Source organism: Myxococcus sp. AB036A, assembly GCF_006547355.1.
GTDB lineage: Bacteria > Myxococcota > Myxococcia > Myxococcales > Myxococcaceae > Myxococcus > Myxococcus virescens.
In genome coordinates this window covers 57672-113016 of record NZ_VHLC01000005.1, presented here as the reverse complement: position 1 = coordinate 113016, position 55345 = coordinate 57672, and the positions used below count along the sequence as shown (strand labels likewise).

Sequence of the window (55345 nt, the reverse complement as noted above, 5' to 3'; positions counted from 1 at the left end):
GCAAAAGGCAGGTCATTTCCTTCGGCATACGAACGCATCTGCCAGCGGCAGGACGAGCCCCATAGCTGCCTGAGCATGCTGTCCGGTGGGTTTTCGCTGGGCCCCTCGGAGCGGCGGATGCTCGCGCTCTACTTCGCGCTCGACACGGTGTGGGAGGGCGTCGAGGACGCGATTCGCGACATGGTGAACCCTGCTGCTCTGCGGGCGATGGTGACGACGATGATTGGGACGGCGCTCGTGATGCTGGTCGCGCCCGAGCCCATTACGAAGGTCATCGCGATTGCCCTGACGGCCTCTCTCATCGCCTATCTCGGGACGGGGCCTGTGTGGAAGCTCGGGCAGGGGTTTCTGCGCTTGCTCGACGAATCCCGTGACGCAGCGGGCTTCGCGGACCTGGAGAGGGCCGGGCATCGCTTCGGGAAGGTGCTGGGGGACAACGGAGCCCGCGTTCTGGTGATCGTGGCGCTGTCGGCGCTGGGCGGGACGAGCGCGATGGCGGCACAGGGACCGAAGATGCCGGGCTTTGCTCAGGCTGCTTCCCGGGCGCAGCTTGAGGGGGGCTTCCAGCTATCGGGCGCGCTGGCGGGGGAGGTTCAGGCGATCTCGATTTCGTCGGCTGGGATGCTGAACGTGGCACTCGCACCGACGGCAGTTGCCTCAGTCGCGATGGGCGCAGGCGAGGGCACTGGGGCTGCGGTGGGCGCTGTCGGGGGAATCCGGGGCGACCCCGATGGCAATGTGCATCACATCTGCACGGATAAGAACACTGTTTCCGATGTGACCGGTGGCCCGTGGACGCCAGAGTTTGAGCGAATTTTTAGACGTGCGGGAATGAAGCTAGATGATCCCGAGAATCTTGTGCGAATCAGGGGGCATAAGGGGCCGCATCCGCGTGAGTATCACGAAGCCGTCTTCGAGCGCATTAATCAGGCGACAGGCCGATGCCGTGGAGTTGAGCGTTGCCATGCCTCGCTGGTGGAAGAGCTTGCCAAGATTGCTCGGGAACTCGTAATGGAGGGGTCGGAACTGCGCGTCCTCATCACGAAGGGGGCTCGGAATTAGGTCATGGAACGGCACTTCTATGGTTTGAAAATGGACGTGTATGTCAAGGGCGGGCGGTGGCGTCTCGATGATCCTGTCAACACGAGAGGAGAGCAAATCGAGGACCCTTGGCTATTCGTTCAAGGGAAGCCGGTCGAGCTACACGAGCGTTTGCGAATTCCGATCGAGCAACCTGGGGAACCACTCGATATCGGGTTTGCAGGAACTGGGCTAACGCCGGTTGTCAGTGAGCGAGTCGCGTCAGTGTTTCGCGAGATGGCCCCCGACGACGTGCAGCTTTTCCCGGTCGACGTGGACGGGCAGATAAGGCCGTTTTTTATTCTGAATATTGCACGAGAGCTTCGTTGCATTGACGAGGCTGCATGCAGGGAAGTGCAGAAGTTTTCTGCTGACGAAGAGCTTCACGCGGACCGGGCTGGCGAGTATCGCTCCGTCATTGGCTTGCGTATCGACAAGGCCAAGGTGACAGGGGCTCGCGTGTTTCGACTTTGGGGGTGGCCGCAGCCCATCATCCTTGACGAGGAGATCAAGGATGCCCTCGAGGCGAACGGCATCTTCGGTGGCAAGTTCGACGAGGTTTGAACCACCCCATCGCAGTCCATGGGCTCGCCCCGGCGCTGTATCCGTCCGGCCAACGACGCGCGGCGAGGGATTGCCGGGGGTGGCGGTAGCGGCGGGCGCCTTCGGGCATGTCGAAGCAGGTGGAGAAGCAGGAGTGGGGCCGCGTCGCGGAAGCGTTCGAGGCCAGTGGGCAGGCGCAGCGGGAGTTCGCGTCAGCGAGAGGCGTGCGACTGAGCACGTTACAGTCGTGGGTGTACCGTAGGCGACGGTCTGGGAAGACGCGAGCCGAGCCGGTGCGGCTGTTGCCGGTGCAGGTGCCGATGGCGCGCGCCGCGGCCGAGTCCTTGCTGGAGGTGGTGACGGCAAGCGGAGCGCGGGTGAGATTCGCCATGGGCACCGACGGTTACGGTTCACCGCTCCGGAGTCTCCACGCGGATGGCCAGCGCGCGACAGCCCGCACCGGCCTCCTGGTCATCGGGCGGAGCCCACGCTCCGATCGAGTGATAGAGCCGGCCCTCGCGTCTCTCCAGGTAGAGAATCATGTTGAGCGGCCAGCCGCTGCCCTGGAAGAGGTGTCGGTCCATGGGGGTGGGCTCCTGGCTGACGCGCAGGCCGCGCTCGTGGGGCGGGCCGATGCGGTGCCAGTCCGGGTGCAGGTGGATGGAGCCGAGCACTTCCAGTCCCTGGGCCTCAGCCTCGGTGGTGATTCGCAGCAACTCCTGCGGTTCGCACCAGAAGCCACGACGCCCATTGGCGTAGCAGGCACCAAAGCGGGGGATGATGGTGGTGTCGAACTCCTGGAGCACGCCCTCATCCGTCTCGCGGACGTTGGTTGCGAAGCGAACACGCTCCACGCGCATGGCGTCGCCGCCGACGCGGCCCAGCAGGACGGCCCAGCTCCGGGGCGGAACCTCCGGGGTGCACGTGGTGTACTCGCGGATGGCGTCCACCAGGAAGTCTGAGAGCACCGCCGAATCCAGCAGGACGGTCTCCGCCCTCATTCCGCCAGCTCCGCCGTGGGAGTGCGGAGGCGGCCCGCCGCCCGGTCCTCACGAAGCTGGGTGGCGAGGTGGCGGGCCATGCGCTCCTCGTAGGCGGCGGTGGACTCGGGCGTCCAGGTGTAGAAGCCCTGGCCCGTCTTCTGGCCCAGCTCGCCCCGCTCCACCTTCTGCGCGAGCACGGGCGGCACGGGGCGGCCGGTGCCGCGGAGGAGGGCCGTCATGAAGTCCAACCCCACCAGGTCCAGCCGGTCGAAGACACCCGAAGCGCCCAGGCGCCGTCCGACGCCCTGGGTGAGCACGCGGTCCACCATCTCCGGCGTGGCCACGCCCTCGTGCACCAGCCGGATGGCCTCGCCGATGAGGGCCTGCTGCAGGCGCGGACCCACCGAGCCCGGCACGTCCCTGGAGAACACCACCGGCGACTTGCCCAGCTCCTCAATGAACCGCCGCACCGTCTCCACTGCGTCGGGGGACGTCTTCTCGCCGGGGATGATGTCCACCAGCGGGATGAGGTGCGCGGGCAGGTAGTAGTGGGCAGAGAGGACGCGCTCGGGCCGCGTGCAGTCCTGGGCGATGGCCGTCACGCTCAGCGCGGTGGTGTTGGTGGCGAGCAGGGTGTCGGGGGCCGCGAGCTGGTCCAGCTCGCGGAAGAGCTGCCGCTTGAGGGCGAGGTCCTCGGGGATGGACTCGATGACCAGGTCCTGCTCCACGGCGGCCTCGGCGAGCACTGTGGTTCGGCGGATGCGTCCGAGCGCGGCGGGAGCCTGCTCCGGGGCGAGCAGGCCCGTCTCCACCATCAGCGATGCATCTCGCTCCAGCTTCGCGCGCGCCCGCTCGCTGCTGTCGGCGCGCGTGTTGTAGAGCACCACCTGCCTGCCGGCGATGGCGAGCTCGAGCGCGATACCGCACCCCATGGCGCCCCCGCCCACCATGCCAATCCTCTTCAGCCGCTTGTGTGTCATGGGGCACAGCCTTGCCAGCCCGCGCGGCAGAGACAACCTCTTGATGTGTTGCTGTAATTGTTCATGGCGCATGTGTGATTGATGCACCGAGCCATGCCGGGGGCGCTCGGGCGCGTCGACCTGGCCACCTGCTCCCAGCAGGGTCCTCCCCGTGGCGGCGGCACCCGTCATCTCAGCGTGCGCGTCCTTGATGCAGGGACGGGAGCGTTTCAGCACGAGTTCCCTCTCCCGTTCCCGGCCTTCTCCGTGGCCCGCGGAACGAGGCGCTCGTCATGCTTGCCAACGACATGCCCGCGCGCATCTTCGACCTGTCCACGGGCGCACTGCTCTCACAGGTGCAGGGGCGCGCGATGGAATGACGAGCGAGCCAAGGAACGCCTCATCAGGTTGCTCGTCCCATGAACATCGGAATCATCGGCGCAGGGAACCTTGGAGCGACCCTGGCGCGGCACCTCAAGGCTCTGGGGCATGACATTTCATTAGCGAACGCACGCGGCGTCGAGGGCGTCACTGCCATAAGCTCCCAAAGGCCCTGGCCGCTGCCGACGTGACGAAGGTCGCCGAGGTCCGTCAGCAGAACGACCTGCGCGTCAAGGCCATGTTCAGCCGCTGAGGCCTCCGCGTTCAACGCGACCCGTGGACGGGCGCGTAGGCCACGCGTCGCCCCTGGAAGTGAGGCGGCTCAGGCGCGCGTGGCTTCGGCGATACAGCGGGCGGCTTCGGCCGCGTTGCAGCCGTTGAGCCCAGCGCCCCACGCGGCGTTGGCTTCCAGGAGCGCCCAGCCCCGGCCCTCCACCCAGGCCGCGTCCAGCACGCACGTGCGAGGCAGCATGGGCGACCGCGCCACGGTGTCGAGGAACGCCCGTGCCTCCGTCAAGTCGCCGTCGCCCTCGTACAGCGCGCAGGTCACGCCGTGTCCGTTCAGCACCCACGCCCGGGCCTCCGCGCGCAACGTCACGACTTCCGAGGACAGCACGGGCGTCTCCGGTGCGAGGCCCCGGCACTCCGCGGTGAGCGGCTCCGGCCCGCTCCACACGGCCGCGCGGAAGACCTTGGGCACCCGCGGTTTGACGAAGCGTGGAAACGGCTCCGTGACGATGCGCTCCAGCGTGGAGCCATGCACCTCGCGCTTCAACCAGGCCGGGTCCACGTCCAGCAGCAGGTCATCTGGAGGCGACACGAGCGTGAGGCCCAGCTTCTGGGCCAGCACCAGGCAGAACGCGTCGTTGCCATAGAGGCGGGTCCTCGCCGGGGGGACGTCGGGCGGGCTCCAGAAGCGGTCCAGCCGCAGCACTGTGCCGCCCCCGAGTTCCCAGGCATGCGCGACGGCGTCCCGCTCCGGGTCCGCCTTCGCCGGAATGAGCAGGATGAGTCCATGGAACATCCCGGCATGCTACAGCGCGAGCGCGCTCATCGGGTGCACGGTTACACCATGACGAGCGCGATGACGCCGCCAACGTGCTCGCCCCGGACGATGAGTCAGCGGACCTACAACGCCTGACCCAGGGCGCGCGTCACGGCACGAGCTGTTCGACCGAAGGCGCGTGCGAAATGCGGATGGCTGGGATGTCCAAGACATCATCCTGCTTCACGCGGGTCCCCACGATGACCTGGTAGGGCGGTTCATCGAGCACGGGGGCACGCCCGTAGACGACGAAGTACTTGTCGTTGGCATAGGCCACGTTGCCGGACACGAGCTGGCGAGCCGCCGCGCCCCGGGAGATGGCGAAGCCGTGGCGGTCACGGACGTTCCCGTTCAGCTTCACCCGGGCGCCACGGACGCGGCCGGTGTCGGCCGTCAGCGCGCTCCAGGTGACGAGCACCTGGTGGCCCTCGGAGGCGACCTTGGGCGTGATGTCGCTCGTGCCCGAGGTGGCGATGGGGATGCCGCTGGGGTCCAGGACGTTCGCCGTCCCGTCCTTCACCCGGGCGCCGTAGATGTCGGGGGTGCCATTGCGTGCGTCGCTCCAGGCGACGAAGAAGCCCTGCTTCGTCGCCGTCACCGCCGAGAAGTTCTGATTGCCCGGTGCAGCGGAGATGACGAAGCCGTCCGGGTCGAGCACCGCGCCCGTGCGCCGGATTCTCGCGGCGAAGATGTCCTGGCCGCCGAAGCGAGAGTCCGTCCATGTCGCCAGATACCGGTCATGGGACCAGGCCACCGCGACGCCATAGGAGTTGATGGCAGACAACTGGTTGGAGATGAAGACCTCCTGGACGTCGAAGCCCGGCTTCGCCGTGTTCAGGGTGATGCCGCGGACCGCGCCAGTGGCGGTTCCGCCGAAGCCAATCCACGCCACCAGGCACTTGCGGTCGTGGCAGGCGATGCCCGGGGAGCCCGCGGGCTGGTGGTCGGTGGGGGTGAAGAGCGTGACCGGCGGGCCATCCAATGTCCCGTTCCGGTTGACACGCGTCAGGAAGATGGAGGTGTCTCCGGTCCAGACGACGAGGAACTGCCGGCCATCGAACGCGGTCGCATGGTAGTAGGCGTCGGGTCGAAAACCGGGGTTGAGGGGGATGGCATCCGGGTCCAGCAGCCGGCCATTCTTCGAGACGCGCGCGGCGTAGAAGCGGCCGGGGCGGCCGTCGGACCAGGCCACGAAGAACTGGTTTCCGTCCTCGGCCACCTGGGCATCCGTCGCGAAGGTCGGTGTCGTCCAGTTCGGGTAGGGCCCCTGGCTCCCCGGACCATGAAGCCCGGCCTCGGCGTCCTCTCTCGAAGGGGAGTTGCCTTCGAACAGCTCCGCTTCACCGCCACACGCCAGAGAGAGGAGCCCCCCGAGGAGCAACGCGCTCCAGCCACAAGCTTGCTTTGACAGTCCACGCATGATTCGCCCCCTTGCAACATCAGTCCGGCGGCAGGGTCCACGGCGGGGGCGGGTGGTCGCAACGCGGTATTCCTGCCGAAGCGGGCGAATGGACAGACGCCGGGCGCATCCATGCGTGCTTCGTCGCGCCTTGAACGAACGCCTGAAACCGTGGCCCCTGTCAGGGCGGCAGCTTGTCTCCCACGAGCCCGCGGATGCCCTGGAGCTTGTCGGGGTTGCGAGTGACGTAGATTGTGGCGATTCGGCCCTCTTCGATGCCCAGGGCCGTCGTCTGGAGCGTGCCGTCCTTCTCCAGGGTGACGAAGGCGGGCAGTCCGTCGATGAATCCCTCGTGCACCCGCTGCGAGGCGTTCACGCCCGTGATGCGCAGCAAGCCCTCGAAGAAGCGCAGCGTCTTCTCCTGACCGTAGATGGGGTTGAGGGCCGCCTTCACCTTGCCGCCACCGTCGGAGTACACGACGACGTCCTGGGCCAGGAGCGCCTGGAGCGCACCCATGTCCCCGCTCCGGGACGCGGCGTAGAAGGCCGAGGCCAGCTCACTGCCCTGTGCTTCCGACACGGGAAATCGCGGCCGAGCCTCGCGCACGTGGGCCCGTGCGCGGCTGGCGAGCTGGCGGCACGCGGCAGGGGCCCGGCCCATGGCCTTCGCCACCTCCTCGAAGTCCATGCCGAACACGTCGTGCAGGAGGAAGGCGGCTCGCTCCAGCGGGGACAGCCGCTCCAGGGCCATCATCAGGGGCAGCGTCAAGTCATCACCCTCCACCGCATCGACGATGGGCTCCGGAAGCCAGGTGCCCACGTACTCCTCGCGGCGTACGCGGGCGGACTTCAGGACGTCCAGACACAACCGCGTCACCGTGCGGACAAGCACGGCCTCGGCGTCGCGCACGGCGGCGCGGTCGGTCTGGTGCCAGCGCAAGTACGCCTCCTGCACCACGTCCTCTGCCTCCGCGACGATGCCCAGCATCCGGTAGGCGATGCGGAGCAAGCGGGGGCGCAGCGGGTCGAAGGCGTCAGCGGGATTCACGTCAGGCGGCCTCGGTGCGGGGAGTGGTGACGGGGTGAATGGAGCGGAACCCCACGGAGATGCGGTTCCAGGTGTTGATCATCCCGATGAGCAGGGTGAGATGCACGATTTCCTGCTCCGAGAAGTGCGGCGCGAGGGCAGCGTAGTCCTCATCGGACGCGTGCGTCTGGGAGACGTGCGTCAGGGCCTCCGTCCAGGCCAGGGCCGCCCGTTCGCGCTCGGTGTACAGGGGCGACTCGCGCCAACCGTCCAGCAGGTAGATGCGCTCCTCGGTCTCCCCATGTGCGCGGGCGTCCCGGGTGTGCATGTGGATGCAGAACGCGCAGCCGTTGAGCTGCGATGCGCGGATCTTCACCAGCTCCTGGAGGCTCTTCTCCAGGCCCAGCTCCAGCAGCTTCTGGCCGTAATCGAGCGTCAACTTCATCGCATCGGGGGCGACGGCGAACGCGTTCATCCGGGGCTTCATGGGCGGCTCCTGAGTGTCGTGCAGGGCGAAAGTGCCTGCGTTCAACGTCAGGACGACGCAGCCGGTGCCGCATGTGACATGGCCTTTTCCGGCCGATTTATTCGCCCCACCGTTCCCCGGGCGAGGAATCAGTCGAGCCCCGTCTTGCCGTCCGGGGCTCGCGAAGTCGCGTGAAGCCGTCCCCTCGGTGCGAAAGCTCACGCCGGCTGGAGGAAGCGTCCGTCCACCAGGTGGTCGATGACCTCTCGCGCGGAATGCGGGTCGAGCCGCGCCTTCGCGCCGAGCTTCGACACGGCGCTGGAGACCGTCGTGGGGTGCTCGAAGGCAGCCAGGGCGGCCAGGAGGATGGCGCCGTCCTCGCCCTGCGTGAGCGTGGGGTCGGAGAACCGTTTCGGGCTGACAGAAGGGGCGCAGCTCATCGTGATACCATCCACGGAGCGGAGGACCGTCACCGCCTCACCCGCGAGCTTCGCGGGGGCGCGGTGGCTGCCCAGCCACTCCCCCAGGGTGAAGCGCTGGGTCCAGGGAGCGGTGTTGCGCAGCCGCGTCCTGCCCTGGATGGCGACGCTCTTGCGCGTGTCGCGGTGCTTCCAGGCCAGCGCGTCCACCCGGTCGGAGGTGTGCTGGACCGCCGCCTCCAGGCCCGCGTCGCGGAAGCGAATCATCGGCACGGACACGTCACCGGGCTCGCGGCGCTCGAAGTAGTCGAGGAACTCCGCGAACGTCTTCGCCTCCGTCACCATGTCGAAGCGCGCGGGGTGCTGCGTCACCAGTGCCCCAGGCTGCGCCTCGAGCCGCTGGTAGCCCACCACGCAGTCCAGGCCGATGATGCGCTCCACGAGCCGCAATTCCTCCGCCAGGGTGGCCTTGCTCGCGAAGGGCAGGCCTCCGATGCCGGAGATTTCGATGTCCAGGTTGGGGTACTTGCGGCAGGCGTCGATGACCTCCAGCAACTCGCGGTCCTTCGCGCAGGGCTTGAGCAGCCCCCGGCCCATCTGCTCCAGCCGCTGCTGTTCGGAGAAGCACCCGATGTCGATGACCATGTAGACGCGCTGGAATGTCGCGGCCAGCGCCGCCACCAGCTCCACCCGGGGCACACCCCACAGGAAGTACGTGCAGCAGTGGCGGGAGAGGTCCACGCCCGCCCAGGTGCTGCTCAGGAAACCGGCGGTGCTGCCCGCGAAGTCGTAGCGCATCTGCCACGTCCGCCCGGCGATCTCCTGGTGGTCGCGGCGCACGTTCTCCTCGGCGCGCAGGAAGGGCTTCGCGCGCCCGAAGTCCGCCTTCTGATTGCCTCGCGCCCCGCCGCAATACAGGCAGTTCTCACCGCACCCCTTGCCGGGCGCGACCCAGCCGGAGAACGAGTGCTGGTCCATCTGGCTGAGGAAGATGTCGTTGAAGTGCGAGTAATAGATGTCGTCCGTGTTCGTGGCGCGCTGCACGTACTCCAGCGGCAGCCGGCGCGGACGGCCGTCCGGACTCCTCGTCACGACGTTGGGCGGCGCCTCCTCGCCATTGCACAGCGCCAGCAGTGGCACCTCGCCGTCGCCCAGCACGATGTGGTCGATGCTGTCGTAGCCGCTCAGCTCCTTCCACCAGTACGACGCGGAGTTGCCTCCCACGACGATGCGGATGGAGGGGTCGAGCCGCCGCACCGTCCTCGCGATGAGCAGCGCGCGGTCCACGTGGTGGAACCACTTGAGGCTGATGCCCACGAGCTTCGGGCGTACGCGGCGCAGGAGGCTCTCGAAGGTGCGTGTCACCTCGGCTTCGGTCTCATCCCCGTCGTACAGCCGCACGAAGGCCTCGATGCCGCCGCGCCGCAGGTAGCCCGCGAGGTACAGGATGCCGCACGTGGCCTCCCCCGTTCCCGCACCGACGAGGAGGACTGGAGAGAGCACACGACCACCCATGCGACGGACACCGGCCTTTCAGGAGACGGCGGGCAGCGTAGGCGAAACAGGTCAGGCTCGGGCGAAATGGTGTGGGCCCGTCCGCCTGGCCGCCCGTCCCCAGCCCGGTAAGGCGGAGCCCTCAGCGCCGAGTCATGGCGGCCTTCCGTTCGCCGTTCACTTCGGCGACGCACCGTTGCTCGCGCGAAGCCTCGCGAGGGTTCGTTCGAGGACCTTTCGCTGGAGATGGTCCTGCGGAATGCCTGGCGTCCGGTCCATTTCGCTCAATGCCTCGGTCAGCAGTCGCTCCGCGTGTGCCCGCTCGCCATGTGCCATGAGGATGCGCGCATGGCCCGCGAGCACAGTGCCTCGGGAGACGCCCTTGGCCAGGGCCAGGGCCCGCTTGCTCGCCGTCAGCGCCTCATCCTTCCTCCCGGCCATCAGGTACAGCGTCGCGAGCCGGGCTGGCGGGTTGTAGTCCCCGGGCAGCTCCCGCTCGCTGCGCTCCAAGAGGGGAATGGCGGCGTCCGGCTGGTCCAACAGCGCGGTGGCCATCACCCGATGCGAATCGAGCGCCGCGCGCTCCTCGGCCCCATTCGCGTGAGTGGCCTGGAGCTGGAGGAACGCCCACCAGGTCCGCGCCTGGTCGCGCAGCCCCGCTTCGTCCCCGGACGCCTCACGGGCCTCGCAAGCCAGCTCGTAGAGCGACGAGCGTTGAAGCGGCGTCAGCTCGGTCTCGGGAGCACCCAGGGCCCGGTTTGCTTCCTCGGCGAACTGGCCTCGCACCGCCCGCGCCTCATCGGTGTTCGTGTCCAGCGCGCAGCCCATGCCCACGTACAGCAGCCGCGTGCGATCGTCCGCGCGCGAGAGCTTCGGCAGCTCCCTCGCGGCCACGCGCATGCAGTCCGCGGAGGCGCCCGTGGCGGCCAGCGACTTGCTCCAGGACACGAGGGCGCCCGCGCGTCGCGCGTCCTCGGGGGCCAACTGCTCCAGGGCCCGCTGATAGGTCACCGCGGCTTCAACGTGCTGACCGGAGAGGGCGAGCGCATCCGCCCGGGCCAGCACCTCCGTGCCCAGGCGGCCTTGCTGGAAGGTCCGCTCGGATTGCTCGAGCAAGCCCAGGAACTGGGGGAGGGACACCGCACCCAACGAGCGCGCGAGGACGGCGCCCGTTTCTGGCTCCAGGACGAAGAAGGTGGGCCACGTGTCCACCGGGTATCGCTGGAGGAAGGCCATGCTGGTGTCCGCGTCCGTGTCCACCGCGAGCCAGACGAAGCGGTCCGCCCACTCATCCAGGGCGGAGGACGTCAGCACCGTGGCGCGCATGGACCGGCACGACTGGCACCAGGGGGCCCACGCCTCCACGAGGACGGGCCGCCGGCCCTCCCGCCCCGCCCGGAGCGCTCCCTCCCAGTCATTCTCCAGGAAGACGAGCCCTGCCTTCGCGGGAAGGGGGCGCTGCGGGGTGGCGGGAGGCGTCGCGCAGCCCCAGAGCAGCAGCAGGGCGCCGACGGCGAGTCTCATCGTCATGGAAACTCCGGGGTTGAGGGCTCGACGCGGGCCCCAGACACCCCGGGAGTTGGTGCGGTTCCGGAATGCGGACGGATTGGACGGAGAGGGGCTGTGTTGTGATCTCCGCGCCCCCCGAGGACCGAGTCGCTCGGGGAGCGTGGAGCAGGCCGTGGCCGGCGGTGACTTCAGCGCGGCGTGACCTTGAGCAGCTTTCCGTTGGTGGCGTCGGTGAGCAGGTAGAGGGCTCCGTCGGGGCCCTGCACCACCTCGCGGATGCGCACGCCCAGGTCCTTGAGGAGATGCTCCTCGCCCACCACGCGGTCATTCCGCATCATGAGCCGCACCAGCGCCTGGCTGGACAGGCCTCCGATGAAGACGTTGTTCCGCCACTCGGGGATCAGGTCCCCCGAGTAGATGGTCATCCCCGAGGGAGAAATGACCGGGTCCCAGTAGTACACGGGCTGCTCCATGCCTGGGCCCCGAGGGCTCTCGTGGATGGGCGCGCCGGAGTACTCCTCGCCATACCCGATGGTGGGCCAGCCGTAGTCCTTGCCGGCCTCGGGGCGGTTGAGCTCGTCACCCCCGCGCGGTCCCATTTCGACCGTCCACAGCCGGTTCTGGCTGTCGAGCGCCGCCGACAGGACGTTGCGGTGGCCCACGGACCAGATTTCCGGCTTCGCCCCTTCGGTGTTCACGTAGGGGTTGTCCAGGGGCACGGAGCCGTCGGGATTGATGCGGACCACCTTGCCGAAGTGGCTGTTCAGTTCCCGAGCCTGCACCCGGCCCGCGAGGATGGAGCGCTCCCCGAGCGTGACGAACAGCTTGCCGTCGGGGGTGAACACCAGCCGTCCCCCCGAGTGCAGCGTCGACTCGAGCGTGGGCATCATGCGGAAGATGACCTGGACGTCCTCCACGCGAGGCTGCGCACCGTCCACGAGCTTCGCACGCGCCACCGCGAGCCCATTGCCGCCCTGGCGTGGCTCGGAATAGGTCCAGTAGATGAGCTGGCTCTGCGCGTAGTCGGGGCCGACCTCCACGTCGAGCAGGCCCCCCTGGCCACGGCCATCCACGGAGGGCAGCCCCGCGACGGCGGGAGACTTCGCGCCCTGCGGCGTGACGATGTAGAGCGAGCCGGTGGGCTTCTCCGTCACCAGCATGCGCTGGTCTGGCAGGAAGGCGATGGCCCAGGGATTCCTGAAGCCCGAGGCAATCTCGGTGACCTGGATGGGCGTCTGCGTCTGGATGGCCGGGACGCGTGTCTGCCCGGGGAAGGCTGGATCGAACTCGGGCACGTTGGGCGGGCCCTGCGGGACCGGGGGGCCGGTGGGAAGCGGATCTTCTGGCGGAACACCCGCGTCGTCCGGCGGAACACCCGCGTCATCTGGAGGGACGCCAGCGTCATCCGGCGGGACGCCCGAGTCCTGCTGCGGGACGCCTGAGTCTTGGGGCGTTGGCGTGGGGTCTGGGGTCTGGCTGCAGCCAGTTAGGAGGGCGGCGACGATGAGGGGCATTGACAGGGTTCGCATGCGACTCTCTCCTGGGGGATAGAACGGAATTGAACATCGCGTGCCTCGAGTCGAGTGGAAAGCCCGCGCTTCATCCGGCGGCCGGGTCGTGCCGGACATCGGACAGAGGCTCGCCTCTCGAACGGAACACAGCACGCCATCGCCAATCGCTGTGCAGCGAGGCACCAATTGTATGGAGTGGCCGTAGTATCCCGTTCAGGGCGAAGAGGACGAGCCCGGGCTTCCTGCCTCACGAGCCCAGGGGCCGTTCTTCTCTCGGAACCAGGCAGCCAGGGGCCTGGCGGGAAGAGCGGGCTACGGTTCCGCGCCAGGGCGGCCTGAAGCCTTTGGCGACGTGGCCCGGCCCGGCAGGACGGCGCGGAGCCGCGCGTCGCGCAGCCAGAGCCCCAGCCAGAGCAGCGTCGCGACGTAGACGGGGAAGAGCATGTGGGAGAAGAGCGGGTTGCCGACCCGGACATGGGTGGCGACCGCGCCTCCGAGATAGCCCGTCCACAGGATGGCCCCCAGCACCGAGAGCCGGGGAATGAGATACACCGCGAGGCACACCAACTGAACGACTCCCAAGCCGAAGAGCACGCTCACGGGGTAGCCGAGCTCCACCGTTCCCTGCCGGGCCTCGGGAATCTGGAGCAATTTCCCGGTGGCATCGAACAGCAGGAAGAGGACGGCGATGCCGCTTAGGACGCGTCCCGTCCACAGGGCCTTCTTCGAGGAGGACTGCGCGCCCGACAGCAGGCGGGTTGCCGGGGTGACGTGCTGGAGTTCGGTAGGGGTCGCCGTGGTCATGGGGTTCTCCGTGAAGCGGTTTTGAGGGTTGGACCGCCATGGCCGCCGAAAATCATCGGTCGGTCGGAAAAAGATCGCGGGCCCTCCGCGCCTGACTGACCGCGGCTCAGTTGGGTGGGCTGGGTGGTGGAACGAAGTCCTCGCGGGAGCAGGCCTCCCTCGGTTCTGCGCGCTTCTGGCCGGCGCGCCACCATTCATCGCTGTGCAGGCGCGAACGTCATGCGCAGCCGTCAACCTGACGAATCCGGCGGTGTGGTTTCCGCCGGACGGGGCGCCGCCAATTTGAAGTCTCACGTGAGGCTGGTGCTCGTCACGACGCGGCACTCCTACCCATCAATAGACAGTCTCAAGCCGTGGGGCTTCGCGGCGTTGGGCTCTTCACGTGAGTAGCACTACGTGTGGTAACCGGCCGCGTTGGCGAGTTGAACGGGGCCCCATGGACATCGCTGTCCGTCTCGGGCGGAGGGAGAGGAGCTTGTCTCCATCCAGCGCGTCCTGCACCACGGGGACGCGCGCGGGGCTCGCGTTGCTGAGGTTCGGGTGGCGACGGGAAGCGGGGTTTCGGGAGCGGAGCACGAACTCGTCCATGCTCTGGAAATCGTCGCGCACGCTGTCAGTCATCGTGAGATGCGTGCCTCCCCACGTGGATGGCTTCCCCCCTGACCCGCAGTGTCCAGACGCGGGGTGGAGGTCTAGGATGCCGCGCCATGGGAATGTTCGTCATCGGGGCTTTCTTTCTGGCGCTCTTTGGCGGGGGCGTGCTCGGGGTCGTGTCACTCCTCATCCACCTGTTCGCGGTGAGAAAGGGGCGCGGCTCGTGGAAGTGGTTCCTGCTGATTTCCGGAGCCGCCACGGTGGTGGTGGGCGTATCCGCCTATCTGTGGATGTTCAGTGGCCCCAAAGCGTCGGGCGCACCGACAGGGGACGACTACGAGCGGATCATCCTGGGGGCAGCGCTCCTGGGTGGCTCGCCTGGGGTCGGGCTGCTCGCCGGACTGCTGACCTTGCTCAAGGGCAACGCACCGGCCCCCGTCTCGCCGACATGAGGGCGCCTGTCAGGGGGCCCATGCCGCACGCGGGGCCTCAGAAGGCGAGACGCGCTACGGCATGGGCTTCTTCCCCTACTGCGCCTCGGCGGGAGTCATGCGAGGCGCATGATACGAGCGTCAGTGCCGCGACATGGTCTCGCCTTGCGGCATCCGGAGCCGGCCTCGCTAGTAGGTGCCCCAGCGTGAGGGCAGGGGGCCACTCCACTGCGACCGAGTCCCGGGCGTCGTCAGCGGCGAGTCCCCGGCGATGCGCATGACGTTGGCGTCCGCGTTCATGTTGGACCAGTCCACAGCGATGTTGCGGCAGTACCGGTCACGGGCGAACCCGGTCTGGAGGTCATGCACACAAGGCGTCGGGTCCCAGACCCGGTCTGCCTGCAGGCGCTGGACCGCGGCGACGATGTTGGACGGCATCTCCCCGGAGGCTCGGACGAATGGAACGCCGTCAATGGGAGTGCCATCCGACGCGAAGAGTTCGAAGACCTTGCCGGAGTAGCTCAGCGAGCCCGGCATGCTGAAGTCCCATGCCCCGGCGGTGAATGGGGCGGCCTGGCCACAGGAGGCCGGGTTCCCAGGGGCATCCGTGCAGGCGCCGCGAAGGTGGAGGACCAACACCGCGCCCGTCTCCACCGTGTAGCCCTGGGGGAAGGTGAAGGTGAAGTCGGAGTTGGTGAGCTCCTTGAGGGAGATGCCCGTCAGTGAACCGCCGGTGACGGCCACCAGCTCGATGAGTTCCTGCTGGACGTACGGGTTGATCTCCGTGATGCGCAGCGAAGCCTCTGGCGCGGAACTCCCAGCATCTGTGCCCGAGTCCGGAGCGCCGGCATCGCCCGAGCCTGCGTCCACGCCACCGTCATCCGAGCCCGGGTCCGTTGAACCCGCGTCCACCCCGGAGTCTTCCACGCCTGCGTCGACGGTTCCCGCGTCGGGCAAGGCGGCCTGAACGCAAGTCTCCTCCACACAGACGATGTCCGGTCCGCGGGACGCGCAGTCGCGGTTCTCCGTGCATTCGGAAGAGGAACAGGCGGAGAGGACCGGGAGCAGGGCGAAGACCAGGACTCGTGGGACGCGGTGCGCATGGAACATGGGGGGATTTCCTGGAAGCAAGAGGGGGGAGCCGTAGGGCAACGATGACGGTGTGGCAGGCGCCTCAGATGCACGGCCCGCCAGCAGCGCGTTGAGCCAACTTCATTTTCATTACGGAGGACACGGGCTCATGGCGCCGCGGGCGAACATCCGTGCAATCCACGCATCGCGTGCCGCGATGCATGCGCGCGCCAGGTCGGACTGCGGGGCGATGTCATAGAAGCCATGGAAGGCTCCGCCCCAGACGTGCAGCTCGCACTCACCACCCGCCGACAGGATTCCGCGGGCATAGGCGACAGCTTCATCTCGAAACGTCTCCGCTCCTCCGACGTCGATGAAGGTGGGAGGCAGTCCGCTCAAGTCCGATGCTCGCGCGGGCGCGGAATACGGTGACACCTCGGGGCCTCCACAGCGGTCTCCCAGCACGGCTCTCCAGGCGGTCAGATTGCTGGTGCGGTCCCAGACGCCGACGCCATCGTATCGGTGTGCGGATTCCGTCTCGTTCCGGTCATCCAGCATCGGGCATTGCAGAAGTTGGCCCAGCAGCCGAGGGCCCTTCCGGTCCCGAGCCAGAAGCGTGGTGCCCGCCGCGAGCCCTCCGCCGCCGCTCCCGCCGAAGATGACCAACTGATTCGGATCAAACCGGAGCATGTCCGCGTTTGCCGCCATCCACGCCAGGCCGGCGTAGCAGTCCTCCACCAGGGTGGGCGCTGGATGCTCGGGCGCCAGCCGGTACTCGACGGTGACACAGACGGCATCATGGCGGAGCGCCCAATCCACGAGCGGCTTCGCCCCCGCGAAGCGGGTGCCCATCACCATGCCGCCGCCATGGATGTGATAGACGGCGGGACCGGGAACCGAGTGGCCTTGCCGGGCAATGACCGAGACCACGATTTCGGCGCCCTGGTATCCGGGGATGCTGTAGTCAACGCAGCTGACCTGCGCGTCGCCAATCAGCGTTTCCCGAGTCACATGGCTCAACCGGCGGAAGTGCTCGAGCTGCTCCAACGTCATCTGCAAGGGCACATACCCCTTCAGCGGCGGGAGGAGGGGGGCCAGTTGTGGATCGAAATCCGTCGATGAGGTCGGGCGAGTCATGCGCGTTCCATACCGGATGGGTGTGACACCCGCAAAGCGGCTGTCAGGCAACTGGCGGATGGGCACGCCCGCGCGGTGCCCCCTATTGTCCCCACATGCGTGCGTTGCGAGTGCTCCTGGCGTTCACGTTGGGGTGTAACGCCCCGATGCCTCACCCCATTACGGCCCAGGGCGCTCCGCCCGATGTCGGCGATACGTATGAAGCCTGTGGCTGCGGTTGTTGCCCGGCGGTGGGGCCGGTGTACGCGTGCCTCTACTGGACCCAGGGAGACAGCCTTCAGGCTGTCATCGCCAAGGACAAGGCGAAGAAGGAAGGACCGTTCTGCAAGGGGCCCGGCAAGCGCCCGGGATGCTCATTGGGGACGATGTACAGGTACTGCGACTGAAGGCACCGGTCCGTCGGTTGATGCGGTCAACCCGCGGAGCGCTTTCGAGCCCGGTTCTGGCGCCTGAACGCCTTCACCACGAAGTCCACGAAGGGGGGCCCGCGCCGGCAGATGCCATTTCTTGAGAGAGGGCCTATCGCCCCCCGGCCCGGCCTCTTAATCCACCCGAGGCAATGAGAGCGCATTCGCCCGGGGGATTCATGACGAGCATTGGTGAGCGTCTGCCTTCTGTCTCCGCGTCCAAGGTCCGCAGCATGGCGGACATGAACTCCGCCCGCGCGTTCGTGGACCTGCTCGGCTCGGTGATTCCGGCCCAGCGTGCCGCGCCGGTCGCGGCTGCCCGCCACTACAACATCGAGTCCCTGGGCCCTTCCAACGCCCTGCAGCAGGCGGCCCATGCGAGGGAGGTGCTCCCCTCTCTGCTGGGCCTGCTGACCGATGAGCGCATGGCGCGCTGCATCGATGAGGCCTACCGGGAAATCTTCCAGGGTGACCGGTGGCCGCGCGGACCGGAGCGGTCCAAGTGGCTGGGCTTCGCGCGTGAGCTTCGCGCCAACGACCCCAAAATCACCGCCGAGCAGGTCCGCGCCGCCATCGCGAACGAGCTGCGGCTCGAGCGGGACGGGCTGGATGTCGCGACGGTCGAGAACATCGACCTGTACATCTCCGGAGCCATCGGCTGGGTGACCTGGTGCTACGAGGGGACGTCGCGTAACGCCACCGAAGAAGACATGCGCCATTGGCGCGCCTTCGCCGCCGAGAAGAAGCGGGAGAACCCCGATATCCAGCCGGACGAACTCAAGTACGCCATTATCGACGCGGTGCGGGCGAAGGTGATGAAGATGGACTCGACGTCACCGGAGAACGTCGACAAGTTCATCGATGACGCCGTGAAGTGGGTCACGCTCTGCTACCAGGGCAAGGAGCGTCATGCCTCCCCAGCGGAGCTGACGTACTGGCGCGCCTTCGCGGCGGAGAAGCTGCGGGAGGACCCGGAGATGTCTCCCGTGGCGCTCAAGTACGCCATCACCGATACCCTCCGCGCGAAGATGACAGGCACGGACTCCGCGTCGCCCGCGAACATCGAACGCTTCATCGAAGACGCCATCGGGTGGGTCTCGATGTGTTACGAGGGCAAGACGCGCCACGCCTCTCCGGCGGAGATGGCGCACTGGCGTGCCTTCGCCACCGCGAAGCTCGCCGAGAACCCGAAGATGACGCCGGAAGAGCTCAGACACGCCATCACCGACGCCATCCGGGCGCAGGCGCTGGGGATGGACACCCTGTCTCCCGCGAACATCGATGGCTTCATCATGGAGTCCATTGGCTGGGTGTCGCTGTGCTACCTGGGAGCGTCTCGTGCCCCCACGGACGAGGAGATGCAGTCCTGGCGCGCCTTCTCGGCGGAGAAGCGGCGGGAGAACCCGGACATCACTCCGGAGGAGCTCAAGTACGCCATCCGGGATGCGGTGCGTAACGAGCTGACGGGCATGAGCAAGCCCGCGGTGCTCAACATCGAGCGCTTCATCCGGGAGGCCTACGAGTTCATGTTCCACGCCTACCGGGGGATGCCGGCGAACATGAAGCGCGAGCCGACGCCGCGAGAGCTGCACGAGTGGCAGCAGTTCGCCCGGGCCCGACTCCGGGAGGAGCCCAAGCTGTCGAGCGAGGAACTCAACTCCTACCTGCTCGACAGCCTGCGAACGGCGCTGGCCAACCAGTGACGGAGGCCGCTGCCTCGCGACCAGCGGTTTTCGTCCTGCTCGCCGGGCTGTCCGCGTCAGAAGTCCCTGTTGGTGCCGGTGCGCATGGCGGGGCCGCGGCCCGGTGGGTTTGCCACTCCAGGCGATACCACCGGGCCTTGTCGTAGCGCCCGACCCAGACGCACTCGCCGGAAATCGTACGGGTGAAGTGAGGGGAAAAAATCCCGCCCTCCGTTCGGGTGGCAAGACGCCCACGACGGCCCATTCCAATGCCACGCTCACTTGGGGACTCGACTCCGCCATGCGCCGGATGCGCCTCACCGACGCCGACACGCGGCCGCGCATCCTCGTCTGGGATGCAGCCCTGCCGTAGTCGTCCGGCCTCCCTGAATCGCGGAGCGCATCGCCTTCCAGGGGGCGCCTCACGTTTGCCACCTCACTTGCCGTGGGAGGGACCTTTCGATGACCATGAATGCACCTCGGAGGAACTTCCACGTGGAGCCACGACACAGGCCGGCACAGGCCATGGTCTCTCTCCCCTCGGACGTGCTGGAGCGGCTGCGAGAAGACCTGGCCCGTGCGGTGGCCCGGGTGTGTCCGCCCCGGATGGCCGATCGCCGCGATGACCTGGTGCAGACGGCCATGATGCGCGTCATGGAGTTGCAGCGGCGCGAGCCGGACCGCAGCCGGTTGACCTCCGCCTACCTGTACCGCGTCGCATACACGGCGCTGGTGGACGAGTTGCGCAACGTGTCACGCCGACGTGAGGTCCAACTGGAAGAGGTGGAGTCGCTGCCCGAGCAGCCGGTGGCATCGGGCGACCCGGAGAAGGCCGCGGGCGGCTCCCAGATTGCCCAGGCCGTGCGCGACTGTCTGCGCAAGCTGGTCCAGGACCGCCGGCTGGCGGTGACGCTGTTCCTGCAAGGCCACAGCGTGCCGGAGTCCGCGCGGTTGTTGGGCTGGGACGACAAGCGCACCGAGAACCTCATCTACCGCGGCCTGGCCGCGCTGCGCCTGTGCCTCTCCACGAAGGGATTCGAGCCGTGAGCGAGCGAGGACGCGACGAGACGAAGCCCGATGATGCCGCCGTAGAACGTCTGCGCGCCGCCGTGCGTGCCGAGGACCCGGTGGAGCGCGCGGAGGCGCCGGTGGATGCGGACCTCGTCTGGCGCGCGGTGAGCGGCGAGCTGCCCGCCGAGGAGCGCCGCGCGGTCGTCGAGCGTGTGGCGGCGGACCCGGCCTGGGCGGCGGCCTGGCGGCTCGCGAACGAGCTGACGCGCTCCGCCGCGGAGGCCGCGCCTCCCGTGGAGCCCCCAGCGGACAGTTCGCGCACCCGGCGCCGAGACGGTGACGCGCGGCAGAAGCGCCGCTTCCGCCTCGCGTGGAGCCAGCCCCTGTGGGGTGTGGCGGCGACCGCGGCCCTGGCCCTCATCGTCGTGGGCGTGGTGATGCGGGATGAGCCCGAAGTGCCGCGGCTGCGTGGCGGCGATGCGGCGGCGGTCGTCTCCCAGGTGCCAGAGGCGGTGCCTCTCAAGCGCGACGCCTGTGTGCTGCGCTGGAGCGGCGGTCCCGAGGGAACCCGTTGGTCGGTGCGGTTGTCCACGGAGGACCTGAGTTGGGTCCACCGCGTGGAATCGCTGGAGACGCGTGAGTACCGGGTGCCCGCCGAGGTGCTGGCGCCGTTGCAACCGGGAACGACGTTGCTGTGGCAGGTGGAAGCGCGGTTGCCGGACGGGCAGGTGCTTCGCGGCGCCACGTTCGTCAACCGGTTGGAGTGAAGCGCGCGGTCCGAAGTCCAAGGGCGACCTCATGAGAACGGAGCTGGGCATGAAGACACGGCGGTGGATGCGAGCAGGACTGGTGGCGCTCCTGATGGGAGTGGCCGGAGGGGCAGGGCAGGCCTGGAGCCAGTCGGTCCCCGTCACCCGCGCGGTGAAGACGGCCTTCAGCTACGGAGAGCCGCGCGACCTGGTGGTGGCCTCGGTGGTGGAGACGGGCGTCCGCACGGGCCAAAGCCAGACCGTGACGCTCCAGCTCCTCGACCACTCCGGTGTCGTCGTCGCGCAGACCACGGGGGTGGTGGACCAGGATACGCCCCTGCGCCTGACCTACCGGACCCCCTCCGAGGCCCCGGTGTTCGCGCGCGCCATCGCCACGGTGAGCGCGGAAACCCTCTCCGCGGCGGCGGTGACGGTGGAGCGTTGGTCCGTTGTGGAGCCTGCCTCCTGGACTGGAGCCCTCGTTTGCTATTTCGAGCTGGTTCCGATGCCCAGGCCTCCGCCCCCTCCCCCCGGGCCGGTGACGCTCAAGTGCGAGCCCGTCGACCCGCCGCCTCCGCCCACCCGCTGACGTGCCGCTCCGGAGGCACCGGTCCGAATGCAGCAACAGAAGGCTCCTCTCCTTCCTGATGGGGGCCATTCTCTCGGTGTGTCCGGCCCTGGCCTTCTCCGCGGCGTCAGGCCGTCCCCAGCCTCCCTCGCTCGAGTCGTGCCGGGCGCGCTTCGCCTCGCAGCCAGAGGGCCGCGAGGCGGCGATGTGCTTCTACCAGTGTGCCCAGGTCACTTCCGCTCGTGACGCTGTGGTGCGCGAGCTGACGGCCTTGATGGAGCGTCACCCTGAGCATGGCTGGCTGCCCCTGGTGCTCGGGCATGTCGGGATGCTGTCCAGCGGCAAGGAGGCGGAAGGTCCCTATCTTCGCGCGGCGCAGACGTTCCGCCGGCTCCAGGATGCGGAGGGCGAGGTGCTGGCGGCCATCAACCTGCGCGCCATCCTCCTGGCTCAAGGACGAACCGAGGAGGCCTGGGATTGGACGCGGCGCGTGGTGGAGGTGGCGAGCGCCTCCGGCCGGCCGGAGCTCCACGCACGCGCGCTCATCGTCGAGGCCAGCCAGCTTTATGAGGTGGAGCTCGACCTGGGCCGGGCCTTCCGTGTGCTCAAGCGCGCCGAGCCGCTCGTCTTCCCGGACGGCGCGGAAGGGCTGAAGAAGCAGTACCTGTCCGTCATGAGTACGGTGAGCGAGCGGCTGGGCCGGTTGGAGGAGGCCTCGGACGTCAATGCCCGGCTGGTGGAGTTGACCCGGAGCACTGGCGACCTCTTCCTGGAAGCGCATGCGCGCTTCACGCTCGCCAACGTCGCGCTGCGGCGGCTCGAGCGTGACCATGTGCCGACGGACCGGGCGCGAGCGTTGGTCCTGGCGCGGCAGGCCATGGCCGCCGCGGAGAGGGCGGGGAACCCAACGCTGGTGGCCCGGGCGGTGCGTCTCACGGCGGACCTGTTGGGAGACACCCCGGAGGAGCACCGTGAGGCGGTCGCGCTCCTGGAGCGCTGCATGGCGCTCGCGGAGTCGCTGGATTCGGACGAGCGGCGGCTGGCGTGTCTCTGGACGCGCGCGGAGCGGCGGGCAGGCGTGGACCCGGCGGGAGCCATTCAGGACTCGGAGGCGTCACTGCGACTGGTCTCCGAAGGAAACGACCCTCTGTTCCATGCGCTGGCCCTTCGAGGCCGCAGCACGGTGGCGTACCGGACACAGCCATTGCCCCAGGCACTGGAGCATGCCGAGCGCGCCCTGGACGCGCTGGAGGCCCTGCGCCAGACGCAGAGTGACGCCTCCAGCCAGGCGGAGCTGTTCGCGACGTGGGCCCGCGACTACCACCGGCTCGCGGGGTGGACGTTGGAGGCTGGCGGGGCAACGGGCAAGCCCGCCACGCTTCCCTTCAGGGAGGCTGTGTCGCGGGCCTTCGCCGTGAGCGAACGGCTCCGGGCGAGGACGTTGCTCGATTCCCTGGTCGCCTTCCGAGCACGCGCGGACTCCGGGGACACGCCCGAGCGCCGGGCGCAACGAAGCGAGGTGCAATCGCGGCTGGTGGTGGTCCAACGCCAGCTCTTGGACCCGTCGCTGACGAGCGCTGGACGCGAGGCGGCCCTGAATGAACTCCAGGCGTTGGAGCACCGCGAGCGGGACCTGCGCCCAGCGCCTCACAAGAGTGTGCAGGAGTTCGCCTCACTGGCGTCCGTGGAGGAGGGGCTGAGGGAGGACGAGGCGCTGCTGGTCTTCCTCGTGGGGGACGACGAGGACCTCTCCGGAACGTCGGCGGGTGGTGCGTGGCTGTTCGTGGTGACACGGGAGGGAACCCACGTCCATCGCATCCCCGAGCGTACGCGGCTCGCGGCGGCGGCCACGCTGTTCTCCGGGCTCGTCGAGCGCAGGGATGACTCCGAACGCGGCGCGGCGGTGGCGCTTCATGCGCAGCTGCTCGGCCCGGCGCTCGCGGGGTTGCCACCCACGGTGCGGCGGCTGCTGTTGGTTCCGGACGGGCCGCTGCATGACCTGCCCTTCGCCGCGCTGCGGGAGCGTCGGGATGGGCCACCCCTGGTCGCTCGCTACGAACTGGCCCTGGTGCCCTCGGCGAGCTTGTGGCGGCACTGGCACGGGGAGGCCCCATTCACGCCTGTCGGTGAGGCGCTGGTGCTGGCGGACCCTGAGTGGGCCCTGGGACAGGGTGTGTCGCGGCCGGCGGCGCGCTCTCGGGCTGGAATCTTCGACGAGGCCGCGCAGCTCGGCGCGCTGCCCGAGGCTCGTCGCGAAGGGCTCGGGGTGGAGCGAGAGCTGCGAGACACCCGCGTCGTCCCCCGGCTGCTGGTGGGCACGGAAGCCTCTGAGCGGGCGCTCAAGAGCGCGGACCTATCGCTGGTCCGGGTGCTGCACATGGCGGCGCACGCCGTGGTGGATGCCGAAGCGCCGGAGCGCTCCGCGCTCGTGCTCGCCCCGGGCGCGGAGGACGAGGACGGCATTCTCCAGCCGCGCGAAATCATCCGGCTGCATCTCGATGGCGCGCTGGTGGTGCTGTCCGCGTGCCGCAGCGCCTCCGGAGCGGTGCTTCCGGGAGAGGGCGTGCTGAGCCTCGCGCGGGCCTTCTTCGAGGCGGGCTCGAGCGCGGTGGTGGCTAGCTTGTGGCCGTTGCGCGACGCGGAAGCGGCGGACCTGGTGGAGCATTTCTACCGGCACCTGGCTACGGGCTTGAGTGTCTCCGCGGCGCTGCGGGCCGCACAGCTCGAGGCCATCGACGCGGGTCTGCCACCTGCGGCCTGGGCAGGGCTGGTGGTGCTCGGCGACGCCGCGCTGGTGGCCGCCGCGCCTCGCGAGGATGGTTCGCCCATGGTGTCTGGACTGGCTGGGGCGCTTGTCATTGCCGCGGCGCTCCTCGGGCTCCTGGCGTTGCGGCGCGGGGGCCGTTCAAGCACCGAACGTTCCACGCCAGTGGGACGCGCGGGAGATGCCCGAGGCCACCGATTCAGCGGTCGATGAGTTCGCTGGCCGCCTTCTTCACCTGCGCGTCGGCGACGAAGCACGGGGCTGACGTCGAGGCGTCAGACCTTGCGCGGCCCCACCAGCCGCCACGCGAGGGGCAGCAGCACGGCGGCGATGGCGGCCTTGAGGAGCCCTCCAGGAAGGAAGGGGGTGAAGCCGACGCCAACGGCCTTGGCCACGCCGAGCCGGGCGGACAGGACAAGCCAGGGCAGGCCGACCGCGAAGACGGCCAGCTGCCCCACGGCAAAGAGCGGCAGCGCGGTCCACGGCCGCCGGTCGAATCCACGCTGCGCCGCGAGCCCCACCAGGATGGCGGCTGGAACGAAGCCGACCAGGTAGCCACCGGTTGCCCCCAGGATGCGTTCCAGGCCGCTGGCGCCTTCCGCGAAGAACGGCAGGCCCACCGCGCCCATCAGGAGGTACAGGAGCTGCGCGGCCATGCCTCGCATGGGGCCGAGCGCCGCGGCAGCGACGATGACGCCCAGGGACTGCCCCGTGATGGGAACAGGTGAACCGGGTACCGATATTGAGACCTGCGCGAGCCCCGCCGTGAGCAGCGCGCCGCCGAGCACGAGCGCCACGTCGTGGGCCCGGGAACGCGCGAGCGCATCGGCGAGCACGCGGGGGCGAGGGCGGGCAGTGGCGGCGAGCGTCAGGCGGAGCCTCCAGAATTGGACACCGCGAGGACACGGCGCGCCGCTGGGGTACACGCTCATGTCTCGAGGTGCAACGCCGGAGAAACCCGCATTCCTCCGTCGAGTCTGCTCCTGGGAGCGCCTGGGCGGCTTCGATAACACCGCGATGAGACAGCCATGACGCGAGGCGGCACGTTTGAGCGGCGCACCGCGTGCCAGGAAGGGCTGCGTGCCGGCACGGCGGTGGAGTACAAACGAAGTGATGCGGGGCTTGGACGCATGGGGCCTCCTGCGTGAGCCCCCGCGCGGAAGGACACCAAGAGATGAACGCAACCCGCTGGTTTGGACTCGCTTCCCTGACCCTGCTGCTGGCCTCGAACGCCTTCGCCGAGGACAAGGCCCCCGCCGCGACCAATGCCGCCGTTGGCCGGTGGACGACCATTGATGACGAGACGAAGAAGCCCAAGTCCGTCATCGCCATCTACGAGGAGAACGGCAAGCTGTACGGGAAGATCGAGAAGCTCTTCCGCGAGCCCAAGGAAGAGCAGAACCCGCTCTGCGACAAGTGCGAGGGCTCGCTGAAGAACCAGCCCATCATCGGGATGACCATCCTTCGCGACCTGAAGAAGGATGATGACGAGTGGTCCGGCGGGAGCATCCTCGACCCGGCGAATGGCAAGACCTACAAGTGCAAGGTCGCCGTCGAGGATGGCGGCAAGAAGCTGAAGGTCCGCGGCTACGTCGGCATGTCGCTGCTGGGCCGCACCCAGTACTGGGTGCGCGCCGAGTAGCCGCTTCGGCGGACGGCGGAAGCGGCACCTCCCGCTTCCGCTCGCCGTGCCTACTTCGAACCCTGCTGCGTCTCACCCGCGCCATCCGCGGACACGGGCGTCAGCGGCGCCGGAGCGCCTTGAGGCCGCGTGGTGGGGCTGGTGGAGGCGCCACCACCGGGGCGCAGCGCGTTCTGGCCCAGGCGCGAGAAGTTGATGGAGTTGCTCAGGATGCGCACCGCCTCCTGGTCCGCGTGGAAGCCCATGGAGTTCTCCGCCTCCACGAAGTCCAGGTAGAACTGGGCACGCTTCTGAAGGTCTCTCGCCTTGGCGAGCGCCTCGTCGGACAGCCCCGCCTTCTGCGCGGACTCGATGTCATGGATGAGGTCCACCAGCGCATCCATGGCGATGTTCCGCGTCTCGAAGGTGCGCGTCTGGATGGTCTCCGCGCGCTGGAGCAGCTCCGCCTCGCTCCACTTGTGGCACGTCTGGCACGCGCGGTTGATGTTCAGCAGCGGGCTGCGCACCTGGTGGTCGCTGACCTTCATCGCCCCCTCGCGCATGAACGGCATGTGGCAGTCCGCGCAGGCCACGCCGCTCTTCGCGTGGATGCCCTGGTTGTACATCTCGAACTCGGGGTGCTGCGCCTTCAGCACCTTGGCGCCCGTGAGCTCGTGCGTCCAGTCGGAGTGCCCGTCCTCGTCGTAGTAGGCCATGATCTGATCGATGTTGATGCCCTTGGCCCAGGGGTACGTGAGGCGCTTCTCCTTGCCCTTGAAGTAGTACTCGACGTGGCACTGCCCGCACACGTACGTGCGCATCTCCTGGCGCGTCGCGTCCTGATTCACCCGGAAGTTGGGAACACCCTGGCTGGCCTTGAGCGCGGCGATGCCCTCGATGAAGCCAGGCCGCGTCACGCGCAGCTGCATCGTGGTGGGGTCGTGGCAGTCGATGCATGAGACGGGGTGCTCCACCAGCTTGCGCGCCTCCATGAAGGGCATCTGGTTCATCTTCTCGAAGCCCTTGATGAGGTCGCCGTCGCCGAGCTTCTTGTAGGGCACGTACACGCTGGCGTGGCAGTGGATGCAGGTGCCCGGCTGCTGCGTCACGTGCTGGCGCTCGGTGTAGACCTGGTCGTCCAGCATGTGCGCGTGGCCGCGCTCCTCGCGGAAGTCGGTGGCGAAGGCGTAGCCGCTCCACATCGTCACCAGCCGTGGGTCCTCCTCGAGCCGGCTCTGCGCGACGACGGTGCGTGGGTCCGCCTGGGACGGCGTGCGCGCCACGGCTTCACTGCCGCCATAGCGGGTGCGCTTCTGGTCCACCGTGCGCTTGTAGCTGTCGTACTGCAGCGGGAAGTTCCGCCCCCACACCTCCGGGTCGGTGATGGTGTCGTCCAGCTCCACCACCCGGTAGAAGGGATTCTTCGCCTCCTGCTTGCGCTCCATGATGTTGACCAGGAGCGCGGTGACGCCAGCGGCGGCCAGGGCGGCAGCCACTGCCACGGCAATCACCAGCTTGACGCCGCTGAAGCGCCGTTGCTTCTCGGGCTCGGTCATCGTTCAACCTCCTGATGGATGAGTTCGGGGTTCCCGGAGCCTTCGGGGTGCCCCACGGAGTTGTGGCAGGTGAGGCACTGCAGCGAGTCTGCGTGGGGCGTTTCGATGCTCTCCACGAGGCTGGCGTGGCAGTTCCGGCAAGCGTTCTCCGTCACCTGCCGGTTGGCGGGGCGGATGCGGATGGGGTCCGGGAAGGTGCCGGTGGTGAAGTAGAAGGAGTGCCAGAAGCCGTTGCTCGCCTTGTTGAGGTACTTGGGCACCAGCGCTGCCGGCGTGTGGCAGTCGTTACAGGTGGCCACCGCGTGGTGGCTGCTCTTGCGCCAGCCGTCGTACTGCTCGGTCATGATGTGGCAGTTGGCGCAGGCGGCTGGATCGTCATGCAGGTAGGCCGCGCCCTTCGCGTACGCGAAGGTGTAGCCACCGATGCCAATGGCCGAGCCCAGGGCGAGCCCCAGGGCCACTGCCAGGAGTGTGCGGGAGGCCGAGGACACGTGGAACACCGTATCAACGGTTGTGCAGACGGCCAGTCCCATCTCGCAATCGAGTGCGAATTTCCACGACGTTTGGGAGACCAGAGCCGGGTTACGAAATTTTTGCGCCCGCGTGAGAGGGTGCGCAGCATTTGCGTCGCGAAACACGCGTGGTGAAACCTCTGGATCCAAGGCACGGGCCCGGAGGTTCACGGTCCACTTCTTGGTCGTGCGGAGACAGCGAGGCTGAGATGCGTGTCGCCGAGGTCCTCGGTCAGCACTTGCTCTTCAAGTGGTAGCGACGACAGGCTGGCGTTGAGCGTGCCGCGCAGCTCGCGCAGCAGCAGGTACGCGCCGAGTGACTGCTGGGCCTCAAGGACGTCCACAAGGGAGGCGGTGCGCCGCGTGGCTGTGCACGCCGTCCGTGTTGAGGATGATGGCCTCGATGTCCGCAAGCATGGGGGACAGGGCCGGACCAGGACAGTCGAAGCCTTGGCGCGTGGGGCGCGGTGGCCACGTCGGCGACGCTCAGACGGAGGAACCTCCATCCGGTGTTGGAGCAACGGGGCGCCTGCATCGCGTCCCTCAGGGCAGTCCAACGCAATGACGGCCTGCTTGCGCTCGGCCAGGACAACCTCGAATACCTCCGAGAGGAACCCCCGCACCTGCTCTTCGTCGATGGCCACCATACGCTTCCTGGTGGCCGTCCTTCTGCCCAGGCGCCAGCTCCCTCGCACGTGGCGGCCAGGCAGGCGCTGGCTGATCCACTTGCTAGATGACGGGAGCCCTCAGCTCCGACCCCCTCCTGACGAACTACACAGGATTCGGGACTTGCCCCCCGGCGGCGACTCCTCACTCAACGCTCCTCTGCACCTCATTGGCCGGACGCTGACGATCGCCGCCAGCAGCGCGCAGACGGCCAAGGCAAAATCTAGGCGCTGCCCGTAGCCGGCAATCACCAGTCCCGCCCCGAGGAGGTTGTAGTAGAAGAGACTCAGGACTGCGCCAGCAGTTCCGAACCGATCAGCATAGGCTCGCAGGGCGATGGCCAGCACATTGGGGATCGCGACGGCATATGCGGACGAGATCAGCGTCACGCCGCTCAGGAAGGCCAGGCTCTGCGGCAGAAGCGCGGTGAGCAGGATGACGAGCGCGGTCCCCGCCCCCAGGAGGAGGACGCCGAGCGCGATCAGCGCTTCCGCCGTCCAACCGCGGCGCAACAGGGCACGGTTCATCAGCGCCCCCGCCAGCGCACCGGCGGCGAGCAGGAAACCGCTCTGGCCGAATGAGAGCCAGGGGGTCTCCAACCCGGCAAAGAGGAAGGGGCCAAGCTGGTACCAGGCGAAGATCGCGGCATTGAATGCGGCGATCAGCAGGGTACAGCGCCAAATGCCGGGATCGCGGAGCATGACTCGGAAGGTGGGCCAGAATGGGGCGACAGACAAAGTAGCGGGGCGGGTTTCAGGCCAGCGCCAGAGACTCAACCCGAGCATGAACGCCGCAAGCAGGCCGAGGGCCGCGAAGACGCCACTGTGACCGGCTTTGGCCGCAAGCAGTTGGCCTGCGAAGAGGCCCACCGCCGGGCTGATAGCCAGCGCCAGCCCAAGCACCGCGAAGACCCGGCCCAGCTCCGGCCCAGCATGGCTATCGCGTAGCGCGGTCTGGGTAACGATCGATCCAACCGCCGCCCCGAAGGCGGAAATAAGCCGTGCGGCCAGCAAATGTGAGAAATCACTGGCGACCATGGCCCAAGCCGCACCCGCCGCATAAAGTGCAAGGCCCGCAAGCAGCGCCGGGCGGCGGCCCCACAGATCGGAGAGCCGGCCCCAGGCCACCACGCCGAAAGCGAAGGCTGCGAACCAGAGTGACAGCGTCTGGCCCGTCTCGGCTGGGGTGACGCGATAGGCCGTAGCGATCAGCGGCAGGGCTGGGCTGTAGATGGTTTCAACGATCTGCGGAAAGCTCAGGAGCAGAATGGCGAGCAGGAACGGCGGACGGGGGGACATGGCAACCTCAACGACGATTCGCCATCACGTCTAGCCGTTCGGGCCTCCGCGTATTACAAACGGAAAGACAATTTCCATCGGAAATCGGACAAGTGCCCTGGCTAGCGCCCAGCGACCCTTTCGACCCCGACCAGCAGGCGGCGCCGGTCAGCGGCATCGCCTCGCTGCTGGTGCGCCACGATTCCGGCCTGCACAGCCATCAAAGAGGGCAGCTCCTCTTCGCCTACGCCGGCTCGATCCGCATTGCGCTACCCGGCATGATTTCGATGCTGCCGCCGATCCGGGTTGCATGGATTCCGCCAGCGACCGCGCATCGCGTGTTGATCCGCGGTGAGGTGGAATATCGCTCGATCTATCTCGACACGTCCCGCATCGCGCCCCCGACCGAGGGGTCGGCGATCCTGTCGATGACACCGCTTCTGCGTGAGGTGTTCGAACGGATCAGCCATGCGCCCTTTGAGACCGACTGGAACCAGGGGGCTGCGGCGAACCTGCTGGCGGTCTGCCTTGATGAGCTGCGGACGGCCCGGCGCGAGCCGATGCTCTTGCCGGTGCCGAGCGATCCGCGCCTCTCGCGGCTCAATCTTGACGAATTGCCGCCCGAACTCTCTGGGCTCGCGAACCTGGTGGGAGCCAGCGCTCGCACGATCACTCGCATCTTCCGGCGCGAGACCGGTATGAGTTACCAGGCTTGGCGGCAGAGCTGGCGGCTTCTGCGGGCGGTGGACTTGCTGGCCTCGGGAGAGAACGTGAGCGGGGTGGCCTTCGATTTGGGCTTCGCCAGCGACAGCGCCTTTATCGCCTTTTTCCGCCAGATGACCGGCGAAACGCCAAGGCGGTATCTGCGCGGCAGGACATGACCACATAGAAAGCCAAAGCATGCTCAGTTTCGAGGGTTCTCGTCGTGGGGGCGAAGATGGCACCCGCCAACTTGCCACGGCGGAGGCATACGCGCCCTGAGCGAACGGCCTCTCTGAAGGTGGCATCCCCCCACCGCTGCGAGCTGACGGCAAGCCGAGGCCGGTCAGGTGCGGGAGCGCCGCTTCGGTAGACAGGTTGGCTCCGCTGCCTGCTTCCGTCCCTCAACCGTTCGCACGTACTCCACAGGGCTTTCCACTGGCGGCGCTGAAGGTGGGCACCGCGCCTCGCGTGGCATTCGAGGCGCGGTGCTTCGTCGAGACGAGCTGCTGACCCGTGCGGGACGGGCGACTGCGGGGCCCACCCGGCGTTCACCGTCATCCGCTCCATCGCGCGTACGGTGACGTAGGGCACAAAGCCCGCGGCGCGTGAGCGGGTGTATGCATCCGCGACGTGCGCGGAGTGCGTGGCGTAGTCGGTGGACTGGTGTCTGGCCACCAGCTTCGGCGAGGCCACGGCCCAGGAGCTGCTGGACACCTACGGCCGGCGCTTCACCACGGAGGAGACGTTCCGGGACGTGAAGGACCTCAAATTCGGAATGGGCCTGAAGGCGGTTCGCGTGAAGACGCCGGAGCGCAGGGACAGGCTGCTGCACATCTGAGGGGATGCCTCAGGGAATGCCCCGCATCGCGCAAGCATCATCCTGGCACCGGCGCCGACAGGCCCGTCATGACAGGAATGTCACGGCAATCCCGACTATGAGGCCAAGGGTGTGTCGGAAACCCTTGAAAACACCGGGGGGCTGGGTTGGCGCGGTCGTTGCTGATGCGGGGGGCACTGTCTACCCACCCCAAGGAGCAACGCCCCATGCAGAACTCCAGGTCCTGGCTCGCGGCCGTCGCGGCTGTCGCATTCGTCGCGACGGGCTGTGATTCCGATGAAGCTCCCGATGCGAAGAAGGTCGCCGACATCGCCGCTTCCCGCTCTGCGGAGACGCTGCGAGGTGTCAGCAGCAGCATGAAGACCGTGAGCGGCTTGTCGACGCTCAATGGCCTGGACGACGCGATGGCGCTGTTCGGTGCGGGCTTCGAGGGCGTGCCGCTTCCGGGGCGGCAGGTGGGCGACGAAGGCGAGGCGCTGTCCACCTTGTTCGACGCGGATGAAGTGGATGCGCAGGCGGGCGAGATGGAGCGGTTCCTGCGCGAGCGCGTCTTCACCGAGGCCAACGTGGAGTCCACGGAGGACAACGCCACCGTCTTCCGCTTGAAGGGCGAGCAGATCTGTACGGACGGCAGGGAGCCTGCGGACGCGGACTGTGTCCGCTTCGTGGATGATGCGCAGCTGCGCGTTCGCGCGACGAACCTGGGGGACGACTCCCTGGAGCTGGAGTTGCTCATCGGCGCGAACCGCGCGGAGCCGCTGGCGCTGCGCTTCCTGCCGAAGACCGTCTCGCTGGTGGTGGACCTGGGCGGCCTGAAGAGCGCGGTGGAGCAGCTCGACGCCGAGTCGGCGGGGTTCCTGCCGAAGGTGATGGTGGGGCAGGTCGAGCTCAAGGCGACGAAGGAGGGCGAGTCGCACTGGATTGTCAGCGCCTCCATCCTGGACGCGCTGCGGCTGGAGCTGGCGCTGGAGGGGAGCACCTTCGCGTTCTCCTCCGCGCGGGCCGCGCCGCTCGTGTCGTTCGAGGCGGACGGCCAGGCGAAGCGCGCGCGCTTCTCGCTGGACCTCAACACCACGGAGGTTCGCCTCCCGTACACGGGCTTGGCGCCGGCGCTGCGTGGCAAGGATTGGACGGTGTCCCTGGCCGGCATCTCGTACTCCGTCGAGGCGACGGAGAATCAGACGGACTTCGTGGTGAAGAACCTGGGCCTTGGCGACGCGCAGACCCACGTGAGCCTGGGGAACGACAAGCTCTTCGCGCTGGACCTCAACGAGCAGTCGGGTCGGCACTTCGACGTGACGCTGACGCGCGGGGCGGACGGCGCGCCGCTGCTGAAGGTGCAGCCGGAGTTCGACCTGGTGACGCGCTTCTACCTGGCGCCGCTGAAGGCGGACCCCGCGTCGGAGATTCCCGCGGCGTATGAGGACGCGACCTATCGGCTGCGTCTCAGCGGGGGCGCGGGGGGACCGAGCCTGCGCGCGGCGCCCGCCAACAGTGCCACGGGCTTCAAGGGCGGCCTGGAGGTGGTGACGGGCGAGCTGCTGCTCTCCGCGAATGACTCGCAGGTCGTCGTCGCCCAGGGGCAGTGCCTGGTGGGTGCGGAGCCGGCTTCCGAGAACGATGCTTCGCTGTTGTCGTACCTGCGGCAGGGCAGCTGCGAGTAGTCCTTCAACTCTTCGATGCCGCACGTGAGGGCCGCGCCCATTCCAAGGGGGGCGCGGCCCTCGTTTTTTCAGCGGGCGATGGGGGCTCACTCAGGTGGGACTTGTTCCTGGCGTGTGAGGACCACTTCCCGGGCTGCATCGTCGAACGAGAGCACGGTGGCTTCCACGCGGGCGTCGAGCGGGGGAGGGGTGGGGTTGTCGTGTGGGTGGTTCCAGGAATCGATTCGCCCGGGGAAGGTGACACCGATGTCGAGGTGACAGTCGAAGGAATCGCGCAGGATGACGGTGCCTTGGACCTTCGTTGCGACAGGAAGCCGTTCCTTCAGGTCCTCCCACGCCTGGGCTCGGTCCCGAGTCCAGTAGCGTCCGAGGCGGGGGCGCAGTTGCTTCCGCCGGGACCAACGGTCCTGCGTCAGGACGACCCAGAACAGCCCACCGCCAATGAGCGGGCCGGGAAACAGGCCCAGGACGAAGCCCCCCACCGCGCCTGCCCCAGCGCCCAGGACGCCCGCCCATTGGTAGCCGAACACCGCGCCCACGCCGCTTCCAACAACGGCCCCTGTCAGGGATGAGCATTCAATGAGATTCATGTGCGACCCTCACGAGGCCACGAAGCCGTGGCCCCGGACCTTGTCCGGCGTGGTGCCTGTCATCCGCCGGAACATCGCGATGAAGGCGGAGGCGCTGCTGTAGCCCAGGTCGAGCGCGATGGCCTCCACGGAGTGGCCCTGCTCCAGCCTTGCGAGCGCCTTGACCACGCGCAGCCGCTGGCGCCACTCGCTGAACGACAGCCCCAGGTGCTGCTGACAGCGCCGCTCCAGCGTCCGCTCCGTGGTGTGCAGCACCCGCGCCCATTCGGCCAGGGAGCGCTCATCCTCCGGGTGCTGCTCGAGCGCAGTGAGGACCGGCTCCAGGAGCGAGTCATCGGACATGGGCAGGTAGCTCCCATGGGTGGGGGCCAGCGTCAGTTGGTCGATGAGCACCCGGAACAGCCGGCGCTCGGCGCTCGTGCGAGGCTGCGCCAGCTCATGCGCGCGGAGGTGCTCCAGCAATGACTTCACCAGAGGGCTCACCGCCAGCGCGCACGTCGTCTTGGGCATGCCTCGGCACCACGCCTGTGCGAGGTAGAGCGAGCAGTGGCTCGCCTCGAACCGGTTCATGCCCCGGTGCTCCACGTCGGGTGGAAGCCAGATGCCGTACTGCGGTGGCGCCAGGTAGTGGCTGCCAGCCAGCTTGAGTTCCATCACCCCGCTGAACGCGTAGACGAACTCACCCCAGGGGTGCCGATGCCGGGGGTATGTCGCCGCGGCAGGCAGGCTCGCCGTCCGGAAATACACGGGGTGTGGAAGGTTTGTGGTGAAAGGAACCTGGAGCTGCTTCGCCATGGCGCCTTCTCGGGATGGGTTGTCGGAATCTCGCTATATCAATCAGCCCCGTCATGCGCAGGATGGTCGCATGAGTTCTCACCGGAAACCCGCGGACGGCTTCGCGCTCGCGAGCATGCTCGCGTTGTGCGCCATCTGGGGCATGCAGCAGGTGGCCGTCAAGCTGGCCGCTCCCCACATCCCCTCCATGATGCAGATGGCGGTGCGCTCGGGTGTGGGCGCGCTGCTGGTGGGGCTGTTGTGCTGGGTGCGCGGCGAGCGAGGGCTCTTGCGCCGTGGCCCCTGGCGTCCAGGGCTCGTGGTGGGCGCGCTCTTCGCCCTGGAGTTCCTCTTCGTCGGCGAGGGACTGCGCCACACCCACGCGTCGCACATGGGCGTCTTCCTCTACACCGCGCCCATCTTCGCGGCCCTGGGCCTGCACTGGCTCGTGCCTGCCGAGCGGCTGCGGCGCACGCAGTGGTTGGGCATCGCCGTGGCTTTCGCGGGCATCGCGCTGGCCTTTGGCGGTGGCTGGCTCCAAGGCGACATCAGCCCGGGCGTGCTCTGGGGCGACGCGCTGGGGCTGCTGGCAGGACTGGCCTGGGGGGCCACCACCGTGGCCATTCGCGTGTCGGCGCTGTCTGATGCGCCCCCCACCCAGACGCTCCTCTACCAACTGGTGGGCGGCGTCGCGCTCCTGCTGCCGGTGGCCCTGCTCACCGGTCAGGCCGGCCCGATTTCAATGGCGCCCATTGCCTGGGCAAGTCTGTTGTTTCAGGGCGTCATCGTCTGCTTCGCCAGCTACCTCACCTGGTTCTGGCTCCTGCGCCGCTATCTTGCCTCCAACCTGTCGGTCTTCTCCTTCATGACGCCGCTGTTTGGCGTCAGCGCGGGCATCCTGGTGCTGAATGAGCAGGCGGATGGCTTCTTCGCCGTGGGGGCTGTGTTGGTGCTCACCGGGATTCTCATCGTCAGTGGTTCGAGCCTGCTTCGGCATCAGCCCGCGCTGAAGACGGGGACGACCTGAGTCTTCCGCATCAGGTTCCACGAACTCCCCGGGGCGGATGTCGGACCCGACGGCGCGAGGCCCCTGGAGACGTCGCGGCGGGAGTGTCTACGCTCCCGTCAACCGGCTGAGCGTGAAGGGCGTGCGGTCCCAGGTCCCGCCGGGCATCGCAATCTGGGATGAGGCCGTCGCCGTCGAGGGAGCACGGATGGTGCTGTTGATGGTGAGCGAGCCCATGGCCTGCGTGCTCGTTGATAGAGCGTCAGGTGCGCAACCTGGGTCTTCCCCTGGGTATTGAAGGTGATGCCCCAGCCTGGCTGCTGCGCGTTGTGCCAGGCACCACTCAAGGTCATGAGGCCGGGCGCCGATACATGAGTTCGGTGCGCAGCGCGTACTTGCGGCCCTGGGTGACGGTGGCGCCCTCGTGAAGCAAGCGGTGATTGAAGAGCAGCGCGCTGCCCGTGCGCGGCGTCACGGAGTGCCCAAGCGACAGGAAGTTCGTCGCGCCTCCGCCCGGACATTCATTGAGGTAGACCATGAAGGTGAGGAGGCTCCGCTCGTCGCGAGTCCTCACGAAGGCGCCGTCGAAATGCGGGGCGAAGTACTCACCCACGTCATACCGGTAGCAGCGCAGGCGCTCATTGGCACCACAGAGAGTCCACTCATGTTCGAGCCGGTGCGGCACACGCGGAGCGGCACGCTCGAACAACGTCTGCGCCAAGAAGACGTCGTCGAACATCACCCGGGAGTTGTTCCGGATGTCGGGGCGCATCACGAAGCCCGCGGAGGTGGTGATGGGGGCCGCCGTGGGCCCCTCTGCTTCAATCCGTTCGATGAGCGCGGCGCACTCCTCCGCGCTGAGCAGGTCACCCAGGACGATGACGAGCGGGTTGTGCGTACCGAGCACATCATCCGGGTTGGGCAGGACGGGCGTCATGGTCATCGCGAGGCGGAATGAGGGGGCGGCCACGGCCGGGCCGTGGGGCGGACTCTATCCCGGTTGACCCGCGAGCAACCGGGCGACGGCACCTGGCATCCATCCACGGGGTGACTCCGGGGTGACTAGGTTTTCGCCGAAAGGCAGGCGCTGGTCAGGGAGGTTCATGCATGCCGGCGGTCCATCACAGGACGGTGGAAGTGGAGGGTCTCGAGATTTTCTACCGCGAGGCCGGGCCCGAGGATGCTCCGGTGGTGCTCTTGCCGCACGGCTATCCGTGCTCGTCATTCCAGTTCCGCAACCTGCTGCCAGCGCTCTCGGACGCATGGCGGCTCATCGCGCCGGACGCGCCGGGCTTCGGGTACAGCGCGACGCCGGACCCGAGCCGCTTCAGCTACACGTTTGACGGGTACGCACGCTTCCTGGAGCGGTTCGTGGAGACGCTGGGGCTCAGGCGCTACGCGCTGTACCTGCATGACTACGGCTCGCAGTTTGGCTTCCGGCTGGCACTGCGCGCGCCCGAGCGCGTCGCGGCGCTCGTCATCCAGAACGGCGACATCTACGTGGACCAGTTCGGACCGAAGTACCGGATGCTGAAGGAGTCCTGGGCGAATCCGACGCCAGAGCGCCGAGCGAAGTTGATGGCCGCGGTGAGTGAGGACGGCTTTCGGGACGAGTTCATCGGTGAGATTCCCGAGTGCCTCGTCGACCGCGTCAGCCCGGACCTGTGGACGTTGTCCTGGTCCCTGGTGGAGCGCTTCGGCCGGAAGGAGAACCTGGTCCACCTCCTGGAGGACCAGCGCACGACGCTGGCGTGGATGTCCCGCTATCAGGCGTATCTGCGCGAGTATCAACCCCCGACCTTGATTCTGTGGGGGCCCCACGACGGCTACATGCCGGAGGGCGCCGGACGCGCGTACCTTCGAGACGTACCGGACGCCGAGCTGCACGTCCTGGACGCGGGACACTGGGCGCTGGAGACGCACCTGGACGAAATCGCGTCCCACATGCGGGGCTTTCTCCAGCGCGTGCATTCGGTGCACAGGGAGAGCAGCGCCTACCTCTTGTGAAAGCCGCGAGCGGTTTCGTCGGTGAATTCGAGACGCTACGCTGAGGTCCATGAAGGCGAACCGAATCGTCCTCGTGTCGGGCCCGTCAGGTGCTGGCAAGTCCACCGTGGCACGTGGACTCGCGGAGCAGTCTCCCCTGGCGCGTGCGGTCCACCTGCATGCCGACGACTTCTATGCCTACATCCGCAAGGGTGCGCTGGCTCCATGGCTGCCAGAGTCCCACGCTCAGAACACCACGGTGATGAAGGCCCTGGCGGCGAGCGCGGCGAGTTATGCCGTGGACGGGTATGAGGTCGTGGTCGATGGCGTCATCGGCCCTTGGTTCTTCGAGCCCTGGCTTGTCGCCGCCCGGACGCATCGGCTCGACTTGCGCCTCATCGTCCTGCTTCCGGGCGAAGCGGAGACGGTGGCGCGTGCCACGAGGCGTGTCCACGCGGACGCACTCACCGACGCCGACGTGGTGCGCAACATCTGGCGTGGCTTCCGCGAGGTGGCCCTCCCCGAGGGGCATGTGCTCGACACCAGCAATCAAGACGCCGCGGAGACCGTGGGCGCCGTTCGCCGTGGGTTGACGGACGGGCGCTTCCGGCTGGAGTCACCGTAGGGCCTCGGTGCGTTCCGCGCGATCGTTTGCCCTCCAGCAGGACCTTCAGTCGTTCCAGGCCCGCTGTGACGGCTTCCGCGTCCCGACCAAACGCCTCTGCGGACATACCGCGGCGGCGGATGATGCGCCTCATGTGCAGGCGCATCATCCCGCAGCATCTCAGTACATGAAGTTCAACGCGACGATGTCGGAAGGGGTGAACTCACCGTCGGTGCCAGATGGGTAGCAGGTATTCATGATGGACCCGCCTGGCGTTGCCCCCGTTGGCGTTCCGGGGATGTGCAATGCGCCCGTGCCCGTCGGCTCCATCGCGCCACTGCCACAGCTGATGCTCGGGTTGAAATGGTCCGTGTGGCGGAGGCCCAGCGTGTGGCCCAGCGCATGGGTGATGACATGCTCATTCACGTCTACGCCGTAGCTGTTCAGGCCGGTGCCAATCGAAATCGCCCCATAGGGAAGTCCTCCTGAGGGAAAGCCCGCGACGTGACCACTCCCCGCCATGGTTTTCGCGGTGATGTTCGCGGTACAGCCGGTGGCCGGGCCTCGAACAAAGGTAATCCTGAGTCCCAAGACATTGTAGTTGGCGAGTGCCATATCGAGACCTTGGATGAGCCGGACATAGCTCCGGAACTCCGTCGTGGGATTGACGCAAATCCTCGTCACGCTGGAGCCGACGATGTTGGTCGTCATGTAGTGCTCTTTGCTTCCCTCTCCGCGCTGGAGCATCTCCCGGGAGGCCGTGAGTGGCACATGTGCGTCGCCCCCGACGTAGACGGCGTCATCGACGACGGTGATGTCGTCGGGGCGAAACCCTGCCTCGGTCAGATTGGAGAGGAGTTCAGCGTTCCCTGCATGCGAGTCGGGCCCGCAGCCGGACAGCAATACGCCACAGTTCAACATCAGGACTGCCGCTCTCTTGAACATGGTTCGATGGGCTCCTGTCGTGAATCGGGTTTCTGCGCTGCTCGCTCGAGCAAAGCATGGCGGAAGTCGAGGCGGCACCGTGCCTGGCCACTCCCTGGGTGACTCCCGTCACCCATCATGCAGGAGGCTGACCATGACGGGCCGGTGCGGCTTCCCTGCCACAGGCACGGGGCTTGCTGGGAGTGGGGGGATGTGTCCTTCCAGCCTCGTGCTCACGTGGGTCCTTTCCCTCCAGGAAAGTGTCGCGCCTTCACCGCCCAAGCCAGTCACGGTGATGACCTACAACGTCCTCTACTCCGCTCCCGAGGAGGACGTGGAGAAGTCGCTCGATGTCATCGAGAAGGAGGCGCCCGATATCCTGTGCCTGCGTGAGCTGACGCCGAGATTCGCCAGGGCCTTTCGGAAACGACTGGGGAAGCAGTTCCCCCACGTGCGGCTGGTGCCGCGAAAGGGAACCTGGGGTGTGGGTATCGCCAGCCGGTATCGGCTGCTGCGAACGGAGCACTTCCCTCAGACGCCACACCGGATGCCCGCGCTGGAGGCGGACGTCCGGCTCGGTGAGCGTCGGGTGAAGGTGGCCTGTGTGCACCTGATGGCGCCAGGTGCCAGGCATCAGCGGGCAGATGACCTGCTCACTTCCATGGAGAAGAACGCGGTGCTTCGGAAGAGCCAGGCGGAGGCGCTGATGCGGCGCTATGCGCGGTGGCGAGGACCGGTCCTGCTGCTGGGGGACATGAATGAAGGCCGCTCAGGTGAGGCCATGGAGGCCTTCGCCTCCGCGGGTTTCCAGCACGCTTGTGACGGACCGGATGCCGCCTGCGGTGCCACCTGGCCTGGCTCTGCCTCCATCCTCCCGAGCGTCGTCGAAATCGACCATATCCTTGGCCGCGAACTTCGCCTGAGCGGTGCGAAGGTGCTGCGTGCGGGAGGCTCGGACCACGATGCGGTCCGGGCGACGCTGGACTTTCCACCGTGACGTTCCGTGGACCGGGGGCCGGTTCGCCGATGTTTCATCGCTAGAGGCGACGGAAGGTGAGGGCATGGCGCGAAGGGCGCCGAGCCCACCAGGGCCGTGGGCCGCCTGGGAGGGATTGGCTGCCGGCGCAGCAACGGGCCACCACGCCTTGATTTCAGGTCCGGCGTGCTCCGAGCCTCAAGCCTGGGCGCGCAGCACGCCGCCGAAGCCGCGCTCGCGGCCCAGGGCCGGTGACACGCCGGCTTCATTCACCGCTTCGCGCCCGGAGATGAGCACCGCCTTCACCGCGGCGTCGTTGCGGTTGACCAGGCGGACGAAGCCCCCGAAGTTCTCCATGGGCGCCTCGGCCACCTTGTCGAGCTTCGCGTCCAGGCCGTCGGGCTGGATGACCACCAGGTCCGCGCGGCGGCCCTCCGCGAGCACGCCCGCATCCAGGCCGAACCACCCGGCCAGCTCCCCGGTCAGCCGGTGGACGGCGCGCTCCACGCTCATGAATGGCTCGCCGCGCTTCTCCGCCTCGCGCACCAGCCGAAGCAGCCGCAGGGGGAAGTTGTAGTGCGCCATGTTGCGCAGGTGCGCCCCGGCGTCCGAGAAGCCCATGAGGATGTCCGGATGCCGGCAGATGCGCTCCAGCTCCTCGCGCCGGTCGTTGGCCATCACCGTGTACCAGCGCAGGGCGTCTCCGTGGGTGGAGATGAGGTCCAGGAAGACGTCCACTGCGTCACGCCCCTGCTCCTTCGCCACCTGGGCGAAGGACTTGCCCACCACGCCGGCGTCGGGGCACTGGAGGATGCGCGACTCGTTGAAGTCCCGGTGGAAGGCCCGCGGCAGGAAGCGGTTCGTCCACTCGCGGCGGAAGCGGCTTCGGTACTCCGGCGTTCGCAGCAGCCCCGCGCGTGAGGCGGCGTCCTGGAGGTGGAGGGCGGCGGCGCCCGCGCCGAACTCCTCGAAGACGACCAGGTCGATGCCGTCCGCCCAGAGGTCGAAGATTTCGGGCAGGGCCTGCCACCGGAAGTCCGCCCCCAGCAGCCGGTTGGCCACCTGGGACAGCACGCCGATGAGGCGGTGGATGCCCCGGTTGGCGCGCGTGTCCATCATCGAGATGACGGTCGTCTTGAGGCTCGGGCGGAACAACCCGATGCTCTCCAGGAAGAACAGCACCACGTTCACCTTGGTGCTGATGTTGGGCACGCCCTGGAAGACACGGCCTCGTTCGCGGAGCAGCCGCGTCAGGCGGCGGTATTCGCTCCAGCGGGCATAGGTGGACGGCAGCGGGCGGCTGCGGATGTCGCGCGAGCCGCCCATCTTGTCCCACTTGAGCGTCATGATGGACAGGCCCACGTAGCCGAGCTCGAGCCCTTCGCGCACCAGGGACTCCATGGCGCGCAGCTCGTCCTCCCGTGGGCGCAGGCCGGGCTCCAGGCTGCGGTGCAGGCCCATGGTGTGGGCTCGCAGCGCGGAGTGCCCCAGGAAGGACGCGACATGGGGGCCCAGCGGCAATTGCTCCAGGTGCGTCAGGTAGTCGCCGAGCGTGTTCCACGTCTTGCGCTCCTCCAGTAGCGACCGGACAGTCTCGTAGGGAATGGCCTCCACGCGGCAGAACATGTCCGCCAGGTCCTCGGGCGTGCCCAGCGCGAGGCTGAGCGAGCAGCTTCCCATCAGCACCGTGGTGACGCCGTGTCGCACGGACTCCGACAGCGAGGGCGCCAGCTCCACCTCCGCGTCGTAGTGCGTGTGGCAGTCGATGAAGCCCGGTGTCACCCAGTGGCCGGTGGCGTCGATGACGCGCGTATGTGGGGCGCGCGGAATCGGTGCTTCCGAAAGCGTGGTGACAGTGTTTCCCCGGATGCCCACATGGAGCTTGCGCGGGGGATTGCCCAGACCATCGAACACGAGGCCGTTCTCGACGATGAGGTCCATGCACGGAGCCTAGGCCCCGTCGATTGTCAGCTTCCACCCAGAAGACGCGCCGACAGTTCTCTCCCGCACATGCTGGCGTGGATGGCATTGCCTGGGCGCACCAGGGGAGCGCTCGGCCCCCGGGCAGCCGCTCCGCAGGGGCGTGACTACCTTGGCCTGCGGAAGGTGCGAACGCACCAAGAGCCAAGGAGGCGTGCAATGCAAGGCAAGGGTTGGAAGTGGCTCACGCTGGTGGGGCTGGGGGCGTCGCTCGCGGCGTTCACCGGGTGTAATGAGCAGTCCGCGCGGGAGAACTCGCGGCAGGTGGGCCGTGAAGTGGGGGAGGCGACGAAGGAGATTCAGGAAGGCGCCCGGGAGGCCGCGAAGGACGCCCATGGCGCGGCCCGGGAGGCGGCCCAGGGGTTCAAGGAAGGCCGGGGCGGCTCGGGGAATCCCGACGCCGGCGTCGACGCTGATTGAGGATGGGCGCGAGGGACTGGTGCGAGGCTTCCGACGCTAGCGCCGCCGCCGCGGGGAACCCGTGCGTTGGGACGGCGCCGGGTCGGGCCTGGTTCGGGCGAGCCAGTCCTCCAGGCGCTCCGCGGCCTTCAGCTCGTCGGACAACTGGCTCCGTGCCTCCTCGGGAAGGGGCAAGGCCTGCAGTTGCTGCTTCAAGGCACGTCCCGTCGTGGCATCCCCCAGGGCAATCGCCAGCTCCATCCGGGCGGCCAGGGCACGAACCCTGTCCACCACGGGCGCCTCCGCCTCATACCTGGCGAGTCCGATGTCGAGCGCCCGCGCGGCGGCTTTGTCGTCATTCTTGAACTCACGCAGGATGCGCGCGTTGTCGATGGCCTTCGCCAGTCCCGTGAGCTTCTCGGAGCCGCCGTACTCCAGGTCCTCCGGCTCATCGCGCTGGATGAAGATGATGTTGTTGCCAGCGGGGTCAATCAGCGAGAAGCGGCTCTGGCCGGGCCTGAACCGGGTGATGCGAGGCCTGCCCGTGGCCAGCACCTTGCCGTACTTCGCGCGCAGCGCGTCCGTGAAGGCCCGGTGGTAGGGCTCCACCGAATCCACCATGACCAGGCAGCCACCCGAGTTCTCTTCGCTCGGGTCCAGGCTCTTGGCGCCCTTGCCGAAGTGCAGCTCGATGTCACTCCAGCGCAACGCCAGGTACAGGTACGGCTTGGTCATCTGGTACGTCACGGTGAAGCCGAGCGCCTGGTAGAACGCCAATGTTTCGTCAGCCGAGACGCAGGGAAGCAACGGAACAGTCGTTTCCTTCCCGCTGATGGCGGTGGCCTTCGTCTCATGGGTAGGCATGGCCCGATGATAAACGAGCGACGTTGCCGGGGCACCTCTTCGCGTCATGCGCCAAGGTGCCTGTTCCTGCGTATGGCGGCGCTATGAGACGCACATGCGTGGCGGCTCGCGGCGCACGAAGCCGCTCAGGGCCGCACGACGTCCCGGATGAACCGGGTCAGCGCCTCCGCCATCTTCTGGTGTGTGGCCGCCGACGGGTGCCAGTCCTCGCCAACGCCGTCCACGTTGGGATTCTGCACGGCCATCACGTGCCGGTAGACGCGGGCGTCTCCCTGTTGCTGTCGCTCTGCTACCAGCTCGGTGAGCCAGTCACCGACATGGACCGAAGTCGTCGTGCCGTTCTGCTCGAGCTGCTTGTGGCCGTCCGACATGCTCCCCAACGTGCAGACGAGATGGGCGCGCGGGTGGAGCGCCCGCAGCCGCGTGAGGAACGCGCGGTAGGCGGATTTGAAGGCCGCTTCGTCCGGAAGGTAGGCGTCGGTGCCGCTGCCGGCGAACGTGTCGTTGGTCCCCGCGTTGACGACAATCACATCGGGCGACGGGCCAGAGAAGTCCCAGGCGACGCCGTGGCCGGGGACCGCGAGCTCGTAGAGCGCGGGCACCAGGCCGGACGTGGACATGTCCAGGTTGCGGTACACCCCGTGGCCCGAATAGCAGATGAGCGCCGCCTCCGCGCCCAGGTTCCCCGCGGTGAGCCAGGCATAGGTGCGCCGGGGGTTCTGGTTCTTCGAAGTGAAGGTGGGCGCGGTCCAGGAGGGCGAGTTCGGGATGAGGGCGACGTCGCTGCCGTAGCCACAGGTGACGGAGTCCCCAACGAACTCCATCCGGAGTCCCGAGCGGGCGGGCGGCTCCCGTAGCTCGCCATGGACCTCCAGTGCCACGAGCTCGCTGTGGCCGACCAGGGACTCGGTGCGCTTGATGAGTTCCACCGTGTGCAGCCCCACCTCCAGGCCGGTGGCGAGCAGGTAGCTGGACTGATGGCGGCTCACCGCGAGCTGGCGCGCGGGCGCCCCGTCAATCACGACATCGAAGTAGGTGGTCCCCACCTCGCCACCCTGGCCCGCGTCGTGGAGCTCCATCCGAACGGCGTCTCCCCAGAAGCGGGCGCGGATCGTCACTCCGGGGTGGGAGAAGACGACGCCGGTGTCCGAACGGTACATCCGGCCGTGGTACTGCACGCGTGCGTCGGAGGCGGGAATGCGCACCCACGCCAGTGCACCCGCGTCGGGCGCGAGCGGCGGGGTGTGCGAGGCTGACTTGCACCCACTCACCAGCAGTCCGACTCCCACGCTGGCGAGCAACAGGCCGCGCGCCAGGGCCGCCCCGATGCCACGCACCGCATGAAGGGTGTTCCTCATGCGCTCAGTGGATATCGCAAGATGGACACGCATGCGCTGGGGGAGCAGGGCACCCGGGCGTCCAGGGGCGTCAGCGCGGGCATCGGGCGCCGTGCCGACACGAGGCTCGGCACGGTGCCACATGGCGCGCTACGGGCCGGTCAGCCGGTGGAGCGGCAGGGATGGATGGCTCCACGTCCCGCCGGAGAAGCTCATGTTCAGGGAGGACGGCAGGGCGCTCGGAATGCCCGTCGCGCCGTTGGTGGTGAACGTCCCCGCGGGCGTCGGGCGATTGCTTCGTGGCCGTGCGAGTCCGCCTCCGGGCCTGGGGGCGTACGTCCAGGCCCGGACTGCTGGCGGGCTCACCGGGTCTGGGCCTGCCGCGCGGCCTGGAGCGTGTTCGCCAGCAGCATGGTGATGGTCATCGGCCCCACGCCGCCGGGCACCGGGGTGATGGCGCTGGCAATGGGCTGGATGGCATCGAAGTCCACGTCCCCCACCATGCGGTAGCCGCGCGGCGAGCTCGCGTCGGACACGCGGTTCTGCCCCACGTCGATGACGACGACGCCCGGCTTCACCATGTCCGCGGTGATGAGGTTCTGCTTGCCCACCGCGACGATGAGGATGTCCGCCTGCCGCGTGTACGACGCGAGGTCCGGCGTGTGGCGGTGGGTGATGGTGACGGTGGCGTCGGGGCCCGGCGCCATCAGCAGCGACGCCAGCGGCTTGCTGACGATGAGGCTGCGGCCCACGATGACCACGTGCTTGCCCCGCGTGGGAATGTCCTCGCGCCGGAGCATCTCCATGATGCCGGCGGGGGTGCAGGGCACGAAGGCCCGGGGGTCTCCGACGAAGGCGAGCCCAGCGTTCACCGGGTGAAAGCCATCCACGTCCTTCGCCGGATGGATGTGCTCCAGGACGGCCTTGTAGGGCAGGTGGGCCGGCAGCGGCAGTTGCACCAGGATGCCGTGCACGGACGGGTCGGCGTTCAGCCGGTCGATGACGGCGAACAGCGCCTCCTTCGACACGTCCTCGGGCAGCGTCAGCGTCTGGCCGCGCATCCCCAGGGCCTCGCACGCCCGCGTCTTGCTCGCGACGTACGCCTGGCTCGCGGGATTGTTGCCCACCAGCACCACGGAGAGCCCGGGTGTCACGCCTGCGGCCTGGAGCGCCGCGACGTCCTGGGCCATCTCCGCCCGCATCACCCGGCTGATTTCGGTTCCATCGAGGGTCCGCGCCATGCGCGGCTTCTTACGCCAGATTCGCCAGGTTGGCGCAGCGCTTCTTCGCGGTGACCACCCCGGACGGTGTCCTGGAACACGCTCCCCGTCGTACCCCGCGGGCCCTGGATTCGCGGGGAGCAAAAAGAGCAGGGCCCGCGCGCACTCGGGGCTTGGGCGGCGAATGAAAGGGCGAGGACGGCGCGACGCCGGACCCGCTTCGCTTCCCGGAGAAACCCATGACGTCCATGCATTGTCGTGTTGCCACCACCCAGCGCGAGCTCGATGACGCGGTCCGGGTCCGCTGGGCCGTCTTCGGCGGAGAGCTGGGGTTGATGACGGGGTGGATGCCGCCGTCGCGTCGCGAGGTGAGCTGTTTCGACACGCTGGACACCACCGTGCACCTGGTCGTCTATGCGGATGCGGCCCCGGTGGCCACGTTGCGGCTGCTGCTGCCCAACCCGGAGGTGGCGGATGCCATCGGCGGACGGCTGGGGCTGGAGCTGGAGCAGAAGCTGGACCTGTCCGACATGGTCCGCCCGGGCATGGTCGTCGCGGAGACGTCGCGCTTCTGCGTGCTCGACGGCTGGCGCCACTCCGAGGCCGTCACCCGGCTGCACGCGGGCATCTACGAGGAGAGCCGGCGGCGCGGCGTGACACACTGGATTGCGTCCGCGAACCTGGACACGGATTCGCGCGAGGACGCGATGCTGTCCTGTCAGGTGGCCGCCTACCGGGGCTGGATGAGCCAGCGCTGGCGCGTGGACGTGCCGGAGCCGGTGGATGCACCCGCCATCCCCAGCAATCCCTACTACACGCCCATGGAGCGGCTGCGCGCGGAGCAGGGCCTGCTGGACGGCTTGCGCGTGCCGAGGGCGCCCATGCTCTTCGCCCGGAAGATGGGGGCGCGCTTCATCTCCGAGCCCCTCTACGACGCCAGCTTCCGTCGCTTCACCCTGCCGCTCATTGCCGCGCTGGATGAGATTCCCTCCAGCACCCTGGCGCGCTTCAACGCGCTGGCGCAGCACCCCCTTCGCCGCGCCGCCTAGGCCGCTGGCGCTTCTTCCTTCCCTTCACCTTCAACGCGCAGCAGCCGGGGACCGGAAACGGCCCGGAAACAGGAGACGTCCGTGAACACGCAAGTGCAGAACCCGACGCAGGTGGACTGGGTGGCGGTGCTGGAGCAGGAGGCCCGCGGGCTGGTGGCCGCGCTGGACGCGCAGCCCGACGCCCGTCGCCTCTTCGACGGCACCATCGACACCGAGGGCTACATCCACTACCTGATTCAGACCTACCACTATGCGCGCTGGAGCACGCCAATGCTGGCGGAGGCGGGCCACCGGCTCGAGCGCCAGGGCCGGCACCCGCACCTGGCGGAGCTGCTGGTGCAGAAGGCGGGAGAGGAACGCGGCCACGAGAAGTGGCTGCTGTCGGACCTGAAGAACCTGGGGTGCCCGGAGGTGCGCGTGGAGGCCGCGGCGCGGACTCCCGCGGTGGACGCCTACACCGGCTGGAACTTCTTCACCTCCCGGTCCGGTGTGCCGACGGCGGTGCTGGGGACCGCGTACGTGCTGGAATACCTGTCCCAGACGCGAGCGACGGGTGTCGTGGAGCGTCTGATTGCGGCCGACGTGATTCCGAACATCCGCAAGTCCGTCACCTTCCTGCGCAGCCACGGCGCGCTGGACGGGGACCATGTGGCGGAGATGGAAGCGGTGCTGCGGACGCTGACGGACCCCGAGGACCAGGCGGCGGTGATTTTCTCCGCCCGCGCCACGCGGTGCATCTACCCGGGTATCTTCCGCGAGCGCTGAGGGCCGCATACCTCCCCGGTGGTAGAGACAGTCCCGCGCCTGAGGGCGATCCTCCCCTGCGAATCGTCGTCCGCGAAGTGGGAGGCGTCTTCATGCGCTACATCACCCAGATCCGTCTCGAAGGAGGCGCGCTTCACGAGCACATTGCCCGCCTTCGCTGGAAGGAGGGCAACGAGGTGGGTGAGGGCAGCCGCTTGGAGCTGGTCCAGTGGCTCAAGGCGGGGGGCGATGCCCGGGTACAGACGTGGCCCCGGGACGTGAAGGTCGAGGTCATCGACGCCCGGCCTCCGTACCTGCGCACGAAGGCCAATGGCGTCCTCACGGACAACCTGCTGGAGCTGCCGCGCTTCTGAAGCGCCGCCTCAGACGGGCTTGTTGAGGTGCGCCGCCTGGTAGAGGAAGTCCGTCCGGTTATCGACCTGCAGGCGGCGGAAGATGTCGCGCACGTGGGTCTTCACGGTGTCCTCGGAGAGGCCCAGCTCGCTGGCAATCTGCTCGTTGGACCAGTTGTGGAGCATGCCCCGCGCGATGTCGACCTGCCGGGCCGTGAGCTGCATGCGCATGGTTTCGGGGAGCGGAATCGACAAGGGAATCTCGTTCAGAATCAGGGCCCACTGACGCGGGCCTTCGGTTTCGGGAAGCTCGACGAACCGCACCACGCGGTACGACTCCCCGTGGAGGGAGACCCAGAGATTGTTCTGGAGCTGCGCGTCCGGCGTCATCCGCGTCAGGGCCTCCAGCCGCTCCATGAGGACGAGCGGAATCCCCGAGGAATGGAGGTCCGAGGGCTTGAACCACCGCTCCAGCAGCGTGGCGGCCCGGCGTGAGCGCAGCACCTCGTGGGAGGGCGGCGCCACCACGACGTAGGCGGCGTCCGGCCGGCTGTAGAGCTCCTCCAGGAGCCGGGAGCCCGTCGAGGCCGTCTGCATGTCGCGGCAGTTGCGCACCGCGTTCAGCAGGTGGGGCGTGAGGCTCGTCAGGAAGGCGGCGTCCTTCTCCGAGAAAGCCAGCCGGCGGTCCCGGTAGAGCGTGAAGGCTCCCAGGAGTTGAGGATAGACGGGCAGGAGCACCGCCATGACGTGCTCCAGGCTCAAGTCCAGCTCCCTGCTGCGCTGGTAGAGCGCGCTGCGCTCCAATTCCTTGCGGGTAATCATCTCCGAGTCCCGGAGGACCACATTCGGCTGGGCGAAGATGGGGGCCCGCACGAAGTCGGAATCGACCCACTTGGAATACTCATCCAGGAGGGCCAGCCGGTAGCCGGGGACCAGCCATTGGAACTCGACGATGGGGCCCAGGTTGATGAGGCACAGGCCCACGTAGTCGGCGGGTGTCAGCTCCAGCAGGGGCTCCCGGGCGGATTCGAGCGCTTTGGGGAGGGACAAGGTGCTGTTGAGTGCCGCGATGACTTTGTCCCGGAGCAAGAATTCATGGGAGGAGAGGTTCATCGACGCGAGCTTCCTTCCTGCCTGGTCAGGCAACCCTGCGGGTCCGTTTCTGTGTCAGGCCATTCAATAGGCTCCGACTGAAAGGCTGTCCCTCACCCCCCAGTGGTAGGCCCCGAGCTTGACAGGAGGCTCCCTCGTCTGTCGGTTGCCATGCAAGGGGCTGTCGATGGCTTGACAAGACGCGGCCCGCCCGGGCCGGAATGACAGGCAGGGCGTCAGATGAGGAACCACCCCTCAGGTTTCTGAGCAGGGCAGGTAGGAAACGTCGGCATTTCGCGACACCTGTCAGGCGCTCCCTGGTGTGCAGGAGTTGGCATCTTCATTGCTGAAGTGCGGGCTCCCAACCGCTGGAGGTCTTGCACCCATGGATTCGAATCGCTTGCGTCTGCTCTTCTCCCGGGCCCTTCGCGCCTCGCTTCTGTCGCCCCTGACGCTGGCCGGATGTGATGGTGAGGTGGACCTGACGGGTTATTCGCCACCGGCTTGCGACAATGGCGAGCTGGCCATGACAGGCTTGTCTCCTGCGGCCGCGCCGGACTTCGTGCAACTGCGGAGCTTCCATGCGGCGGGCGAGCCTGCGGCAACGAGCCCTGCCTCCTCCGCGGGAACACCTTGCGCGACGGCGACCCAGGCCCAGACATGCCTGTCAGAGCTCGAGGCGTTGGCGCCTGACCGTGGGTTCCGCGACGCCTGCGGCTTCATCTGCACCGACTATTTCCTCGCGACGACCCGGGGCGACGTGGTGTCTGCCATCGCCTCGCTGGAGGCCCTGAAGTCGTTCCTGGGGCCGATTGATACGACGCAGGAGGCCGCGCTGACTGCCTTTGCTGCGGGCTACTCAGTGCGCTGTGGCGGGCTCAAGTATGGGGCGGTGAAGGAGTTGGGCGACGGTGCGTTCGGCGTCGTCGGCACCAAGGGCATGGCGTGTGGCAAGGGGACGGAGTTGACGCAGTATGCCCTGCGCGTGTCGTCAACGGGCGAGGTGGTGGAGGAGGAGCGCAAGGTGTTGGCGCGGGGCACGGACAACTGTGCCGTGGGGCGCAGGCCCGAAGGACTGCGCTCAGAAGGCGCGGTGGCGTGTGACGATGTGCTGGGACAGCACTTCGCCGCCATTGCCCACCTGGAGGCCGCGTCCATCCAGGCCTTCCTGCTGCTGCGGGAGGAGCTGGCCGCACATGGCGCGGACCTCGCGCTGCAGGACGCGGCGCTGATGAGTGCCCTGGAGGAGGTCATGCACACGGAGGTCAGCGCCCGCCTGGCGGGGCGGCACGGCGTGACGCCCCAGGCGCCCCGGGTGGACGCGGCGGCGCCCCGCTCCCTGTTCGCGGTGGCGCTGGACAACGCGGTGGAGGGCTGTGTGCGGGAGACGTTCGGCGCGCTGGTGGCACGGCACCAGTCGCTCCATGCCCAGGACGCCGAGGTGCGCACCTCCATGGCCCGCATCGCGGAGGACGAGACGCGGCACGCGGAGCTCTCGTGGAAGATTGACGCCTGGGCGCAGGCGCGGCTGTCGGAGGAGGAGCGCGAGGTGCTCCGGCTGGCGAAGCAGCGGGCCGCGGCGGCCCTGCGCGAGGAGGCCTGCGTGCCGGTGAATCCCGTGCTCGTGTCCGAGGCCGGGCTGCCCCCTCCCGAGGTCGCCGTGGCGATGGTGGACACGCTCGCTCGGGAGCTGTGGGCCTGAGGTTCGCGGGACGGCGGGGCAGGTGATGTGCCCCACTCGCCGCGCCCACTGAGCACCCAGCGGGCGGCCCGGCATCTGAGCGGAGGCCCTACGGGGCAAGCGGCGCGGAGGGCTCGTTGTTACGCTCACCGGAGAGTGCCCCAGCTCAGGGAGTTTTCCTGGGGCTCTGGAAGGGATGAGGCGTAGGAGATGAGTCAGCAGCCAGAAGCCGTTCTTCGTGTGGAGCCGCTCGGAATGCCGTGGCGGACCCCGGATCCGTTTCTTTTTTGCGTCCACCACGACGACAAGTACCCCATGGGGAACGAGCGCCTCGGGCCGTCCGCCTCGCTGGCGGGCCGCAACCTGGGCCAGGACTTCGATGGGCGGGACGGCTGGAACATGTATCACGGCACCGTGGTGCCCGGTTTTCCCCAGCACCCGCACCGGGGGTTCGAGACCGTCACGGTGGTGCGTCGCGGGCTGCTTGACCACGCGGATTCCCTAGGGGCGGCGGCGCGCTTCGGCGGTGGGGATGTGCAGTGGCTCACCGCGGGCGCGGGCATCAATCATTCGGAGATGTTCCCGCTGCTCCAGCGCGACCAACCCAACCCGGTGGAGCTGTTTCAAATCTGGCTCAACCTGCCGCGGGCGAACAAGCTCGTGGAGCCGCACTTCTCCATGATGTGGAACCACGTCATCCCGCGGCACGTCGCCCGGGACGCGGAAGGGCGCGCCACGGAAGTCACGGTGGTGGCCGGGAGCCTGGGAGACGTGAAGGCGCCACCGCCGCCGCCCAAGTCGTGGGCCGCGCAGGCAGCGTCGGACGTGGCCATCTGGACGCTCAAGCTGGCCCCGGGCGCGCGGTGGACGCTGCCGGCGGCGGCCCGTGGCAGCAACCGGATGCTCTACTTCTTCCTCGGCTCCAGCCTGCGCGTGGCGGGGCGTGCCATTCCGCCGTCACACAGCATCGAACTGCGGGCGGACGTCGCGGTGGAGCTGGAGAACGGCGCGGACGAGGCGGAGTTGTTGATGTTGCAGGGCCGTCCGATTGGAGAGCCCGTCGTGCAGTACGGCCCGTTCGTGATGAACTCGCGGCAGGAGATTCAGGAGGCCTTCGCGGACTACCAGCGCACGGGCTTCGGGGGCTGGCCCTGGCCGGCCAATGGCCCGGTCCATCCGCCAGAGGAAGGGCGCTTCGCCCGGCACGGGGATGGACGCATCGAACGTCCGGCCTGAGCGGGAGCACCGTCAGCGGGAGTGCCGCTGCAGGGGCGCTGAGACTTCCCATACTGGATGCGGCCGTGAAGCGGGGCGGAGCCATCCGCCGCCCTCGACGAGACGGCACCCCTGGAAGACGGACCAGGATGTGAGGCTGGCCTGTCGCATCAATGGGGCTGCGGGAGGGAGGGGCCTTGGCCACCCGGCGCGGTGGCAGTGGCGCGGACGGTGGCCAGGACTCCCGAGAGCAGCACGACGAGGGTTCCCGCGAGCGGCACCACGAGCAGCCCCACTCGCAAGCCCACGGCGTCGGCGACGAGCCCGACGAGCGGGGGCGACGCGAGGAACCCCAGCCGCATCAGCCAGCTGACGACGGTGAGTCCCGTTCCCGGTCTCAGGCCGGGAAGCTCATCGGCGCCATGCATGGCGGCGGGGACCAGCGTGGCGACGCCGAAGCCCGCGAGCGCGAAGCCCGCGATGGTGCCGGGCATCGAGGGAAACAGGAGCGCCGCGCTCATGCCCAACGCCGTGGTGGCCCCGCCGGCCCGAGCGACGGCGCGCTGACCGAACCGGTCCACCAGCCCATCGCCCAGCATCCGGCCCATGAACTGCGCGCCCACGAGGGCGACGAACCCGAACGAAGCGACGGCAGCCGTAGCGCCGAGTGTTCCAGAGAGGTAGACGGCTGCCCACGTCATGCCCGCGTCCTCGACGAGCGTGCCGCCGACGGCAATCAAGACCAGCGCGGCAATCACCAGCCAGATGCGCCCCGTTGGCTGGCGCCGTGCGGGAACGCTGTCCAGGTGCGCCGCCGCGGGCTCTGGCTCGGGCTCGATGGTGACGATGGGCTCTGGGCCGGGGAGCGTGTAGCGCAGCGCCATCAAGGACACCCCGGCGAAGAGCAGGGCGGAGAATCCCAGATGCAGGCCCCGGTGAAGGTTCAGTCCCGCGGCGAGTCCGCCCATGAGTCCGCCGACCACCGCGCCGATGCTCCAGACCGCGTGGAAGGAGTTGAGGATGGACCGGCCATGGAGCCGCTGCACCCGCAGCCCGTGGGAGTTCTGCGCCACGTCGGTGATGGCGTCCATGCCACCCGCGAAGAAGAGCGAAACGGCGAGCACCCACCATGACGATGCGAGGCCCGCGACGAGCACGCCCAGGCTCGTCAGCAGGGTGCCGGCGACGGCGACCCGTGAGGAGCGGAAGCGGCGAATGAGCGCTCCAGCGGCGAGCCCCGCCACCATCGCGCCACTGGGGAACGCGGCGACCGCCAGTCCGTATTGAGCGTTGCTGAGGCCCAGGTCGGCTTTGATCTGCGGATAGCGCGGCAGGAGGTTGGCGAAGATGGCGCCGTTGGTGAGGAACAGCACCGCGACGGCCGCGCGGGCCGCCCGGTACTCGCGGGGGACCCGTTGAGGGGAGGTGGAGGGCATGGCAGGTCAGGGGGAGCGCGAGAGAAGGCGGCGCACGGCGTCCCGGGTCAGGTCGCGGCTGCGGGGGGCGGGGTCGAGGCTGACGTGGATGAACAGCCCCTCAATCAAGGCGTCGAGCTCATGCGCCATCCTGGCGTCGACGAACCGTTCCAGCGCGGCGCGGCTGCGGCGCATCCAGTCGTGGGTGATTTGCCGGAAGGCGCGTTGGCGCGCCGCGAGCGTGTAGAGCTCGAGCGTGAGCACGAGCTCGTCCTGCCCGGCCGCGAGGTCGTCGTGCACGATGTGGACGATGGCGGAGACCAACGCGTCAAGGTCGGTGGCCGCGGCGATGCGCTCGGCGAACCGCTCGCTGATGCGCTGGGCGAAGCGGCTGAACGCCTCGTGCAGCAGTTCGTCCATGTTCGTGAAGTGGTAGGTCATCGAGCCCAGGGGCACGCCCGCGCGCTCGGCGACCCGGCGGTGCGACGTGCCGGCCACGCCCCCTTCGGCGATGACCGCCAGCGCGGCATCGATGATGCGATCCCTTCGCTCGGGGTCATGTCTCCGTGTGGCCACGTGGGTCTCCGGGGATGCGGCAGGAGGCATGAGGCCGCGAGGTGCCGCTGGCGATATGTACGAACGTACATATCCCGTTATTCCGCCGGGCCGTGGTGCTTTCCTGGTGGGTCGCCGCGCGAGCGCTTCGAGGGCCGCGACGCGGTCGTCCCTCGGGGCGCGTTGGGCGGCAGGTCACACGCTGCCTCAGGGTGGGCCTGAGGCGGCAGCGGGCAGTTCCGAATTCTCAGGCCGAAGGGCGACACCCAGAATCAATGCGTCGCGTGTCCCTCACTCGCCCGGATCTCCCCTCATGCCATCTCCCGACAGCCTTCTGGTGACTGTTGCCGTCTTCGTGCTCGCGGGCCTGGTCAAGGGCGTGGTGGGGCTGGGCCTGCCCACCATCGCCATGGCGCTGCTGGCGCTGGTGATGCCTCCCGCCCGAGCGGCGGTCCTGCTCATCGTGCCCTCTCTGGTCACCAATGTCTGGCAACTCCGACCCTGGTCGGCCTTGGGGCCTTTGCTGCGGCGACTGGCGCGGATGCAGGTGGGCGTCTGCGTCGGCACGCTCGTCGGCGCGTGGGTGCTGGGTGCGCCCGTAGGTGCGTGGGCCACGGTGTCCCTGGGCGTGGCGTTGGTGGCCTATGCGGCCTGGGGACTCAGTGGGGCCCGACTCCCGGTAGGCCCGGTGGCGGAGGCGCGCCTGGGGCCCTGGGTGGGCGCGCTCACCGGCTTCGTGACGGCGGCGACGGGCGTCTTCGTCATCCCCGCGGTGCCGTATCTGCAAGCGTTGGGCTTCGAGCGAGAGGAGCTGATTCAGGCCATGGGTATCTCGTTCACGGTATCCACGCTGGCCCTGGCGGCGGGGCTCTACGTCAACGCCGCTGGCGCTGGGACACAGTTGGGCCAGTCCCTGCTGATGTTGCTTCCGGCGCTCGTCGGGATGCAGGTAGGGCAGTGGCTGCGCCAGAAGCTCTCACCCGTGCTGTTCCGGGCGTGTTTCCTGGTCAGCTTGCTGCTCCTCGGGATGCACATGGTTGCCCGCGAAATGCGGGTGGGGTGAAGGTGCTGGGTCCTGGGCCGCGGGCAATCGCCATGAAAGTGTCACCGGCCGGGTAGGAAGGCGTAACCGGGCTGTCATTCGCGCCCGACACCATGCTGCCTTCCGAAAGGCACCTGGGAGCGGTTCATGCGATTGAAGACGGAGATGGAAGTGCGCAGGGGGGCGCGTTCGTCGAGCCGGACGCGTTGGTTGACGGTGACGTGGATGGCGGCCAGCGTGCTGTCCGCGTGTGGTGATGACGATGCCATCGACCCTGGCGAGCAGCCCGCGCCGCTGGACCTGACCATCCTTCACATCAACGACCATCACTCGCACCTGGCGGGTTCCAGCCTGGAGCTGAACGTGACGAACGCCGCGGGTGACACCGTGGCCGCGGAGGTTGAATCCTCGGGTTTCGCGCGCGTCACGTCCGCGATGAAGGAGTTGGCGGCCGGAAAGGAGAACGTGCTCAAGCTCCACGCGGGTGACGCTCTCACCGGCACGCTGTACTTCAACCGCGCGGGCCAGATTGGCGAGGCCGACGCCGCGATGATGAACACGGTGTGCTTCGACGCCTTCGCCCTGGGCAACCACGAGTTCGACAAGGGCGACACCGAGCTGAAGAACTTCATCGACCATCTGCATGCCGGCCAGTGCCAGACGCCCGTC

The 55345-nt window shown here is 68.2% G+C and carries 55 protein-coding genes (2 of these 55 only partly in view); 26 read left to right on the top strand and 29 right to left on the bottom strand.

Annotated features, from left to right (window positions below; translation table 11 throughout):
- Together FL344_RS03605 and FL344_RS03600 are read left to right on the top strand one after the other, a co-directional pair.
- Positions 1 to 1062 carry the 3' portion of an AHH domain-containing protein gene (locus FL344_RS03605; protein ID WP_141617527.1) on the top strand. 261 nt of this gene lie to the left of the window's left edge, so 1062 of the gene's 1323 nt are visible here — the last part of the coding sequence; its start codon lies off the left edge, out of view; its stop codon occupies positions 1060 to 1062.
- 3 nt (positions 1063 to 1065) lie between these two features.
- Complete coding sequence (locus FL344_RS03600) at positions 1066 to 1644, top strand: DUF1629 domain-containing protein (protein ID WP_141617526.1); 579 nt, start codon at positions 1066 to 1068, stop codon at positions 1642 to 1644.
- Positions 1645 to 2033: 389 nt separating this feature from the next.
- On the opposite strand, the gene FL344_RS03595 is transcribed toward FL344_RS03600, so the two are convergent.
- Both FL344_RS03595 and FL344_RS03590 read right to left on the bottom strand, forming a co-directional pair.
- Complete coding sequence (locus FL344_RS03595) at positions 2034 to 2624, bottom strand: hypothetical protein (protein ID WP_141617525.1); 591 nt, start codon at positions 2622 to 2624, stop codon at positions 2034 to 2036.
- Positions 2621 to 3586: a 3-hydroxyacyl-CoA dehydrogenase family protein gene (locus tag FL344_RS03590; protein WP_141617524.1), complete on the bottom strand. Its 966-nt coding sequence runs from the start codon at positions 3584 to 3586 to the stop codon at positions 2621 to 2623. Before FL344_RS03590 ends, FL344_RS03595 begins: the two co-directional genes overlap by 4 nt.
- Positions 3587 to 3984: 398 nt before the next feature.
- On the opposite strand from FL344_RS03590, the gene FL344_RS03585 reads away from it, so the two are divergent.
- Positions 3985 to 4137 carry an NAD(P)-binding domain-containing protein gene (locus FL344_RS03585; protein ID WP_228564756.1) on the top strand — a complete coding sequence of 51 codons (153 nt, stop codon included), beginning with the start codon at positions 3985 to 3987 and terminating at the stop codon, positions 4135 to 4137.
- Positions 4138 to 4268: 131 nt separating this feature from the next.
- On the opposite strand, the gene FL344_RS38915 is transcribed toward FL344_RS03585, so the two are convergent.
- The 8 genes from FL344_RS38915 to FL344_RS03545 all read right to left on the bottom strand — a co-directional run bounded on the left by FL344_RS38915 (position 4269) and on the right by FL344_RS03545 (position 13620).
- A complete protein-coding gene (locus FL344_RS38915) occupies positions 4269 to 4970 on the bottom strand; it encodes an ATP-grasp domain-containing protein (RefSeq protein WP_228564755.1) in 702 nt (233 codons plus the stop codon).
- 130 nt (positions 4971 to 5100) lie between these two features.
- On the bottom strand, positions 5101 to 6411 hold the full coding sequence (locus tag FL344_RS03575; protein ID WP_228564754.1) for a hypothetical protein: 1311 nt from the start codon (positions 6409 to 6411) through the stop codon (positions 5101 to 5103).
- Between the two features lie 160 nt (positions 6412 to 6571).
- On the bottom strand, positions 6572 to 7438 hold the full coding sequence (locus tag FL344_RS03570; protein ID WP_141589370.1) for a sigma-70 family RNA polymerase sigma factor: 867 nt from the start codon (positions 7436 to 7438) through the stop codon (positions 6572 to 6574).
- A 1-nt stretch (position 7439) separates the two neighbouring features.
- Positions 7440 to 7904, bottom strand: coding sequence for a carboxymuconolactone decarboxylase family protein (locus tag FL344_RS03565; RefSeq protein ID WP_141589371.1), 465 nt, complete (start codon positions 7902 to 7904; stop codon positions 7440 to 7442).
- A 197-nt stretch (positions 7905 to 8101) separates the two neighbouring features.
- Positions 8102 to 9817 (bottom strand): radical SAM protein, encoded by a 1716-nt coding sequence (locus tag FL344_RS03560; protein WP_141617523.1) that lies wholly within the window; start codon positions 9815 to 9817, stop codon positions 8102 to 8104.
- A 156-nt stretch (positions 9818 to 9973) separates the two neighbouring features.
- A complete protein-coding gene (locus FL344_RS03555) occupies positions 9974 to 11326 on the bottom strand; it encodes a thioredoxin family protein (protein ID WP_141617522.1) in 1353 nt (450 codons plus the stop codon).
- Between the two features lie 167 nt (positions 11327 to 11493).
- The gene (locus tag FL344_RS03550; protein ID WP_194862977.1) at positions 11494 to 12834 is read right to left on the bottom strand and encodes a PQQ-dependent sugar dehydrogenase; all 1341 of its coding nucleotides are present in this window, start codon (positions 12832 to 12834) and stop codon (positions 11494 to 11496) included.
- Between the two features lie 294 nt (positions 12835 to 13128).
- Positions 13129 to 13620, bottom strand: a complete 492-nt coding sequence (locus FL344_RS03545) for a DoxX family protein (RefSeq protein ID WP_141617520.1) — start codon at positions 13618 to 13620, stop codon at positions 13129 to 13131.
- Between the two features lie 707 nt (positions 13621 to 14327).
- On the opposite strand from FL344_RS03545, the gene FL344_RS03540 reads away from it, so the two are divergent.
- A complete protein-coding gene (locus FL344_RS03540; protein WP_141617519.1) occupies positions 14328 to 14666 on the top strand; it encodes a hypothetical protein in 339 nt (112 codons plus the stop codon).
- Positions 14667 to 14834: 168 nt separating this feature from the next.
- Here FL344_RS03540 and FL344_RS03535 read toward each other — a convergent pair whose 3' ends face one another.
- Positions 14835 to 15755 carry a hypothetical protein gene (locus FL344_RS03535; protein WP_141617518.1) on the bottom strand — a complete coding sequence of 307 codons (921 nt, stop codon included), beginning with the start codon at positions 15753 to 15755 and terminating at the stop codon, positions 14835 to 14837.
- 111 nt (positions 15756 to 15866) lie between these two features.
- A complete protein-coding gene (locus tag FL344_RS03530; RefSeq protein WP_141617517.1) occupies positions 15867 to 16853 on the bottom strand; it encodes an alpha/beta hydrolase in 987 nt (328 codons plus the stop codon).
- A 95-nt stretch (positions 16854 to 16948) separates the two neighbouring features.
- Here FL344_RS03530 and FL344_RS03525 point away from each other — a divergent pair, with 95 nt between their 5' ends.
- From FL344_RS03525 to FL344_RS03495, 6 genes are all read left to right on the top strand, one after another.
- A complete protein-coding gene (locus FL344_RS03525) occupies positions 16949 to 17239 on the top strand; it encodes a hypothetical protein (RefSeq protein WP_194862981.1) in 291 nt (96 codons plus the stop codon).
- A gap of 200 nt (positions 17240 to 17439) precedes the next feature.
- Positions 17440 to 18963, top strand: coding sequence for a hypothetical protein (locus FL344_RS03520; RefSeq protein WP_228564753.1), 1524 nt, complete (start codon positions 17440 to 17442; stop codon positions 18961 to 18963).
- 504 nt (positions 18964 to 19467) lie between these two features.
- Positions 19468 to 19989 (top strand): RNA polymerase sigma factor, encoded by a 522-nt coding sequence (locus FL344_RS03510; RefSeq protein WP_141589381.1) that lies wholly within the window; start codon positions 19468 to 19470, stop codon positions 19987 to 19989.
- Positions 19986 to 20720 carry a hypothetical protein gene (locus FL344_RS03505; protein ID WP_228564752.1) on the top strand — a complete coding sequence of 245 codons (735 nt, stop codon included), beginning with the start codon at positions 19986 to 19988 and terminating at the stop codon, positions 20718 to 20720. The genes FL344_RS03510 and FL344_RS03505 overlap by 4 nt, the downstream gene beginning before the upstream one ends.
- Before the next feature lie 31 nt (positions 20721 to 20751).
- Complete coding sequence (locus FL344_RS03500; RefSeq protein ID WP_228557784.1) at positions 20752 to 21291, top strand: hypothetical protein; 540 nt, start codon at positions 20752 to 20754, stop codon at positions 21289 to 21291.
- 58 nt (positions 21292 to 21349) lie between these two features.
- Complete coding sequence (locus FL344_RS03495) at positions 21350 to 24247, top strand: CHAT domain-containing protein (protein ID WP_228564751.1); 2898 nt, start codon at positions 21350 to 21352, stop codon at positions 24245 to 24247.
- Between the two features lie 62 nt (positions 24248 to 24309).
- Here FL344_RS03495 and FL344_RS03490 read toward each other — a convergent pair whose 3' ends face one another.
- On the bottom strand, positions 24310 to 24966 hold the full coding sequence (locus FL344_RS03490) for a biotin transporter BioY (RefSeq protein ID WP_141617512.1): 657 nt from the start codon (positions 24964 to 24966) through the stop codon (positions 24310 to 24312).
- Positions 24967 to 25208: 242 nt separating this feature from the next.
- Between FL344_RS03490 and FL344_RS03485 the strand changes: the two genes are divergently transcribed.
- Positions 25209 to 25676: a DUF2147 domain-containing protein gene (locus FL344_RS03485; protein ID WP_011552285.1), complete on the top strand. Its 468-nt coding sequence runs from the start codon at positions 25209 to 25211 to the stop codon at positions 25674 to 25676.
- Positions 25677 to 25726: 50 nt separating this feature from the next.
- Here the strand turns inward: FL344_RS03485 and FL344_RS03480 are convergent, their stop codons facing one another.
- The 4 genes from FL344_RS03480 to FL344_RS03470 all read right to left on the bottom strand — a co-directional run bounded on the left by FL344_RS03480 (position 25727) and on the right by FL344_RS03470 (position 29687).
- On the bottom strand, positions 25727 to 27211 hold the full coding sequence (locus FL344_RS03480) for an ammonia-forming cytochrome c nitrite reductase subunit c552 (RefSeq protein ID WP_141617511.1): 1485 nt from the start codon (positions 27209 to 27211) through the stop codon (positions 25727 to 25729).
- Positions 27208 to 27711, bottom strand: a complete 504-nt coding sequence (nrfH, locus tag FL344_RS03475) for a cytochrome c nitrite reductase small subunit (RefSeq protein ID WP_141617564.1) — start codon at positions 27709 to 27711, stop codon at positions 27208 to 27210. The genes FL344_RS03480 and nrfH overlap by 4 nt, the downstream gene beginning before the upstream one ends.
- 179 nt (positions 27712 to 27890) lie before the next feature.
- Complete coding sequence (locus FL344_RS38395) at positions 27891 to 28067, bottom strand: hypothetical protein (RefSeq protein ID WP_153881070.1); 177 nt, start codon at positions 28065 to 28067, stop codon at positions 27891 to 27893.
- Between the two features lie 402 nt (positions 28068 to 28469).
- Positions 28470 to 29687 carry an MFS transporter gene (locus FL344_RS03470; protein ID WP_141617510.1) on the bottom strand — a complete coding sequence of 406 codons (1218 nt, stop codon included), beginning with the start codon at positions 29685 to 29687 and terminating at the stop codon, positions 28470 to 28472.
- A gap of 92 nt (positions 29688 to 29779) precedes the next feature.
- Here FL344_RS03470 and FL344_RS03465 point away from each other — a divergent pair, with 92 nt between their 5' ends.
- The 3 genes from FL344_RS03465 (at position 29780) to FL344_RS03455 (ending at position 32870) form a co-directional block, all read left to right on the top strand.
- On the top strand, positions 29780 to 30547 hold the full coding sequence (locus FL344_RS03465) for a helix-turn-helix transcriptional regulator (RefSeq protein WP_141617509.1): 768 nt from the start codon (positions 29780 to 29782) through the stop codon (positions 30545 to 30547).
- 476 nt (positions 30548 to 31023) lie between these two features.
- Positions 31024 to 31206, top strand: coding sequence for a hypothetical protein (locus FL344_RS03460; protein ID WP_020477576.1), 183 nt, complete (start codon positions 31024 to 31026; stop codon positions 31204 to 31206).
- 206 nt (positions 31207 to 31412) lie between these two features.
- Positions 31413 to 32870, top strand: a complete 1458-nt coding sequence (locus tag FL344_RS03455) for a hypothetical protein (protein ID WP_228564750.1) — start codon at positions 31413 to 31415, stop codon at positions 32868 to 32870.
- An 86-nt stretch (positions 32871 to 32956) separates the two neighbouring features.
- On the opposite strand, the gene FL344_RS03450 is transcribed toward FL344_RS03455, so the two are convergent.
- Together FL344_RS03450 and FL344_RS03445 are read right to left on the bottom strand one after the other, a co-directional pair.
- Positions 32957 to 33460, bottom strand: a complete 504-nt coding sequence (locus FL344_RS03450; protein ID WP_141617506.1) for a hypothetical protein — start codon at positions 33458 to 33460, stop codon at positions 32957 to 32959.
- A gap of 9 nt (positions 33461 to 33469) precedes the next feature.
- Positions 33470 to 34255 carry a helix-turn-helix transcriptional regulator gene (locus tag FL344_RS03445; RefSeq protein WP_011552292.1) on the bottom strand — a complete coding sequence of 262 codons (786 nt, stop codon included), beginning with the start codon at positions 34253 to 34255 and terminating at the stop codon, positions 33470 to 33472.
- Positions 34256 to 34325: 70 nt separating this feature from the next.
- Between FL344_RS03445 and FL344_RS03440 the strand changes: the two genes are divergently transcribed.
- The gene (locus FL344_RS03440) at positions 34326 to 35261 is read left to right on the top strand and encodes a DMT family transporter (RefSeq protein ID WP_140861626.1); all 936 of its coding nucleotides are present in this window, start codon (positions 34326 to 34328) and stop codon (positions 35259 to 35261) included.
- Between the two features lie 87 nt (positions 35262 to 35348).
- Here the strand turns inward: FL344_RS03440 and FL344_RS39690 are convergent, their stop codons facing one another.
- Entirely contained in the window at positions 35349 to 35477 is a 129-nt protein-coding gene (locus FL344_RS39690; protein ID WP_255508167.1) for a hypothetical protein, read from the bottom strand.
- 112 nt (positions 35478 to 35589) lie between these two features.
- Positions 35590 to 36177 carry a 2OG-Fe(II) oxygenase gene (locus FL344_RS03435; protein ID WP_228564749.1) on the bottom strand — a complete coding sequence of 196 codons (588 nt, stop codon included), beginning with the start codon at positions 36175 to 36177 and terminating at the stop codon, positions 35590 to 35592.
- A 170-nt stretch (positions 36178 to 36347) separates the two neighbouring features.
- Here FL344_RS03435 and FL344_RS03430 point away from each other — a divergent pair, with 170 nt between their 5' ends.
- Both FL344_RS03430 and FL344_RS03425 read left to right on the top strand, forming a co-directional pair.
- Entirely contained in the window at positions 36348 to 37247 is a 900-nt protein-coding gene (locus tag FL344_RS03430; RefSeq protein WP_141617504.1) for an alpha/beta fold hydrolase, read from the top strand.
- A gap of 49 nt (positions 37248 to 37296) precedes the next feature.
- Positions 37297 to 37851: an AAA family ATPase gene (locus FL344_RS03425; RefSeq protein WP_141617503.1), complete on the top strand. Its 555-nt coding sequence runs from the start codon at positions 37297 to 37299 to the stop codon at positions 37849 to 37851.
- Positions 37852 to 38010: 159 nt separating this feature from the next.
- Here FL344_RS03425 and FL344_RS03420 read toward each other — a convergent pair whose 3' ends face one another.
- Positions 38011 to 38775, bottom strand: a complete 765-nt coding sequence (locus tag FL344_RS03420; protein WP_141589395.1) for a M57 family metalloprotease — start codon at positions 38773 to 38775, stop codon at positions 38011 to 38013.
- Between the two features lie 274 nt (positions 38776 to 39049).
- Between FL344_RS03420 and FL344_RS03415 the strand changes: the two genes are divergently transcribed.
- Positions 39050 to 39751 (top strand): endonuclease/exonuclease/phosphatase family protein, encoded by a 702-nt coding sequence (locus FL344_RS03415; protein WP_228564748.1) that lies wholly within the window; start codon positions 39050 to 39052, stop codon positions 39749 to 39751.
- 177 nt (positions 39752 to 39928) lie between these two features.
- On the opposite strand, the gene FL344_RS03410 is transcribed toward FL344_RS03415, so the two are convergent.
- The gene (locus FL344_RS03410) at positions 39929 to 41671 is read right to left on the bottom strand and encodes an amidohydrolase family protein (RefSeq protein ID WP_141617502.1); all 1743 of its coding nucleotides are present in this window, start codon (positions 41669 to 41671) and stop codon (positions 39929 to 39931) included.
- Between the two features lie 198 nt (positions 41672 to 41869).
- Between FL344_RS03410 and FL344_RS03405 the strand changes: the two genes are divergently transcribed.
- Positions 41870 to 42130, top strand: a complete 261-nt coding sequence (locus tag FL344_RS03405) for a hypothetical protein (protein ID WP_141617501.1) — start codon at positions 41870 to 41872, stop codon at positions 42128 to 42130.
- A 36-nt stretch (positions 42131 to 42166) separates the two neighbouring features.
- Here FL344_RS03405 and FL344_RS03400 read toward each other — a convergent pair whose 3' ends face one another.
- From FL344_RS03400 to folD, 3 genes are all read right to left on the bottom strand, one after another.
- Positions 42167 to 42973, bottom strand: coding sequence for a glyoxalase (locus FL344_RS03400; protein ID WP_090489845.1), 807 nt, complete (start codon positions 42971 to 42973; stop codon positions 42167 to 42169).
- Positions 42974 to 43098: 125 nt separating this feature from the next.
- Positions 43099 to 44331 (bottom strand): SGNH/GDSL hydrolase family protein, encoded by a 1233-nt coding sequence (locus FL344_RS03395; protein ID WP_228564747.1) that lies wholly within the window; start codon positions 44329 to 44331, stop codon positions 43099 to 43101.
- 341 nt (positions 44332 to 44672) lie between these two features.
- Positions 44673 to 45551 (bottom strand): bifunctional methylenetetrahydrofolate dehydrogenase/methenyltetrahydrofolate cyclohydrolase FolD, encoded by an 879-nt coding sequence (gene folD / locus FL344_RS03390; RefSeq protein ID WP_141617499.1) that lies wholly within the window; start codon positions 45549 to 45551, stop codon positions 44673 to 44675.
- Positions 45552 to 45769: 218 nt separating this feature from the next.
- Between folD and FL344_RS03385 the strand changes: the two genes are divergently transcribed.
- The 3 genes from FL344_RS03385 (at position 45770) to FL344_RS03375 (ending at position 47697) form a co-directional block, all read left to right on the top strand.
- Positions 45770 to 46579, top strand: coding sequence for a GNAT family N-acyltransferase (locus FL344_RS03385; RefSeq protein ID WP_141617498.1), 810 nt, complete (start codon positions 45770 to 45772; stop codon positions 46577 to 46579).
- Between the two features lie 81 nt (positions 46580 to 46660).
- On the top strand, positions 46661 to 47344 hold the full coding sequence (locus FL344_RS03380; protein ID WP_141617497.1) for an iron-containing redox enzyme family protein: 684 nt from the start codon (positions 46661 to 46663) through the stop codon (positions 47342 to 47344).
- Positions 47345 to 47436: 92 nt separating this feature from the next.
- Positions 47437 to 47697, top strand: coding sequence for a DUF3892 domain-containing protein (locus FL344_RS03375; protein ID WP_194862976.1), 261 nt, complete (start codon positions 47437 to 47439; stop codon positions 47695 to 47697).
- Between the two features lie 9 nt (positions 47698 to 47706).
- On the opposite strand, the gene FL344_RS03370 is transcribed toward FL344_RS03375, so the two are convergent.
- Complete coding sequence (locus FL344_RS03370; protein ID WP_141617495.1) at positions 47707 to 48822, bottom strand: LuxR C-terminal-related transcriptional regulator; 1116 nt, start codon at positions 48820 to 48822, stop codon at positions 47707 to 47709.
- A 331-nt stretch (positions 48823 to 49153) separates the two neighbouring features.
- On the opposite strand from FL344_RS03370, the gene FL344_RS03365 reads away from it, so the two are divergent.
- On the top strand, positions 49154 to 50470 hold the full coding sequence (locus FL344_RS03365) for a ferritin-like domain-containing protein (RefSeq protein WP_228564746.1): 1317 nt from the start codon (positions 49154 to 49156) through the stop codon (positions 50468 to 50470).
- Between the two features lie 189 nt (positions 50471 to 50659).
- The gene (locus tag FL344_RS03360) at positions 50660 to 51685 is read left to right on the top strand and encodes a pirin family protein (RefSeq protein WP_141589404.1); all 1026 of its coding nucleotides are present in this window, start codon (positions 50660 to 50662) and stop codon (positions 51683 to 51685) included.
- Positions 51686 to 51834: 149 nt separating this feature from the next.
- On the opposite strand, the gene FL344_RS03355 is transcribed toward FL344_RS03360, so the two are convergent.
- A complete protein-coding gene (locus FL344_RS03355) occupies positions 51835 to 53100 on the bottom strand; it encodes an MFS transporter (protein WP_141617493.1) in 1266 nt (421 codons plus the stop codon).
- A 6-nt stretch (positions 53101 to 53106) separates the two neighbouring features.
- Positions 53107 to 53655 carry a TetR/AcrR family transcriptional regulator gene (locus FL344_RS03350; RefSeq protein WP_141589406.1) on the bottom strand — a complete coding sequence of 183 codons (549 nt, stop codon included), beginning with the start codon at positions 53653 to 53655 and terminating at the stop codon, positions 53107 to 53109.
- A 292-nt stretch (positions 53656 to 53947) separates the two neighbouring features.
- Here FL344_RS03350 and FL344_RS03345 point away from each other — a divergent pair, with 292 nt between their 5' ends.
- Positions 53948 to 54697 (top strand): sulfite exporter TauE/SafE family protein, encoded by a 750-nt coding sequence (locus FL344_RS03345; protein WP_141617492.1) that lies wholly within the window; start codon positions 53948 to 53950, stop codon positions 54695 to 54697.
- 126 nt (positions 54698 to 54823) lie between these two features.
- A protein-coding gene (locus FL344_RS03340; RefSeq protein ID WP_228564745.1) for a bifunctional UDP-sugar hydrolase/5'-nucleotidase crosses the window boundary here: on the top strand, positions 54824 to 55345 show its 5' portion. The gene runs 1410 nt beyond the window's last position; the window shows 522 of its 1932 coding nt (coding positions 1–522); it begins with the start codon at positions 54824 to 54826; its stop codon lies beyond the right edge, outside the window.

Coding starts and splice junctions, on each gene's coding strand:
- FL344_RS03560 (WP_141617523.1), bottom strand. CDS start 9,817: ATGGGTGGTCGTGTGCTCTCTCCAGTCCTCCTCGTCGGTGCGGGAACG.
- FL344_RS03385 (WP_141617498.1), top strand. CDS start 45,770: ATGACGTCCATGCATTGTCGTGTTGCCACCACCCAGCGCGAGCTCGAT.
- FL344_RS03440 (WP_140861626.1), top strand. CDS start 34,326: ATGAGTTCTCACCGGAAACCCGCGGACGGCTTCGCGCTCGCGAGCATG.
- FL344_RS03495 (WP_228564751.1), top strand. CDS start 21,350: ATGGGGGCCATTCTCTCGGTGTGTCCGGCCCTGGCCTTCTCCGCGGCG.
- FL344_RS38915 (WP_228564755.1), bottom strand. CDS start 4,970: ATGTTCCATGGACTCATCCTGCTCATTCCGGCGAAGGCGGACCCGGAG.
- FL344_RS03470 (WP_141617510.1), bottom strand. CDS start 29,687: ATGTCCCCCCGTCCGCCGTTCCTGCTCGCCATTCTGCTCCTGAGCTTT.
- FL344_RS39690 (WP_255508167.1), bottom strand. CDS start 35,477: ATGGGCTCGCTCACCATCAACAGCACCATCCGTGCTCCCTCGACGGCG.
- FL344_RS03500 (WP_228557784.1), top strand. CDS start 20,752: ATGAGAACGGAGCTGGGCATGAAGACACGGCGGTGGATGCGAGCAGGA.
- FL344_RS03565 (WP_141589371.1), bottom strand. CDS start 7,904: ATGAAGCCCCGGATGAACGCGTTCGCCGTCGCCCCCGATGCGATGAAG.
- FL344_RS03430 (WP_141617504.1), top strand. CDS start 36,348: ATGCCGGCGGTCCATCACAGGACGGTGGAAGTGGAGGGTCTCGAGATT.
- FL344_RS03530 (WP_141617517.1), bottom strand. CDS start 16,853: ATGACTCGCCCGACCTCATCGACGGATTTCGATCCACAACTGGCCCCC.
- FL344_RS03575 (WP_228564754.1), bottom strand. CDS start 6,411: ATGCGTGGACTGTCAAAGCAAGCTTGTGGCTGGAGCGCGTTGCTCCTC.
- FL344_RS03540 (WP_141617519.1), top strand. CDS start 14,328: ATGGGAATGTTCGTCATCGGGGCTTTCTTTCTGGCGCTCTTTGGCGGG.
- FL344_RS03355 (WP_141617493.1), bottom strand. CDS start 53,100: ATGCCCTCCACCTCCCCTCAACGGGTCCCCCGCGAGTACCGGGCGGCC.
- FL344_RS03585 (WP_228564756.1), top strand. CDS start 3,985: ATGAACATCGGAATCATCGGCGCAGGGAACCTTGGAGCGACCCTGGCG.
- FL344_RS03400 (WP_090489845.1), bottom strand. CDS start 42,973: ATGCCTACCCATGAGACGAAGGCCACCGCCATCAGCGGGAAGGAAACG.
- FL344_RS03450 (WP_141617506.1), bottom strand. CDS start 33,460: ATGAATCTCATTGAATGCTCATCCCTGACAGGGGCCGTTGTTGGAAGC.
- FL344_RS03490 (WP_141617512.1), bottom strand. CDS start 24,966: ATGAGCGTGTACCCCAGCGGCGCGCCGTGTCCTCGCGGTGTCCAATTC.
- FL344_RS03510 (WP_141589381.1), top strand. CDS start 19,468: ATGGTCTCTCTCCCCTCGGACGTGCTGGAGCGGCTGCGAGAAGACCTG.
- FL344_RS03595 (WP_141617525.1), bottom strand. CDS start 2,624: ATGAGGGCGGAGACCGTCCTGCTGGATTCGGCGGTGCTCTCAGACTTC.
- FL344_RS03365 (WP_228564746.1), top strand. CDS start 49,154: ATGGATTCGAATCGCTTGCGTCTGCTCTTCTCCCGGGCCCTTCGCGCC.
- FL344_RS03345 (WP_141617492.1), top strand. CDS start 53,948: ATGCCATCTCCCGACAGCCTTCTGGTGACTGTTGCCGTCTTCGTGCTC.
- FL344_RS03485 (WP_011552285.1), top strand. CDS start 25,209: ATGAACGCAACCCGCTGGTTTGGACTCGCTTCCCTGACCCTGCTGCTG.
- FL344_RS03555 (WP_141617522.1), bottom strand. CDS start 11,326: ATGACGATGAGACTCGCCGTCGGCGCCCTGCTGCTGCTCTGGGGCTGC.
- folD (WP_141617499.1), bottom strand. CDS start 45,551: ATGGCGCGGACCCTCGATGGAACCGAAATCAGCCGGGTGATGCGGGCG.
- FL344_RS03395 (WP_228564747.1), bottom strand. CDS start 44,331: ATGAGGAACACCCTTCATGCGGTGCGTGGCATCGGGGCGGCCCTGGCG.
- FL344_RS03405 (WP_141617501.1), top strand. CDS start 41,870: ATGCAAGGCAAGGGTTGGAAGTGGCTCACGCTGGTGGGGCTGGGGGCG.
- FL344_RS03410 (WP_141617502.1), bottom strand. CDS start 41,671: ATGGACCTCATCGTCGAGAACGGCCTCGTGTTCGATGGTCTGGGCAAT.
- FL344_RS03455 (WP_228564750.1), top strand. CDS start 31,413: ATGCAGAACTCCAGGTCCTGGCTCGCGGCCGTCGCGGCTGTCGCATTC.
- FL344_RS03445 (WP_011552292.1), bottom strand. CDS start 34,255: ATGGCGAAGCAGCTCCAGGTTCCTTTCACCACAAACCTTCCACACCCC.
- FL344_RS03425 (WP_141617503.1), top strand. CDS start 37,297: ATGAAGGCGAACCGAATCGTCCTCGTGTCGGGCCCGTCAGGTGCTGGC.
- FL344_RS03590 (WP_141617524.1), bottom strand. CDS start 3,586: ATGACACACAAGCGGCTGAAGAGGATTGGCATGGTGGGCGGGGGCGCC.
- FL344_RS03600 (WP_141617526.1), top strand. CDS start 1,066: ATGGAACGGCACTTCTATGGTTTGAAAATGGACGTGTATGTCAAGGGC.
- FL344_RS03360 (WP_141589404.1), top strand. CDS start 50,660: ATGAGTCAGCAGCCAGAAGCCGTTCTTCGTGTGGAGCCGCTCGGAATG.
- FL344_RS03375 (WP_194862976.1), top strand. CDS start 47,437: ATGCGCTACATCACCCAGATCCGTCTCGAAGGAGGCGCGCTTCACGAG.
- FL344_RS03435 (WP_228564749.1), bottom strand. CDS start 36,177: ATGACGCCCGTCCTGCCCAACCCGGATGATGTGCTCGGTACGCACAAC.
- FL344_RS03550 (WP_194862977.1), bottom strand. CDS start 12,834: ATGCGAACCCTGTCAATGCCCCTCATCGTCGCCGCCCTCCTAACTGGC.
- FL344_RS03535 (WP_141617518.1), bottom strand. CDS start 15,755: ATGTTCCATGCGCACCGCGTCCCACGAGTCCTGGTCTTCGCCCTGCTC.
- FL344_RS03420 (WP_141589395.1), bottom strand. CDS start 38,775: ATGTTCAAGAGAGCGGCAGTCCTGATGTTGAACTGTGGCGTATTGCTG.
- FL344_RS03520 (WP_228564753.1), top strand. CDS start 17,440: ATGACGAGCATTGGTGAGCGTCTGCCTTCTGTCTCCGCGTCCAAGGTC.
- FL344_RS03415 (WP_228564748.1), top strand. CDS start 39,050: ATGACCTACAACGTCCTCTACTCCGCTCCCGAGGAGGACGTGGAGAAG.
- FL344_RS03545 (WP_141617520.1), bottom strand. CDS start 13,620: ATGACCACGGCGACCCCTACCGAACTCCAGCACGTCACCCCGGCAACC.
- FL344_RS03525 (WP_194862981.1), top strand. CDS start 16,949: ATGCGTGCGTTGCGAGTGCTCCTGGCGTTCACGTTGGGGTGTAACGCC.
- FL344_RS03480 (WP_141617511.1), bottom strand. CDS start 27,211: ATGACCGAGCCCGAGAAGCAACGGCGCTTCAGCGGCGTCAAGCTGGTG.